General features: G+C 67.1%; 51 protein-coding genes (1 of these 51 running past the window's edge). 30 read left to right on the top strand and 21 right to left on the bottom strand.

Annotated features, from left to right (window positions below):
• Positions 1–114, bottom strand: partial view of a F0F1 ATP synthase subunit alpha gene (atpA, locus tag VD997_14715; GenBank protein HYE63245.1) — the start only. It extends 1467 nt beyond the left edge of the window; the window shows 114 of its 1581 coding nt (coding positions 1–114); it begins with the start codon at positions 112–114; its stop codon lies beyond the left edge, outside the window.
• 362 nt (positions 115–476) lie between these two features.
• Between atpA and VD997_14710 the strand changes: the two genes are divergently transcribed.
• The 13 genes from VD997_14710 (at position 477) to VD997_14650 (ending at position 13126) form a co-directional block, all read left to right on the top strand.
• Complete coding sequence (locus tag VD997_14710) at positions 477–1055, top strand: hypothetical protein (protein ID HYE63244.1); 579 nt, start codon at positions 477–479, stop codon at positions 1053–1055.
• Between the two features lie 164 nt (positions 1056–1219).
• The gene (locus VD997_14705) at positions 1220–2104 is read left to right on the top strand and encodes a hypothetical protein (protein ID HYE63243.1); all 885 of its coding nucleotides are present in this window, start codon (positions 1220–1222) and stop codon (positions 2102–2104) included.
• Positions 2105–2222: 118 nt separating this feature from the next.
• Positions 2223–2999, top strand: a complete 777-nt coding sequence (locus tag VD997_14700) for a hypothetical protein (protein ID HYE63242.1) — start codon at positions 2223–2225, stop codon at positions 2997–2999.
• Positions 3000–3121: 122 nt separating this feature from the next.
• The gene (locus VD997_14695) at positions 3122–5716 is read left to right on the top strand and encodes a YncE family protein (GenBank protein ID HYE63241.1); all 2595 of its coding nucleotides are present in this window, start codon (positions 3122–3124) and stop codon (positions 5714–5716) included.
• Between the two features lie 334 nt (positions 5717–6050).
• A complete protein-coding gene (locus tag VD997_14690; protein HYE63240.1) occupies positions 6051–6731 on the top strand; it encodes an MYXO-CTERM sorting domain-containing protein in 681 nt (226 codons plus the stop codon).
• A 71-nt stretch (positions 6732–6802) separates the two neighbouring features.
• Positions 6803–7981, top strand: coding sequence for an alpha/beta hydrolase-fold protein (locus tag VD997_14685; GenBank protein HYE63239.1), 1179 nt, complete (start codon positions 6803–6805; stop codon positions 7979–7981).
• Between the two features lie 155 nt (positions 7982–8136).
• The gene (locus VD997_14680; protein ID HYE63238.1) at positions 8137–9297 is read left to right on the top strand and encodes a glycosyltransferase family 4 protein; all 1161 of its coding nucleotides are present in this window, start codon (positions 8137–8139) and stop codon (positions 9295–9297) included.
• 350 nt (positions 9298–9647) lie between these two features.
• On the top strand, positions 9648–10901 hold the full coding sequence (locus VD997_14675; protein ID HYE63237.1) for an IscS subfamily cysteine desulfurase: 1254 nt from the start codon (positions 9648–9650) through the stop codon (positions 10899–10901).
• A 1-nt stretch (position 10902) separates the two neighbouring features.
• On the top strand, positions 10903–11322 hold the full coding sequence (locus VD997_14670) for a hypothetical protein (protein ID HYE63236.1): 420 nt from the start codon (positions 10903–10905) through the stop codon (positions 11320–11322).
• Complete coding sequence (locus tag VD997_14665) at positions 11319–11585, top strand: hypothetical protein (GenBank protein ID HYE63235.1); 267 nt, start codon at positions 11319–11321, stop codon at positions 11583–11585. The genes VD997_14670 and VD997_14665 overlap by 4 nt, the downstream gene beginning before the upstream one ends.
• Positions 11586–11596: 11 nt before the next feature.
• Positions 11597–12025: a Fe-S cluster assembly scaffold IscU gene (gene iscU, locus VD997_14660; GenBank protein HYE63234.1), complete on the top strand. Its 429-nt coding sequence runs from the start codon at positions 11597–11599 to the stop codon at positions 12023–12025.
• An 87-nt stretch (positions 12026–12112) separates the two neighbouring features.
• On the top strand, positions 12113–12487 hold the full coding sequence (locus VD997_14655; GenBank protein HYE63233.1) for an iron-sulfur cluster assembly accessory protein: 375 nt from the start codon (positions 12113–12115) through the stop codon (positions 12485–12487).
• Positions 12488–12649: 162 nt separating this feature from the next.
• A complete protein-coding gene (locus VD997_14650; protein ID HYE63232.1) occupies positions 12650–13126 on the top strand; it encodes a hypothetical protein in 477 nt (158 codons plus the stop codon).
• 9 nt (positions 13127–13135) lie between these two features.
• Here the strand turns inward: VD997_14650 and VD997_14645 are convergent, their stop codons facing one another.
• The 5 genes from VD997_14645 to VD997_14625 form a co-directional block, all read right to left on the bottom strand.
• Positions 13136–14455, bottom strand: a complete 1320-nt coding sequence (locus VD997_14645; protein HYE63231.1) for a S8 family serine peptidase — start codon at positions 14453–14455, stop codon at positions 13136–13138.
• A gap of 356 nt (positions 14456–14811) precedes the next feature.
• The gene (locus VD997_14640) at positions 14812–15429 is read right to left on the bottom strand and encodes a hypothetical protein (protein ID HYE63230.1); all 618 of its coding nucleotides are present in this window, start codon (positions 15427–15429) and stop codon (positions 14812–14814) included.
• Between the two features lie 101 nt (positions 15430–15530).
• Entirely contained in the window at positions 15531–16262 is a 732-nt protein-coding gene (locus VD997_14635) for a PEP-CTERM sorting domain-containing protein (protein ID HYE63229.1), read from the bottom strand.
• A gap of 375 nt (positions 16263–16637) precedes the next feature.
• Complete coding sequence (locus tag VD997_14630; GenBank protein ID HYE63228.1) at positions 16638–17795, bottom strand: PQQ-dependent sugar dehydrogenase; 1158 nt, start codon at positions 17793–17795, stop codon at positions 16638–16640.
• A 141-nt stretch (positions 17796–17936) separates the two neighbouring features.
• Positions 17937–18920: a hypothetical protein gene (locus tag VD997_14625; protein ID HYE63227.1), complete on the bottom strand. Its 984-nt coding sequence runs from the start codon at positions 18918–18920 to the stop codon at positions 17937–17939.
• Positions 18921–19106: 186 nt separating this feature from the next.
• Here VD997_14625 and VD997_14620 point away from each other — a divergent pair, with 186 nt between their 5' ends.
• Entirely contained in the window at positions 19107–20717 is a 1611-nt protein-coding gene (locus VD997_14620; GenBank protein HYE63226.1) for a CHRD domain-containing protein, read from the top strand.
• 138 nt (positions 20718–20855) lie between these two features.
• Here VD997_14620 and VD997_14615 read toward each other — a convergent pair whose 3' ends face one another.
• The 5 genes from VD997_14615 to sthA form a co-directional block, all read right to left on the bottom strand.
• Positions 20856–21425, bottom strand: a complete 570-nt coding sequence (locus VD997_14615; GenBank protein HYE63225.1) for a PEP-CTERM sorting domain-containing protein — start codon at positions 21423–21425, stop codon at positions 20856–20858.
• A 122-nt stretch (positions 21426–21547) separates the two neighbouring features.
• The gene (trxB, locus tag VD997_14610; GenBank protein HYE63224.1) at positions 21548–22525 is read right to left on the bottom strand and encodes a thioredoxin-disulfide reductase; all 978 of its coding nucleotides are present in this window, start codon (positions 22523–22525) and stop codon (positions 21548–21550) included.
• 93 nt (positions 22526–22618) lie between these two features.
• Entirely contained in the window at positions 22619–24223 is a 1605-nt protein-coding gene (locus VD997_14605; protein HYE63223.1) for a hypothetical protein, read from the bottom strand.
• 63 nt (positions 24224–24286) lie between these two features.
• Entirely contained in the window at positions 24287–24508 is a 222-nt protein-coding gene (locus VD997_14600; protein HYE63222.1) for a hypothetical protein, read from the bottom strand.
• Between the two features lie 170 nt (positions 24509–24678).
• Positions 24679–26112, bottom strand: a complete 1434-nt coding sequence (sthA, locus tag VD997_14595; protein HYE63221.1) for a Si-specific NAD(P)(+) transhydrogenase — start codon at positions 26110–26112, stop codon at positions 24679–24681.
• Between the two features lie 115 nt (positions 26113–26227).
• On the opposite strand from sthA, the gene VD997_14590 reads away from it, so the two are divergent.
• Genes VD997_14590 through VD997_14580 form a run of 3 tightly spaced genes read left to right on the top strand, consistent with a single transcriptional unit; the run spans position 26228 to position 28458 of the window.
• Positions 26228–27112, top strand: a complete 885-nt coding sequence (locus VD997_14590; GenBank protein HYE63220.1) for a type III pantothenate kinase — start codon at positions 26228–26230, stop codon at positions 27110–27112.
• A gap of 27 nt (positions 27113–27139) precedes the next feature.
• The gene (locus tag VD997_14585) at positions 27140–27508 is read left to right on the top strand and encodes a hypothetical protein (GenBank protein ID HYE63219.1); all 369 of its coding nucleotides are present in this window, start codon (positions 27140–27142) and stop codon (positions 27506–27508) included.
• Positions 27505–28458 (top strand): GTPase, encoded by a 954-nt coding sequence (locus tag VD997_14580; GenBank protein HYE63218.1) that lies wholly within the window; start codon positions 27505–27507, stop codon positions 28456–28458. Before VD997_14585 ends, VD997_14580 begins: the two co-directional genes overlap by 4 nt.
• A 126-nt stretch (positions 28459–28584) precedes the next feature.
• Here the strand turns inward: VD997_14580 and VD997_14575 are convergent, their stop codons facing one another.
• Complete coding sequence (locus VD997_14575) at positions 28585–29313, bottom strand: YbhB/YbcL family Raf kinase inhibitor-like protein (GenBank protein HYE63217.1); 729 nt, start codon at positions 29311–29313, stop codon at positions 28585–28587.
• 168 nt (positions 29314–29481) lie between these two features.
• Here VD997_14575 and VD997_14570 point away from each other — a divergent pair, with 168 nt between their 5' ends.
• From VD997_14570 to der, 5 genes are read left to right on the top strand one after another with little or no spacing between them, the layout of a single operon-like run.
• A complete protein-coding gene (locus VD997_14570; protein ID HYE63216.1) occupies positions 29482–30567 on the top strand; it encodes a hypothetical protein in 1086 nt (361 codons plus the stop codon).
• Positions 30568–30574: 7 nt separating this feature from the next.
• The gene (locus VD997_14565) at positions 30575–31240 is read left to right on the top strand and encodes a sigma-70 family RNA polymerase sigma factor (GenBank protein HYE63215.1); all 666 of its coding nucleotides are present in this window, start codon (positions 30575–30577) and stop codon (positions 31238–31240) included.
• Positions 31237–31773 (top strand): hypothetical protein, encoded by a 537-nt coding sequence (locus tag VD997_14560; GenBank protein HYE63214.1) that lies wholly within the window; start codon positions 31237–31239, stop codon positions 31771–31773. The genes VD997_14565 and VD997_14560 overlap by 4 nt, the downstream gene beginning before the upstream one ends.
• A 34-nt stretch (positions 31774–31807) precedes the next feature.
• Positions 31808–32827, top strand: a complete 1020-nt coding sequence (locus tag VD997_14555) for a N(4)-(beta-N-acetylglucosaminyl)-L-asparaginase (protein HYE63213.1) — start codon at positions 31808–31810, stop codon at positions 32825–32827.
• A 56-nt stretch (positions 32828–32883) separates the two neighbouring features.
• Positions 32884–34593, top strand: coding sequence for a ribosome biogenesis GTPase Der (gene der, locus VD997_14550; GenBank protein ID HYE63212.1), 1710 nt, complete (start codon positions 32884–32886; stop codon positions 34591–34593).
• A gap of 104 nt (positions 34594–34697) precedes the next feature.
• On the opposite strand, the gene mutY is transcribed toward der, so the two are convergent.
• Positions 34698–35762, bottom strand: a complete 1065-nt coding sequence (gene mutY / locus VD997_14545; GenBank protein ID HYE63211.1) for an A/G-specific adenine glycosylase — start codon at positions 35760–35762, stop codon at positions 34698–34700.
• A gap of 34 nt (positions 35763–35796) precedes the next feature.
• Complete coding sequence (locus VD997_14540; GenBank protein ID HYE63210.1) at positions 35797–36072, bottom strand: NifU N-terminal domain-containing protein; 276 nt, start codon at positions 36070–36072, stop codon at positions 35797–35799.
• A gap of 147 nt (positions 36073–36219) precedes the next feature.
• Here VD997_14540 and cdaA point away from each other — a divergent pair, with 147 nt between their 5' ends.
• Together cdaA and VD997_14530 are read left to right on the top strand one after the other, a co-directional pair.
• Complete coding sequence (cdaA, locus tag VD997_14535) at positions 36220–37098, top strand: diadenylate cyclase CdaA (protein ID HYE63209.1); 879 nt, start codon at positions 36220–36222, stop codon at positions 37096–37098.
• 3 nt (positions 37099–37101) lie between these two features.
• Positions 37102–38145, top strand: a complete 1044-nt coding sequence (locus VD997_14530; GenBank protein ID HYE63208.1) for a hypothetical protein — start codon at positions 37102–37104, stop codon at positions 38143–38145.
• A gap of 20 nt (positions 38146–38165) precedes the next feature.
• Here the strand turns inward: VD997_14530 and VD997_14525 are convergent, their stop codons facing one another.
• On the bottom strand, positions 38166–39683 hold the full coding sequence (locus tag VD997_14525; protein HYE63207.1) for a YihY/virulence factor BrkB family protein: 1518 nt from the start codon (positions 39681–39683) through the stop codon (positions 38166–38168).
• On the bottom strand, positions 39683–40786 hold the full coding sequence (locus VD997_14520) for a pseudouridine synthase (protein ID HYE63206.1): 1104 nt from the start codon (positions 40784–40786) through the stop codon (positions 39683–39685). Before VD997_14520 ends, VD997_14525 begins: the two co-directional genes overlap by 1 nt.
• Before the next feature lie 55 nt (positions 40787–40841).
• Between VD997_14520 and VD997_14515 the strand changes: the two genes are divergently transcribed.
• Entirely contained in the window at positions 40842–41903 is a 1062-nt protein-coding gene (locus VD997_14515) for a hypothetical protein (protein ID HYE63205.1), read from the top strand.
• A gap of 161 nt (positions 41904–42064) precedes the next feature.
• Here the strand turns inward: VD997_14515 and VD997_14510 are convergent, their stop codons facing one another.
• The 4 genes from VD997_14510 to VD997_14495 form a co-directional block, all read right to left on the bottom strand.
• Entirely contained in the window at positions 42065–43846 is a 1782-nt protein-coding gene (locus tag VD997_14510) for a hypothetical protein (protein HYE63204.1), read from the bottom strand.
• A gap of 266 nt (positions 43847–44112) precedes the next feature.
• Positions 44113–44376: a hypothetical protein gene (locus tag VD997_14505; protein HYE63203.1), complete on the bottom strand. Its 264-nt coding sequence runs from the start codon at positions 44374–44376 to the stop codon at positions 44113–44115.
• A 273-nt stretch (positions 44377–44649) separates the two neighbouring features.
• A complete protein-coding gene (locus tag VD997_14500) occupies positions 44650–47718 on the bottom strand; it encodes a DNA translocase FtsK (protein HYE63202.1) in 3069 nt (1022 codons plus the stop codon).
• Between the two features lie 471 nt (positions 47719–48189).
• Positions 48190–49707, bottom strand: a complete 1518-nt coding sequence (locus tag VD997_14495; GenBank protein HYE63201.1) for an aldehyde dehydrogenase family protein — start codon at positions 49705–49707, stop codon at positions 48190–48192.
• 16 nt (positions 49708–49723) lie between these two features.
• Here VD997_14495 and VD997_14490 point away from each other — a divergent pair, with 16 nt between their 5' ends.
• Complete coding sequence (locus tag VD997_14490; GenBank protein HYE63200.1) at positions 49724–50233, top strand: GNAT family N-acetyltransferase; 510 nt, start codon at positions 49724–49726, stop codon at positions 50231–50233.
• A 29-nt stretch (positions 50234–50262) separates the two neighbouring features.
• On the opposite strand, the gene VD997_14485 is transcribed toward VD997_14490, so the two are convergent.
• Positions 50263–50922, bottom strand: a complete 660-nt coding sequence (locus tag VD997_14485) for a hypothetical protein (GenBank protein ID HYE63199.1) — start codon at positions 50920–50922, stop codon at positions 50263–50265.
• Between the two features lie 91 nt (positions 50923–51013).
• On the opposite strand from VD997_14485, the gene VD997_14480 reads away from it, so the two are divergent.
• From VD997_14480 to VD997_14465, 4 genes are all read left to right on the top strand, one after another.
• On the top strand, positions 51014–51871 hold the full coding sequence (locus tag VD997_14480; GenBank protein ID HYE63198.1) for a magnesium chelatase domain-containing protein: 858 nt from the start codon (positions 51014–51016) through the stop codon (positions 51869–51871).
• A 41-nt stretch (positions 51872–51912) separates the two neighbouring features.
• Positions 51913–52692 (top strand): hypothetical protein, encoded by a 780-nt coding sequence (locus VD997_14475; protein ID HYE63197.1) that lies wholly within the window; start codon positions 51913–51915, stop codon positions 52690–52692.
• Between the two features lie 370 nt (positions 52693–53062).
• On the top strand, positions 53063–55762 hold the full coding sequence (locus VD997_14470; GenBank protein HYE63196.1) for a CHAT domain-containing protein: 2700 nt from the start codon (positions 53063–53065) through the stop codon (positions 55760–55762).
• Positions 55763–56819: 1057 nt separating this feature from the next.
• Positions 56820–57671, top strand: an 852-nt coding sequence (locus VD997_14465; GenBank protein ID HYE63195.1) for a ParB N-terminal domain-containing protein, incomplete at its 3' end; no start/stop codon positions are given.

Here is a 57671-nt window from a genome sequence, read left to right as displayed (position 1 = left end):
AATGCCGTCACCGACCTCGACCACGCGCCCGACCTCGGAGACCTCCAGGGCGGCGCCGAACTGCTCGATTTCCTGCTTGATGACGGATGCGATTTCGTCGGTGCGGATCTTCACGCGTGTTCCCTTAAGTAAGCCTCGGAGCGGGGGGGCGGGCCTTCAGCCCGACCTGCAGCCTTCTGGACGTTCTGCCCAAACCGCCACCGACCCCGGCAGGGGACGACAGGGGAGGAAGGTTAGGTCGACCACTCGGAGACGTCGACCCGCGGGCCGCCCCGCAACCGCCTCCGGCACCCCACTCCTCCGCCCCCCACTGGCGGGTCCCGCACCCTTCCCGTAGATTGGGGCCCCACACCTCCACGGGGGACCCTCGATGTCCAGCTACCCAGGCGATCCGTACGCGTACCAGAAGCCCGAAACCAACGGCCTCGGCATCGCCGGGTTTGTTGTCTCGCTCGTGGGATTCCTGGGCGGGTGCTTTGGCGTGCTCATCCTCTGCCCGCTGGGGGCTGATCCTCTCCGCAGCGGCCCTCCGCAAGGAACCCCGCGGCCTCGCCATCGCCGGCCTGGTCCTGGGCCTGATCGGCACCGCCATCCTGCTCGCCGTGATGATCTTCTTCGGCGGCATCGGTGTTGGGATCTTCACGCTGGTCAAGGAGTACCGTGGCGCCATCGAGGTGCACACGAACGTGCAGCAGTTCTACCAGGCCAATGGCCGCCTCCCTGCCGACCTGAACGAGCTCACCACTAAGTACCCGGGCACCACCATCACCGACCGGCGCGGCAACACCCTGGGCTACCGCGTCAACTCCCCCACCACCTTCGTCGTCATCCTCCCCGGGAAGGACGGCGTGGTGGGCACCCAGGACGACACCGACCTCGACGGCGAGGTTGGCGGGCCTGGCCCTGGAGGCGGCACAGGTACGGGCAGCGGCAGCGGTTCTGGCGCGGGGACCGGCCGAACCGGGACCACCGGCGATACTGGAGCACCCTCCCCGCCACCGCCCACGACCGATGGTGCAACAGGCGCTGAAACGCCCGCCCCGAAGGGGCCATGATCTCAGGCCGCTTGAGCGTGGCTCGCCCGGACCTTTCGTCGCGTGTGACATCCTGAAATGCCCCGCGATGCCTCCGCTTTCGATTCCGCGAGTTGGGGCTGGATGTGCTTGCACGAGCACACCACACCAGTATTCTGGAGCCTCAGCCAACCTGGAGTGCCACCATGCGGAACCGGATGTGCGTCGGCGTGCTGTCGTCCCTGACCCTCGCGGCCGCGGCTTCGGCCCAGACCGTCTCGATGCCCGCGGGCATCGAAGCGAGCGGAACCTCGGGGGGGTTCAGCACGGTGTTCCACCGTGACGCCCGCAGCTATCAGATTCTGATGAACGAGGCGGCGCTGCAGGCCGCGGGCATGCCCACCAACGTCAATATCACGGCGCTCGCCTTCCGTCGCCCGCCGGCGACGCTCCCGAGTTTCCCGTTCCCGAGCTGGCCCACCACTCAGCTGACCTTCGCGAACTGGGATATGACCCTCAGCCCCAGCGATGCAATCGCCGGTCAGATGAGCAGCACGTACACGAACAACATCGGAGCCGGCGCGGTCATGGTCCGCTCGGGCTCACTGACCCTCGCGCCCGGCGCGTTCCCCGGTGGCTCGCCCGCGCCAACCCCGAACCCCTGGGGCACCGACATCACCTTCACCACCCCCTACTTCTACACCGGCGGTAGCCTGTTGATCACGATCCGCCACACCGGCAACGGTGTCTCCACCACCGGCCATGTTGAATCGGCCAGTGCCGCGGGCACGCAGGCCATTGGCGTCTCGAGCTATACGCAGACTGATTCCTGGTACGCGCAGGGCATGCTCGCCCTGCGTCTCACCGTTACTCCCGCGGGCGGCTGCCCGGATGGCTGCGGGCCGCAGGACTACAACGGCGATGGCGACAGCGGCACCGACCAGGACATCGAGGCGTTCTTCGCGTGCCTCGGCGGGACCTGCTGCGACACCTGCTTCTGCGGCGGGGCCGACTTCAACGGCGACGGTGACACCGGCACCGATCAGGACATCGAGGCCTTCTTCCGCGTGCTGGGCGGCAACGCCTGCTGAGCACTGATCCGCCACAGGCTTTCTGCCAAGTGACCCTTGGCGCGGCCTTCGCATCCGGTAATCTCGGCTCGTTGTAGCGGGGGGTGGGGATGTCAGTTCGAGTCACCAGGAGACCCTCATGCAGTCCAAGCTCATTCCGTTCCTCGTTCTCGCCGGCGTCACCTTCCCAGCGCTCGCGCAGGACCTCTCGCCCGTCTCCATCGGCAGCGGGCGCGACAGCCCGCTGGGCGGGTCGCCCGAGCTCCTGACCACCACCGGCGGGTTCAACACCCTCATCCGGCGCACCGGCTCAGCCGAGGACCGCGCCATGCTCGAGTTCGACACCACCGCCCTCGCGGGCCAGACCCTTGCCAGCGCCAACATCCTGTTCCGCATCGTGGTAAACAATGCGCAGGACAACGGGCCGCGCAACTTCAACGTCGAGGTCTACGGCGCTGACGGCACCGTCACCCTCAGCGACTTCAATATTCCCGCGACGGTCGTCGGCACGGCCACGTACCACCCGCCGACCCAGACCTTCGTCGACGTCAACATCGACGCCACGCCAGCCGTCCAGGCGCTGATCAGCGGCGGGGCCACGCACGTCGGCGTGCGCGTGGTGCCCACCAGCAACCCCAACTTCCCGAACGTCATCAACCTGACCGCCCCGAACACGCCCATTCTGCGGGTCGTGGTCGGTGGGGGCGGCTGTCCGCCGGAGTGCGGCTCCCAGGACTTCAACGGCGACGGCGACTCGGGCACCGACCAGGACATCGAGGCCTTCTTCGCCTGCCTGGGCGGGACCTGCTGCGACACCTGCTTCTGCGGCGGGGCCGACTTCAACGGCGACGGCGACATCGGCACCGACCAGGACATCGAGGCCTTCTTCCGCGTGCTGGGCGGCAGCCCCTGCTGAGACCGCTCGAGAAGTGGTTGGCCGCCGCGGCTGGCCGTAGCGGGCCGGGGCCGTGCGTCGGAACGGTTCGAAGACTCTGGATCAGCGGCGGCGGTGCGCCCCGCTCGAACGAAAGGACGATCATGCTGGCACGATCTGTTGCTGCGGTGCTTGTGATGAGCGCGGGGATGGCCTTCGCGCAGCCCGTTGAAACCGTGAACACCGAGGGCGCGCCCGCGCACTGCACCGAGATCTGGGACGCCCCGCGCCCGCTGCCGCTGCCCGCGCCCTACGCGTCTCGCTTGCTCGCCGAGTTCGTCGACGTCAATGGCGTGCCCGACGGCGACATCCCCCGTGACGTCGCCTTCACGCCCGACGGCACCACCGCCGTGATCGTCAACCAGGGCACGGGGGTCGCCAACGGCCTCATGACGTTCTTAAACGTCAACACCCGCACGGTGACGCACTCGGTCGAGGTGGAGTTCTTCCCCAACCACGTCGCGGTCTCGCCCAACGGCCAGTACGCCGTGTGCAGCAACGTCTTCAGCAACTCCGTGTCCGTGGTGCACATCCCCACGCACACGCTGCTGGGCAACGTGCCCATCACCGGCACGCAGCCCTTCCGCGTCGCCATCACACCCGACAGCCAGTTCGCCGTGGTGTCGGTCACCAACGACGCCGTGAACGCGACGTTCTCGGTGGTCAGCCTGAGCACGCTCAGCGAAGTTCGCTCCTTCCCCGGCACGTCGATGGGCGCGATCGGCGCCTTCGCCACGCCCGAGGTGGGCATCAGTTCGGGCCTGTGGAGCAAGTGGGCCCTCACGCCCGACGGCACCCGCATCGTGGTCCCCGACAACATCGCCCCCGGTCGCGTGGTGGCCTTCAACGTCAGCGACGGCGCGATGGTGATGAACATTCCCACGGCCCCCGGCGGCCGCTCCATCGACATTCACCCGGACGGCACGACCGCCGTGATCGGGCACGAGGGCAACGAGCGGAAGATCACCAAGGTTGACCTCGTGAACGGCACCGCCACCGTGCTGTCGGGTCTCACCGACAGCCTCGAGGGCCAGGTCATCAAGATCACGCCCGACAAGCAGTACGCGGTGGCCGCGATCTCGAATAACACTGTCTTCCACCGCCTCAGCGACGGCGTGCGCACCGCCACCGTCTCCACCGGCATCGTGGGCGACCTGGAGCTGTCCTTCGACAACCAGTACATCTTCGTGTCCAACTTCACCTCGCGTGTGATCAGCATCGCCAGCCAGTCGGCGGTCGCGAACCTCACCTTCGCCGCGTGCGCCGACGCCGCCATCAGCCCCACGCAGCTGCGGGCCGTGGCCCTCAACAACCGCTTCCGCGAGGACATCCACGTCTACAACATCAACGGCGCGGCCAGCTCGTTCGAGGGCTTCGCCCTCAGCGGCCCCCCGCCGGAGGGTGACAGCACCCGCGTCGTCGCCACCTCCGCCGACGGCAGCGTCGTGGTCGCGGGCAACCTCTCCAGCCGCAACGTCACCATCATCGACGGCCACACCAACGCCACGCTGGGCTACGTCAACACGGGCGACCGCGTGCTCGACCTCGCCGTTACGCCCAACGGCCAGTACGCCGTGGTGTGCAACACCGACGACGGCTCGGGCACCGTTTCCATCGTTGACATCGCCAGCCGCACTCGGGTGGCCCATCTCTCGACGCCCACCCGCCCCGGCAAGGTGAAGATCTCCCCAGACGGCAGCAAGGCCTACGTGCTCTCCCTCGCGGGGACCGACACCATCTACGTCATCAACATCGCCGGCGCCGCCAGCAGCATCGCCGGCACCGTGCTCGCGGGCCAAACCGGCAACGCCCAGTACGCCGCGTACAGCGACATCAGCGGCATCGAGCTTTCCCCCGACGGCTCCATCCTCGCGGTGTGCGTGAGCTTCGAGGACAAGATCCGCCTCATCAACACCGCCACGCGCACCATCATCACCGACGTCGAGGTCGGCACCATCCCCGGCTTCGCCACGCCCGAGTTCCCCATGCGGGCCGTGTTCAGCCCCGACGGCACGAAGCTCTACACCGTGCTAGCGGGCATGAACTTCAGCCCCACGGCCTCCAAGATCGCCGTGGTCAACATCAACGGCGCCGCCAGCGCGCAGGTCACGGCCGTGCCCTGCAACCCCTACCCGCTCACCATGAACATCGACCCCGCCGGGCAGTTCGTCTACATCGGCACCAACATCACCAACCCCGGCGTGCAGGTGTTCGACACCAGCAGCAACAGCATCGTCGCCACCATCCCCACGGGCGGCTCGGTGCGGGCCGCGGCCCTGCACGACGGCATGCTCTATGCCGCGGGCCTCAACAACAACACCGGCGGCAAGCTCTGGCGCGTGAGCGCCGCGGGCGCGGCCAGCTCGTTCATCGACGAGACGCCGCTCTCGGGCAGCCCCTGCGAGATGGCGTTCAACGCCGCCACGCAGACGCTGTGGATCGCCCAGCCCATCCCCGACGCCCTGGACAAGGTCTCCGTCGGCCCCGAGTGCCCGGGCAACCAGTGCGGCCCGCAGGACTACAACGGCGACGGCGACAGCGGCACCGACCAGGACATCGAGGCATTCTTCGCGTGCCTGGGCGGAACCTGCTGCGACACCTGCTACTGCCAGGGCAGCGACTTCAACGGCGACGGCGACTTCGGCACGGATCAGGACATCGAGGCGTTCTTCCGCGTGCTGGGCGGCAATCCCTGCTGAGCAACAGCGCGTGCTCTCGTGAATAGATAGGGCCCGGAGGTACAAACCTCCGGGCCCTTGTCGTTGGCCGGCGGCTCGGTAAACCAGCGAAGATCGGGAGGAGTTGAAGACCCGCCCGCACCGTCACAGCCGTCGGGAGCCACGCTGACCCCGGAATCGGGGATCGCGTGCATTATCGGCCACCACTCCAGGCCTCCGTCCGGCTCATTTTGCCGACGCCCCTGTTGCTGAATCCGGCCGTGCTGGTACCCTGTGCGGCATCAGGAGATACCGCCTGCGCGTGACCGCGCTGGCGTCAGAGACCGATTTGGGCGAAAGCCCAGGGAGAGACAAGATGAAGCTGGCAGGCATCACTGTTGCCGTCGCGCTCGCGGCGGCTGGTATGGCGCAGGGCGCCATCTACACCGACACTCAGAACGAGATCTTCGACAACAACCACGCGCACCTGGACATCGCCAGCGTGCTCGTGACCCACGACGCGAGCACTATCACCTTCGAGATCACCACCCGCGGCGATGTGTCCAACCCCACCTGGGGCAAGTACATGATCGCCATCAACGGCGCGGGCGGCGCCAACGACGCGGGCAACGGCTGGGGTCGCCCCATCAGCTGGAACGGCCAGGGCATCGACTTCTGGGTTGGCACCTGGGCCGATGACGGCGGCAGCAACTTTGGCGGCGAGCTCCGGCAAATGGACGGCTTCGGCGGCAACACGCTGCTGGCGGCGACATACGCCGGCCCCGGCATCAGCGGCTCCAGCCTCACCACGCAGGTCGTCACCCTGTCCCGCTCGCTGCTGGGCCTTACCAGCGACGGCACCTTCTACTTCGACGTGATGAGCAGCGGCGGCGGCAACGACCCCGGCGTTGATCACCTCAGCCGCAGCGACATGGCCACCAACGACTGGGGCGTTCCCTCCAGTTCCGGCCAGTTCCTCGCCTACACCATCCCCAGCCCCGGCTCGATCGCGCTGCTGGGCCTGGGCGGCCTGGCGCTGGCCCGCCGCCGTCGCTGAGTGACTCTTCTGCACGTCCTTCGAGAAGCCCGCCGCAAGGCGGGCTTTTTCGTGCGCGGTACGATCTGGCCATGACGACCACTCTCTCGCGCACACTGGCCGCGCTGGCTGCCCTGATGTCCGCCACCCTTGCCCACGCGATCACGGTGCAGGTAGTGCTCAAGGTACCGGCGGACACGCCGCCGTCGGATTCGGTGTACCTCGCGGGCTCGCTGCCCACCGTCGGCGGATGGAAGGCCGATGGCCTCCGCCTCTTCCGCGACCCCGCCAACCCCACCACCACCTTCACCGGAGAGTTCGAGGCCGACCCCGGCCAGACTCTCGACTTCAAGTTCACCCGCGGCAGCTGGGCCACGGTCGAGAAGAACGCCGACGGCTCCGACCGCCCCAACCGCTCCTTCGCGATCAAGAACGACACCAAGGTCCTCGAGGCCACCGTTGTGCGGTGGGGCGAGGGCAGCGCCAGCCCCAGCAGCATCGTCGGCCGCCTCAGCATGGACCTGCTGCTCTCCGAGCACCTCAAGGGCTCGCGGATGCTCCGCGTGTGGCTGCCGCCCAGCTACTACAAGGACCCGCAGGCGACCTTCGACGTGCTGTACATGCACGACGGCCAGAACTGCTTCGACGCGGCGACCAGCACGATCGGCAAGGAGTGGCGCATCGACGAGACGCTCACGCAGCTGATCACCGCCGGCAAGGTGCGCCCGATGGTGGTGGTCGCGATCGATCACGGCGGGAAGGCCCGCACCGACGAGTACAGCTTCGCCCCCGACACCCAGCGCAACGCTGGTGGCAAGGGCGACGTGTACGGGAAGTTCCTGCTCGAGGAGGTCATGCCCTTCATCGCCTCCAACTACCGCGTGAAGGGCGGCCCCGAGCACACCTTCATCGGCGGCTCCTCCCTGGGCGCGCTCGTCTCCCTCGAGCTGGCCCGCCGTCACCCCGGCGTCTTCGGCGGCGTCATCGCGATGTCACCCGCGCTCCAGTGGGACAACGAATCGCTGACCGCGGCGCTGGAGAAGTCCCAGTCCCCCTTCAAGGGCCCGCGCGTGTGGCTGGACATGGGCACCAGAGAGGCCATGGCGGGCGGCACGTCCGAGAAGTTCGTGGCCATGGCGCAGCGCCTGAGCGCCGTCCTCAAGGGCGCAGGCATCGAGCACAAGCTCACCATCGCCGACGGCGCGGAGCACAACGAGGGCGCCTGGGCCGAGCGGTTCGATGACGCCATCCTCTACCTCGCGCCTCCCTGAGACTTTCACAAACTCCGAAGGATCGTGCCGCCACCTCCATCCGTATGGGGCAGGTCGTCCCACCTGACCCCTGTCGTCCCATCTGTTTCGCCAGTTGATAACCTCCGCTTCTCTACTGTTCGCCCACTTCACCGCCGCAACGAGGACACCGGCGTTTGCCGATACCCAGCCCGATCCATGTCGTCATCCAGCAGCCAAGCCTGGCGCGCTACCGCGTCCCGGTCTACCGCGAGCTTGCGCACCGCCCGGGCATCGACCTGCACCTCCTCTACGGCCACGACCCGCTGATCCCAAACGTTGAGCCCGAGGGGTTCAAAGGCACGCTGGTCCCTTTCACGCCGATTGGCCTGCCGGGCTCTGTAGCTTTGTGGCACAAGGCGCAGTACTCGCACGCCACCCTCAAGCGGGCTGACGTCGTCATCCTCTCGTGGAGCTCGCGTTTCCTCAGCCTCGTGCCCGCCCTGATCCGCGCCCGCCGCAACGGGGTCGGCACCATCCTCTGGGGGCACGGCTACTCCAAGACCGAGACGGGCTGGCGCGCCGACACCCGCCGCCGCATCGCCGACATGGGCACGGCCCTCCTCTTCTACAACCGCACGGCCGCGAGCGCCTACATCGCCGGGGGCGCCTCCAGCCCCGAGCGCGTCTTCGTCGCACTCAACAGTCTCGACCAGACGCCCATCCGAGCCGCCCGCGACGCCTGGCTGAACAACCCGCAGCGCCTCGCCGCATTCCAGGCGACCAACGACCTCGTGGGCACTCAGACCATCCTCTACGTCTCGCGCTTCGACCCCGCGAACCGCCTCGACCTGCTCCTCCGCGCCGCCGCGAAGCTCGCGCCGGACCTCCCGCGCCTGCGCGTCGCCCTCATCGGCAAAGGCCAGGGTCAGGACGAGGTTCGCGCCCTCGCGGACACCCTGGGCATCGCCGACCGTGTCCGCTTCCTCGGGGCCATCTACGAGGAGGACTCCCTCGCCCCCTGGTTCCTCTCCAGCCAGGTCTTCTGCTACCCCGCCAACATCGGCCTGAGCATCCTGCACGCCTTCGGTTACTCGCTGCCGGTCATCACCAGCGACAAGCGGGAGCAGCAGAACCCCGAGATCGAGTCCCTCCGGCATGGCCACAACGGCCTGGTCTACCCGGACGGCGACGCTGAAGCCCTCACCCAGGCCCTCCGCCAGCTCCTGACCGACGACGCCCTCCGCGCCCGCCTCAGTTCGGGGGCACTGGCGACTGTCGAGACCGAGTTCTGCCTCCCCAGGATGGTGGATGGGATGGAGGCGGCAATCCGCTACGCCGCGGCCAAGGCCCGGTAACACGCAAAAATCTCCCGCGCTTTATTGGCCGCGGGCCGATCCCTGTGGCAGCTTTCATGCGGCGTCTTTGCGCCCGTGGAGGTTCCCCCGATGACGACCATCAAGCTTCTCGTCCTCTCTTGGATCGACGCGTTCAAGGCGACCGAGCCCAAGGATTCCTACCTGCTGCAGTAGCATTCACCTGCCTCAACTGGTGACCCTGACGCCGCCCGAGAGCGGCGTTTTTCATGCGCATGCGGACTGACCAAGGAAACAGCGGGCTGGCGTCAAAAGCACGCGAAATCGCAATAGGCGTGAACAGCGTTCTAGAACGATTCTAAAACTCAGCCCGCGCCTAGAATCCTCCCGCTATGGCAAACCCCGCCCCCGCTCAGGCTCCCATCTATCTTGACCACGCCGCCACCACCCCCACCGACCCTCGGGTGGTGGAGGCGATGCTCCCCTACTTCACCCAGGTGTTCGGGAACCCCGGCAGCCGCAACCATCGGTTCGGCTGGGAGGCCGAGGCCGCGGTGGACAAGGCGCGTGAGCAGGTCGCAAAGCTCATCGGCGCCGACGAAAAGGAGGTCGTGTTCACCTCCGGCTCCACCGAGGCCAACAACATCGCCATCAAGGGCGCGGCCTACATGTACGAGAAGGCCCCGGCCGGCTCCGGCCAGCCGCGCGGGCACATCATCTCCTGCATCATCGAGCACAAGGCGGTGCTGGACCCGTGCAAGCGGCTGCAGAAGGAGGGGTTCGACGTCACCTTCCTGGAGCCGGGCAAAGACGGCATCGTCACGGCGGAGATGGTGAAGAGCGCGATGCGCGAGGACACCATCCTCGTGACCATCATGTGGGCCAACAACGAGATCGGGACGATCAACGAGGTGCCGGCCATCGGCGCCCTGTGCCACGAGAAGGGCGTGATCTTCCACACCGACGCCACCCAGTGGGTCGGCAAGATGCCGGTGGACGTGAACAGGGACAACGTCGACCTGCTCAGCATGAGCGCCCACAAGATGTACGGGCCCAAGGGCGTGGGGGCGCTGTACGTGCGGCGGCGCAAACCGCGGGTGCGGCTGACGGCGCTGGTGGACGGTGGCGGGCAGGAGCGCGGCTTCCGCTCGGGCACGCTCAACGTGCCGGGGATCGTCGGCTTCGGCAAGGCCGCGGAGATCGCGCTGGCGGAGATGGACAAGGACGCGACCCGCCTGCTCGCCCTGCGGCAGCGGCTGGAGCAGAAGGTGACGAGCGCGCTGGACACCTGCGCCGTCAACGGCCACCGCGAGAAGCGGCTCCCGCACATCACGAACATCTCCTTCGGCTTCGTCGAGGGCGAGAGCCTGATGATGGCGGTCAAGGAGATCGCGTGCTCCAGCGGCTCCGCGTGCACCAGCGCCAGCCTCGAGCCCAGCTACGTGCTCAAGGGCTTGGGCGTGGGCGACGACCTCGCCCACTCCTCGCTGCGGCTGAGCATGGGCAAGTGGACCACGCAGGAGCAGGTGGACCACGCCGCGGAGCGAATCATCGAGTCGGTCAAGAAGCTCCGCGAGCTGAGCCCGCTGTACGACATGCACAAGGAAGGGATCGACCTCTCCAAGGTTGTGTGGGGGGTGCACTGAGTTGGGGACCCAGCACCCCAGGGCGAAGGACTGGCTCCGGCTTGCGCAGATGACGCGCGAGGACGCGGAGCTCCTGCGCCGTGACGGGCGCGCGCGATCGTCAGCGAGCCGGTTCTACTACGCGTGCTACCAGGCGGCGCACGCCATCATGCTGTGCACGCCGGCTCAGGCGGACCTTCCCGCTCAGGGCAACTGGGATCACCGTGCGACTATCAACGGTGTCGTGGCCGTGCTGAGGCGTTACGCCTCGGTGAGCCAGACCTCGGCACAGACCCTCCGCGTACGATTGCGCGAGGTGTACATGGCGCGGGTGCAGTCGGACTATGGGCCTGAGGGAACGGTTTCGGTGGAGCAGATTGAAGATTGCAAGGCCACAGCGGTTGCGTTGGTGCATTACGCAGGCAGGATGGTGGCGTCATGACCCCGAGCTTCGTGCCCGACAAGACGAAGGTGGCTGAGGCCGTGGACGCGGTCCGGAAGTCCCGCCGCGATGTGCTGGACCGTTTTCACCTGCAGCTGTTCGAAGACCGGCTGGAGCTGTCGTTCGGGATCTGGATCCTTCCCGCCATTCATCATGCCAATGGGCCGTTCGACGGCTATGACATGGCCCGGGCAGTGACAGATATCCAGCGTGACATCGAGGAACGATCCGGGCAAGAAGTAACAGTGTTCCTGGAACACTGAGGAAGGCAGAAATGGCATACTCCCAGAAGATCATCGAGCACTACGAGAAGCCCCGCAACGTGGGCAACTTCGGAACCCAGGCCGAGATGAAGGCCCGCAAGGACGTGGGCGTCGGCCTCGTCGGCGCGCCCGAGTGCGGCGACGTCATGCAGCTCCAGATCAAGGTCAACGAGCAGACCGGCAGGATCGAGGATGCCAAGTTCAAGTGCTTCGGCTGCGGCTCGGCCATCGCCAGCTCCTCCGTCGCCACCGAGTGGCTCAAGGGCAAGAGCCTGGACGAGGGCCTCGCGATCCGCAACACCCAGATCGTCGAGGAGCTCAGCCTGCCCCCGGTCAAGATCCACTGCTCCGTGCTGGCCGAGGACGCCATCCGGGCCGCGATCAATGACTACAAGGCCAAGAACAACCTGCCCATTGAGCAGCCCGAGCACGCCCACTGAGACCGTAGCTGACTCCAAACAGGGGCGGTATCCCGGGAATCCAGACCCGGACAGACCGCGTACTGTTGGATAGAAGGAGCCCGAGATATGTCCACAACCACCACCCTGCCCCAGCAGTCCGATGCCGTGACCGGTGTCATCCTGAGCGAGACCGCGGCCAAGGAGATCCACCACATCATCAAGGACCAGGAACTGGACGCCGAGAAGGTGTGCCTCCGGGTCGGTGTGAAGGGCGGGGGCTGCTCCGGGTTCAGCTACCTGCTGGACCTCACCGAGAGCCGCAAGGACACCGACGAGGTGTTCACCCAGCACGGTATCCGGGTGATCGTGGACCCCAAGAGCCTGCTGTACCTGAACGGCGTCACGGTCGACTTCAAGGACGAGGTGATGGGCCGGGGCTTCGTGTTCAACAACCCCAACGCGACCAGCTCCTGCGGGTGCGGGTCCAGCTTCAGCGTCTAAGAGCCCTAAAGTGCTGATGAAAGAGGGCCGGTTCAGCCGGCCCCCTTGCAATTGTGGCCTTGTGGACCCTTGCCGCCCCCGCTACGCTCGTTTGGCGCTTGGGCGCGCCGTGCCGCTCGCCCGGAGCCGCCAGGCTGGAACTTGGAACCCGGAATCAGGACGATGAGCCAGTCCGCCACACCGCTGGAGACCGCCCACGGGTACTCGCCGCCCACGGTGACCCAGTTCAGTGTCTTCCTCACGAACAAGGTCGGCAAGCTGCACGACCTGGTCAAGGCCTTCGAGGGCTCGGGCACGCAGATCTGCGCGATCTCGGTGCACGAGGCCAGCGATCATGCCGTTGTCCGCATCATCACCAACAACGAGGACCTCGCCAAGGAGGTGCTGCACAACGAGCACCTGCCCTACAGCCAGCGCGATGTGCTCGTGGTTGAGATCGGCACGCGCCAGAGCCTCTCGAGCATGTGCCTGTGCCTGCTCGCGGCCGAGCTGAGCATCCACTTCGCCTACCCGCTGATGCTGCGCTCCAGCACCGCCCCCACCATCGCCCTCGCCGTGGACGACCTCACGCTCGCGGGGCAGATCCTGCGGCGGAAGGAGTACCGGCTGCTGGGCGAGGCGGACCTGCAGGGTCGCTGAGCGTCCGACCTAGGGCCGGTCGGCGACGAGGTCCTTGAACTCGTTGCGACGCATGAAGCCCTGCACGGCTTGTGGGTCCTTCTCGTCAATCAGCGCGTCCCCCGTCACGTCCATCGGGCGCAGGAGGAACTCGTAGACCTCGTCCATGCTGAAGGCCTGCGGGTTGAAGTCCCCCAGCTGCATCGAACTGGCGTGCTGACGGATGATGGCGTTCCACATGGCGCGCCGAACGTTCAGGCGCCCGCGCCCGGAGAACGAGTCCTCGCCGGGCGGGCCGACGTCGTCCGCCGCCGCGAGGAGCACCTGCTCGACCTCGCCCGCGAGGAGCGAGGGAGCGACGCTGCGGATGAGGCCCATGGCCGCGGCGACCTGCGGCGCGGCGAAGCTCACGCCCTCGTTGACGCCGTACTCGCCGCCGATCGTGGTCATGCGGATGCCGTGGGCCGGCGCGGCGATGTCGACGCCGCCCCCGATGCTCGAGCAGAGAGTGGGGTTCACGACCGAGCACCAGCGTTCGTCGTTGACGCCCGTGCCGCTGACCACGGTGATGTTGGGGTGGTCGAAGGTGGCGGCGGTGTCGACGCCGCGGTTGTCCATGGACCACACGAGCACCACGTTGCGGGAGCGCATGGTGGCGCCGAGGGTGTCCACCAGCGGCTCCTCCACCCCAGAGAAACTGACGGAGATGACCTTCGCGCCGTTGGCGGACGCCCACATGGCGCCGTTCTGGATGCTGCCGAAGGAGCCGCCCGTGCCCGAGGTGTTGGTGGCGCGGATGGGCATGAGCCGCAGGTTCCACGCGACCCCCGAGATGCCGAGGTTATTGTTGCCCACCGCGCCGAGCACGCCGGCGACGCCGGTGCCGTGCCCGTTCGCATCGAGCGTGATCGTGTTCCAGGGCGGATTGATGGTCTGCGGGCGGGGCGGTGCACAGTACGAGCAGTACCCCAGGACCATGTTGCTGGCGAGGTCGGGGTGGGTGAAGTCCACGCCGGTGTCGATGACGGCGACGATGACCTCGGGCGAGCCGGCAGAGATGTCCCACGCCGCGGGCGCGGAGATGCGCCCCAGATGCCACTGCGACTCGAACCACGGATCGTCGGGGATGACCTGGTGCGCCTGAACGGGATACAGAATCCAGTCGGGCCGGACCCACTCGTACAGGCCGGACTCGAGCAGCATCGCGCCCAGGGAGTCCTCCGTGTAGCCGGGCGGGATGGTGATGAAGTACTCGTCAACGTGCGCGACGTACTCGTGCGTGAAGGTGCGGGCGAGGGTGCGGGCCTGGCTGTCACGGGAGCGCGCTTCGTGCGGGGGCAACTCGCTCATGCTGTCGAGAGGCCAGGGGCGCACGATGAGTCGGCCGGAGAAGTCCTTGACCCCGGGCTGCGCGCGGAATGGCGGGCCCCAGGGGCCGAGGTTGGCAGGAGCGTCGGTGTTCGGCTGCGCTGGCGCGTGCGGCGACATAGCGCCCATCGCGAGGAGCAGTGAACAGATGCTCGGTGTGCCCAGCCTCACTCTCTCTACCCCAGCTCCCCCGAACCAGCGCGAATTGCAGCAGAAAACCGGTGTTCTGTCAATGAAGTTCTGGCCAGTCTGACACAATGTTGAGTGATCAGAGCAGAAAAAAACTCCGGCCCGCTGAGGGGCCGGAGTTCGATTGGAAACATGCGGTGATGTGCGATTCAGCGCCGACGACGGCGGGCGGAGGCGATGAGGCCGGCCCCGGCGAGCAGCGTCGCTGCGGCGGGCGTGGGGACGATCTCGATCTCGATGCGGGTCTTCTCGTTCCAGCGGCCGCTGAGGGCGGCGCTCATGTTGTTCACGAGCGTGAGCTGGAGGCTGTTCATTGAGATGCCGTTGCGGACAGCGATCGCGGACCACGGAATGGGCGAGCCCGTGCCGTTCGTGACGACGAGCGGGTCTTGGAACTGCGGGAAGTCCGGGACGTTGAGGTCGCGGACGAAGAGGCTGCCGCTGATCACGTTGCCGCTCGTGTGGGAGCGGTTGCCGAACTCGCGGATGATCACGCCGGTGATCGGGCCGTTGATGGCGGCGATGGTGACCTGGAGGGTGTCGGTCTTCGGGCTGTTGAAGGTGGCGCCAAAGTTGGAGGGCGTGAAGATGAATGTATTGCCGGCGATGACCGGGTTGCCGAAGTAGCCGCTGTTGGTGTAACCGTTGGACCAGGTGAAGTCGAGCGCGGTGCCCGACGGGTTGGTCCATTGGACGATGGCGTGGGCCGCGGGGGCGATGGTGAAGGCCACCACCGCGACGCCGGCCAGCCTGACGATTGCGTTCATCTCTCTTCTCTCCATCCGTCTACAGGTGTTCCGAGAACAAACGGGTTTGAGCAAGAGCGAACCCCGCCGTCAGCAAGCGGGTTTCGCCAAGGGCGACAGGATCAGCGGCGGCGGCGGCTGGCCAGGCCGAGACCGGCGAGGCCGAGGAGCGCTGCGGCCGAGGGGGCCGGGACGATGCTCAGAGAGAAGGAGCCCTGCGTGTTCGGCAGGGTGATGATGGAGGCCGTCTCGCCCGGGGCGGAGATGGCGATGATGGTGTTGGTGAAGATGAGGTCGAGGCTGGTCACCGGCGGGAAGCCGAAGAGCGAGAAGTCGACCGTGGAGCCGCCGTACCAGGTGCCGTACTGGTCAGCGTCCATGCCCACGACGGGCATGGTGGTAGCGTTGCCGGCCGAGCCCGCGTCGGGGGCGACGACCGTCGAGAACGCGTCGCTGACGGTGCGGGGGGAGTTGCGGTCGTTGATCGTGAGGTTGCCCTGCACGTCGACCGACGAGTTGGAGCCGTAGACGTAGTAGTTGCCCTGCGAGGCGAAGATCACCTCGGTGAAGAACCGGCCGGGCTGAGCGTGCACGGTCACGCGGAGCGTGTCGCTCTTGGTGATCTGGCCGCCGTTGGACGCGGCGGCGTCGAAGTTCTCGTTGGTGACGAAGAAGAACGTGTCACCGATGACGGTCACGTTGCTTCCGAACAGGCCGTTATCGCTGCGCCCGTTCTGCCAGGAGAGCACGGTGTTGCTGCCGTTGGGGACGTTCCAGGGAACATCGGCCCGAGCAGTCGTCACCCCCGACGCGACCACCAGACCAGCAACCAGCATCAACCCATTGAGCTTCATGTGTCTCTCTCTTTCTGCCCTTGCGGGCAGCACCTCTTGAATCGCGGCTTGCCGTCTCACCCGTGGCCGGCGGTTTGGAAACAGGCCATGAGCGAACCTTGGACCGCGAAAGTCGTCTCTCAGGGGAGGTTTTTACCAGACAGGGGGGCGGAAGGGAAGTGGTGTTTTGAGAAATGCCACCAAGTTTCTGGATTTTGTCGGCGAGGATCCTGTAAGGGTGCGGAGCGGCGAAACTTGCGCATTCCGGTTCTTTCGAGGTTTTTTTCTGAACGGAGGCTGGGTGCCGCGCCAGTTCGCGCTGGCTTGCGGCGACCGGAATGAAAACACCCCCTCCAAAGGAGGGGGTGTTGCCGGGGAAGCAAACCGTAAGCTGTTTCAGGATAAAGGCTTAAGCCGCACGATGCGATCGTCGGTCTCGCCGGCGCGCCCGCGCCCGTCGCGGTTGCTGGTGGAGAAGTAGATGAACCCATCCGGACCCACGGTGATCGCCCGCACCCGCCCGTAGCCGGTCAGCAGGGTGTCATCGGAGGTCACCTTGCTGCCGTCGAGGGTGATGCAGCGGATCTGCTGCCCCAACAGGCACGCGGCGAGGTACTTGCCCTTGAGCTCGGGGAACTTTTCCCCGTCGTAGAAGCAGCCGCCGCCGGGGGCCATGGTGGGCCGACGCCACAGGACCAGGGGCGACTCCATCCCCTCCTTCTTCTGGTCATAGAAGATCTCGGGCCAGCCGTAGTTCTTGCCCTTCTGGATGTGGTTGAACTCGTCGCCACCGCCAGCGGGGCGGGAGCCATCGCGTACCTCGCCGGAGGGGCCGTGCTCGGTGGAGAAGAGCTCCTTGGTGTCGGGGTGCCAGTCGAAGCCCTGCGGGTTGCGGTTGCCGAGGGTCCATATCTCGGGGCGGGCGCCCTCGGTCTTCACGAAGGGGTTGTCATCGGGAGCGGTGCCGTCGTCATTGACGCGGAGGAATTTGCCGCCAAGGTCCTTGAGGTCCTGGGCGCGGTCCTGCTCGAACATTTCGCCGGTGGAGATGTAGAGCTTGCCGTCGGGGCCGAAGGCGATCTGGCAGCCGGAGTGATTGCCCTTCACGCCGATGCCCGACACGATGACCTTGTCCTGCTGGAGCGTCGAGCCGGTGTCTACGTAGCGGACCACGCGCACGTCCCTCCCCTCCCCCTTGTAACCGAAGGCGAGGTAGACGTACTTGTTGGTCTTGTAGTCCGGGTGCAGGCACATGCCCATGAGGCCGGTCTCGCTGGCGACCAGCACGTCCGGGACGGTGAAGTAGGGTTCTTCCCGCAGCTTGCCGTTCTCGTACACGCGGACGCGCCCCGCGCGCTCGGTGAAGAACATGCGGCCGGCAGGGTCGAACACGATGGCCCACGGCACCTTGACCCCGGTCACTACGTCCTCGGCCTGATGGCGGAAGTCGATGCCGGTCTTGGAAAGCGTCTGGGGCTTGGCGGCGGGCGCGTTGGTCTGGCCGCACGCGGCGGTGGTTCCGGCGAGAAGCAGGAGGAGGCAGAGGGTCTTCATCGATGGGCTCCGCGGGGTTCAGTGAGAAGTGAGGGGAAATGGTAAGCAGGCGGGGAGCGGTGTACCGCCGCGCAAGGGTGACGTCGTATGCAGGGACGCGCTGAGGGCGCGAGCGTTCGATCGCTTGCGCGATCGGCTCTTTCAGGCTGCGCGGAGCAGCCAGACGTTGATGCCCGCGTACGCCAGCGTGAAGACAAAGAAGGAGAGGCGGTCGAGGCGGGCGCACGCTGCTTCCTTGCCGGCCTGGAACAGCCGCAGCGAGATGATCGACTGGATGATGCTGGTCACGATGAAGCCGATCGCGATCATGACGACCTTGTCGGCGAGGGTGACCTGGTTGCCGTCTGGCAGGCTGGAGCTGATGACGTAGGCGGAGGCCATGGCCGCGAAGACGGCGCCGACGCCCAGGCCGAAACGGGGGTCAAGGTCGATCGGCTTGATGTTGAAGGCGAGGATGGCGACGAAGACGCTGAGGTAGAGGCTCCAGAACATCTTGATGGGGTAGCCGATGCCGGGGCGGTCGACCGGGACCTGGAGCGTGAAGCGGGCGTAGCTGCTCTTGCCGTCCTCGGGCTGCGCGGGGTCCCCGAAGGTACTGGCGTAGTTGTGGGTGGCGACGACCGCGGCAGTGGTGCCGATGCGCCAGCCCGCGAGAGCGATGGACTCCTGGAGCTTGCTGTTGCGGGCGTCGGGCACGTATCGGATGACCTCGATGCCGTCGCTGGTCTCCTCGACGGAGATCTCGAGGGTGTGGTCATCGATGGGGAAGCGGGTGACGTCGAACTCCTGGGTGATGCGGGCGCGGACCTTAGCGCACTGGTAGTGCACGCCGCCCTCACCCCCCACCACCGTCTCCTCATTCTCGAGCCCCTCGACCTGCCCGCCGACGACCTCGAACTTCTTCAGGGGGTTGAGGTCCTTGTCGCCCTTCCAGCGGAACCACAGCCAGAACACGGCCGTGAACTGGCGGTCTTTGAGGGAAGGATCGTCGAGCTGCACGACGTACATGCCGACGGTGACGTCGGTGTGGGGCGACGGGGGTGTTGTCTGGGCGAGGGCGCTCGGGTGAGCGAGCAGGATTGAGAGCAGCAGGATGAGGGCGCCAAGGGCGCGGGTCAGGGGCATGGGGGCCCATGGTACCGGAGAGCGGGAATCCGGACCAACAGGGGTGGCGTCCGATGTGTCGCACCAGGGCGGTTCCTTGCACGATCTTCGCGGAAAACAGCGCGGGAGTCGCAATGGCGGGGCGTGCAGATCACATGGGAATCCGCAGACCTTGCGGTACCATGCCGCCTTACAGGAGGACCACTCATGGGGATCAGGACCATTGCACTTCGTACGTTCGCGCCGGCCGCTCTGGCGCTGGCTGCCCTTGCACCGATGGCTGACGCGGAGATATACACCCGCGTGGCGGTGTTGAGCGCGATGCAGGAGGTGCCCACCAACGCGTCCACCGCGCAGGGCTACGGGCGCTTCGTGATCGACACCGTCGCGAACACGATGAGCTACCGGATCGTGTACGCGGGCCTCACCAGCGCAGAGACGGCCGCCCACATCCACGGCATGAGCGACCCCGGGGTGAACTCGGGCGTGGTGCATGCCCTCCCCTCGGGCCCGGTGAAGGTGGGCGTGTGGAACTACGCCGAGGCCCAGGAGAACGACATCCTCAACGGGCGCACCTACGTCAACGTGCACACGACGAACTTCGGCGGCGGCGAGATCCGCGGCCAGATTGTGTCGGGGCATGCGGAGCTCGATACCGGCCAGGAGGTGCCCCCGTTGGCGCTGCCTGGGCGCGGGTTCGCGCTGTTCAACATCGATGCCACGGCGAACACGCTGCGGTACTACATCTCTTACGGCGGCCTCGCGTCTGCGGAGACAGCCGCGCACATCCACGGGTTCAGCATGCCGGGGACCAGTTCGGGCGTGCTGCACGGGCTCCCCGCAGCCAACCCCAAGGTGGGCGTGTGGAACTACACGGAGGCGCAGGAGCAGCGGATCATCGACGGGATGACATACGTCAACATCCACACCGTCAACAATGGCGGGGGCGAGCTGCGTGGACAAATCGTGTTCAGCGTGAACCCGATCGACGGGCAGCAGGAGGTCGGGCCGGTGACGACGCCCGCCACGGGCGGGGCCCTGATCTCGCTGGACCGGGCGAACAACATTCTCGGGTACGACATCCGGCGCCTGAGCCTCTCGAGCAACGAGACGGCGGCGCACATCCATGGCTACGCCCCGGTGGGCGCGAACGCCGGCGTGGTGCACACGCTGCCGGCGGGCAGCCCCAAGCGCGGGACGTGGACCTTCGGCGCGGCCAATGCCGCGGCGGTGCTCGATGCCAGCACGTACGTGAACATTCACACGGTGAACTTCGGCGGCGGCGAGGTGCGCGGGCAGATCTTCTGGCCCTCGCTCTTCCCCTGCTCGCCACTGGTGACCACCAACCCCACGGACGTCACAGTTACCAGCGGCGGCTCGGCCCAGTTCACGGTGGCGGCCAACCCCCGCGGCGGCGGCGGGCCCAACTACCAGTGGCGGCGCAACGGCTCGCCCCTGAGCAACGCGGCCTCCTTCTCTGGCGTGAACTCCGCGACACTCACCATCAACCCTGCGACCGCGGCCGAGCAGGGCAGCTATGACTGCGTGGTGAGCAACTCCTGCGGCGGCATGGCTAGCACCGCGGCGAAGCTGACCGTTACCGGCGGCTGCCCCGGCAACGAGTGCGGGCCGCAGGACTTCAACGGCGACGGCGACTCGGGCACAGACCAGGACATCGAGGCGTTCTTCGCCTGCCTGGGCGGGAACTGCTGCGACACCTGCTTCTGCCAGGGCAGCGACTTCAACGGTGACGGGGACATCGGCACCGATCAGGACATCGAGGCGTTCTTCCGCGTGCTGGGCGGGACGCCCTGCTGAGGCTGATTGGATCTGAAAACGAGAAGGCCCGGCGCGATGCGCCGGGCCTCTTTTGTTTCCTGAGTTGAGAAGAGAAGAGGTCGGCCCGCGCCGGGCCGAGCGCTCCCCTACGGTCGCGGTTCCTATCGGTAGTGGTTCTTAGCGGCGGCGGCGGGTGGCGAGGCCTGCGAGGCCGGCCGTGAGCATTAGGGCGGCGCTGGGGGCTGGGACGGCGGTGAGGCTGATGGTGAAGGGGGCGCTGTCGGCGAGGAAGCCGGAGGCGTCGCGGAACCGCCACGTCATTGTCTTGATCTCGCCCGGCGTGGTGCTGGTGATGTTCCAGACCGGCATGTGGTGGATGACCGGGGAGCCGAGGACAATCTCGCCGCCCACGGGCAGCGGACCACCGGCGCCGAAGACGTGGATGCCGGGGCTGCTGGAGACGAGGATGGCGCGGATATCAACGCTCGGGGGGAAGACGTCGGTGCCCAGGTGCGGGTGGGCGGTCTCGGCGGAGGTGAAGCCGATATCGGCCGCGGCCCAGCCGTTGACGCCGGCGAACACTGACGGCGGCACGTGCCAGGGCATGGGCTCGCCGTGGGCGTGAACGTGGATGCGGTTGCTGGCGAGGTGCCAGTCGAGCATCATTTCGTTCATGTGGTGGGGTTGGGCGAGGGCGGGAGCCGCGAGGGCTGCGGCGATAGCCGTGGTGAGGGCTGCGGTCTTCATGTGTGCTCTCTCTCGAAGGACGGATGGGGCGCGGCGGAAGGCGCCCCCGGGGCGCATGTCGCGGGTGACACGCGGCTTGCAGGATATCGGCAAGTTGCTGGGACGCAAGGGGTTGCGGCGGGCTAGTCAACGCCCTGCGCGGCGAGCCAGCGCTCGGCGTCGAGGGCGGCCTGGCAGCCCATGCCCGCGGCGGTGATCGCCTGACGGTACTCGGCGTCGGCGACGTCGCCGGCGGCGAAGACGCCGGGGATGTTGGTGTGGCTACCGCGATGCTTGAGGTCGATGTAGCCCTTGTCGGTGAACTCGAGCCCGGTGTCCTTGAGGAACCTGGTCGCGGGCGTGTGGCCGATCGCGATGAAGAGACCCTTCACCGTGAGCTGCGTCTTCTCGCCGGTGACGGTGTCCTGGAGGAGCACACCCTCGATCTTTTCGCCGCCCAGGACGTCGGCCACCTGCTTGTTCCAGTGGACCTTGACGTTGGGGCGGCTGAGCAGCCGCTGCTGCATGATCTTGCTGGCGCGGAAGCTGTCGCGCCGGTGGATGATGTGCACGGTGCTGGCGAACTTGGTGAGATAGGTTGCCTCTTCCATGGCGGTGTCGCCGCCCCCCACCACCGCGAGCTCCTGGTTGCGGAAGATGGGGAGCGCGCCGTCGCAGACAGCGCACGCGGACACGCCGCCGCCGCTGAGGGCCAGCCGCATCTCGTTCTCCAGGCCCAGCCAGTTGGCCTGGGCGCCGGTCGCGATGATCACGGACATGGCCTTCACCGGCGGGCCGCTCTCGGGGTAGAGCGTGAATGGGCGTGTGGAGAAGTCGCAGCGCTTGATGTCGTCTTCGATGATGGTCGTCTTGAGCCGCTCGGCCTGGGCGCGGAAGAGGTCCATCAGCTGCGGGCCCATCACGCCGTGGGGGAAACCGGGGTAGTTCTCAACCTCGGTGGTCAGCATGAGCTGGCCGCCGGGGAGGACGGGGCCGGGGTCCTGGCGGGGGGTGCCGATGTAGACGACGGGGTTGAGCGCGGCTCGGGCGGCGTAGATGGCGGCGGTCCAGCCGGCGGGGCCGGAGCCGATGATGACGACCTTGTGGATGGGATCGGGCATGGGGGAAAGCGAAAAGTAAAAAGCGAAAAGTGAAAATGAGGAGGGCTGTCGCTGTCGGCAGATTGGCCCTTTGAACCTTTGCCCTTTGCCCTTTTACTCGGTCACCTTCAGGTCGCCCCGATCGATCAGGTGCTGGCGGTAGAGGCTGAGGACCGGGGGCCACATGAGGTAGTCAGCGCCCTGCACGACGTCGGTGGTGTTCTGGATGCGGCGGGCGCCGTTGCTGCGCTGATCGGTGCCGATGGAGAAGAGCACCCACACGTCGTTCTGGAGGTTGACCTTGAAGTTGGTTTCGCCGCGGGAGGTGTAGACCTGCATCTCGTGGGGCTTGGCGACATCGCGGGGGTCCTTGGGCTTGGGCATGGGGATGAAGTAGCTGAAGAAGGGCGTGCCGCCGCGTCCGACGGCGGCGTCGTAGTAGTCGATCTCGAGGCGGTCGATCCAGCGGGGGCGGACCGATGCGAGCGTGGGCGGGAGGTTCTTGTTGTGCTCGGCGAAGGCCACGAGGGCGAGGGACATGCGGGTGCCGGCGGCCTCGACCTTTGCCTTCTGACGCATCTCGATCAGCTGTGCCATGTTGGGCGTGGTGGTCTCGACCACTGCGACGCGGGCCCGGTCGAGCTTCTCGTAATCACTCTTGATGTCCCGGAGACGGTCGAAGTAGTGCGTGGTCCAGCGGCGCTGGAAGTCGTTGTGCACAGAGCGCACGCTATCGGCGGCGTCAAAGCCGTTGAGCTGGGCCTTGGCGGCGGACTGGTACTGGGCTGCGACTGAGAACAGCCGCAGGGGGAAGTCGCTCGCACCCAGGCGCGACATCGTGGCGGCGAAGACGTTCTCGTTGATGGCGCCGCGCTCGCCATACAGACGAGCATTGAGCTGCTCGGCGGCGACACGGTTGGCGACCGGGTACTTGATCCGCTCGAGGTTCATGTAGCCCTGCTCGGACTCGGTGAGGCGCTTGATCTGGTCGGGAACCTGGGTGACCTCGTACTTCTGCTGGCCGCGCAGGTCGGTGTAGGCGATGTCGCGGGCCCGCTCCATGGCGTGCGCGATGAGCCCCAAGCCCCAGGCGACCTCCGCGAAGAACTGGCGGTCGGCCATCTGCCGCCCGAAGTACGCGAGGTCGATCATCAGGGTCACCGCGTCGGCGGCTTTTCCCTCTGCGGTGAGGCGGGTCGCCTCGACGTTGGCCAGGGCAGCCATTGCGTCCAGGGCGGGCAGGTACATGTGCTTGGCCGCGGCCAGCAGGGGCGGGTCGCCCAGCTCTGTGTACAGGCCGGTGCGGATGATCTCGGGGCTGACGCCGTCAGCTCCGTAGGGCTGTCCGAAGGCGTACGCCTGCTTCCAGTCGGCCTCGCTGGCCACCTTGTGCAGGGCCTCAAGCACGGCCTTCTGGGCGGGGGCCTGGGCCCACTCGGCGGCCGCCGCGAACTCGGGGCTGTTGGCGGGCATCAGCGCCGCCTTGTCGGGCGTGTTCACGCCCGCGGGGGCCTTGTCCATCTTGGCCAGCAGCGGCAGCAGGATGGTGTCGCTGCGCCTGGTGGCGGAGATGGGGCGGTACTCGTTGTTGACGCGGGAGACGAAGTCCTCCTGAGCCTCTGCGCGTTGCGCGAAGGAGACACCGGGCGCGAGGTCAAGGACTCCCATGGGCAGGAGCGCGGCGGCAGCAAGGACGAACGCACGCATCGGGGTGGTCATGGCCCGATGGTAGCAGTTTTGGGTGGCCGTGGCCCGAAACAGGGCCGGGCGAGACCCCGGGTTTCAGCGCTTCTCGTCGTACCGCACCTCGTCGTACTTTGTGGCAGTGCTGGGCTTGCGGCCGAGCATGCCGTCGACGGCGCGGTCGGCGGCGGTGTTGCTGCGGTACTCGGTCTGGGTGCGGGTGCCGACGCCGCCCAGGCCCTTCGTGGCGACGGTGCGGCGGTAGCAGCCGGGGAGGACAAGGAGAGAAAGGGCGAGTATGGCGAGGAGGAGCCGGGGCATAGGGGGATGTTACCGCGAGTGACGTTCGGAACGAGCCCGGAACCTTGGTGACGGGTCATCGGTGGCAGGGGCGATGTGAGCAGCACCCGCTCGCTTACGCTCGGGGCTCGTTGCGAACGGCAGCACCCGGTCACTTCGTTGGGGGCTCGTTACGATCGGTACTTAAAGTTCTACACGTGCCGCAGTTTGTTGAGGCCGTTAAGGGCCGCGACCTTGTAGCACTCGGCGAGGGTGGGGTAGTTGAAGACGGTGTTGACGAAGTACTCGACGGTGGCCTTGAAGGCCATGGCGCACTGGCCGATGTGGATGAGCTCGGTGGCGTTGGTGCCGATGATGTGGACGCCGAGGATTGCGTGGGACTCCTGGTGGATGAGGAGTTTCAGCATGCCGAGGTCGTCGCCCAGGAGCTGGCCGCGGGCGATCTCCTTGTACTGCGCGATGCCGGCCTCGTAGGGGATGCCGTCCTGCGTGAGCTTCTCCTCAGTCCAGCCCACCATCGAGATCTCGGGGATGGAGTAGATGCCGTAGGGCAGCAGCTCGGCGGTAGTCTCGAAGCGGGCGCCGAACATGTGGCAGGCGGAGAGGCGGCCCTGCTCCATGCTGGTGGAGGCGAGGGCGGGGAAGCCGACGACGTCGCCCACGGCGTAGATGTGGGGCACCGCGGTCTGGAAGCACTCGTTGACCTTGATGCGGCCGCGGTTGTCGGCGGTGAGGCCCGCGGCCGCGAGGTTGAGCCTGTCGGTGGCGCCCTGGCGGCCGATGGCGTACATGAGGCAGTCGGCGCGGAGGGTCTTGCCGGACTCGAGCACGGCCTCGGCCATGATGTTGTTGTCGGCGCGGGCGCCGGCGGGGGCGTCCACCTTGCGGATGGAGACGACCTTCTCCCCCATCCGCAGCGTGACGCCCGCCTGCCGCAGGTGGTACTGCAGGGCCTCGATGATCTCGGCGTCGACGAAGTCGAGCAGACGGGGGCGGCCCTCGATGAGCGTGACCTTGACGCCCAGCATGGCGAGCATGCTGGCGTACTCGGTGCCGATGACGCCCCCGCCCACGATGATCATGGAGTGCGGGAGCTTCTTGAGGGTCAGCAGCTCGTCGGAGGTGATGACGTCCTCGTGGTCGAAGGGGATGGTGGGCGAGCGGGCGGGGGTGGTGCCGGTGGCGATGACCACGTTCTCGGCGCGGATGAGCTCGGTCTGGTGCTCCCCCACTACTTTGATGGTGTGCGGGTCCTCGAAGGAGGCCCAGCCGTTGATGAGGGCGATGCCGTTGCTGGCGAAGTGGCCGCGGACCAGGTCGACCTCGGCGCGGATGATGGGGCGGCAGGCCTCCCACAGGTTGGCGAGGGTGGAGTCCTTGGAGTGGGCGGCGGCCTCGGAGGTGCCGGCGCGCCGGCCGATGCCCGTGCCGACGCGGCAGTGGCCGAGGTTGAGGATGGCCTCGCGCAGGGCCTTGCTGGGGATGGTGCCGGTGTTGACGGCGACGCCGCCGATGCTGCCGTAGCCCTCGACCACGCACACGGACTTGCCGAGCTTGGCCGCCTGGATGGCGGACTTCTGGCCCGCGGGGCCGCTGCCAATCACGAGGAGGTCGAAGGCACGCATGGGGGCGAGTGTACGTGAACGGGGGCTTAGACGTTTCGGGTTCGCGGAGCACCGGGAGGGCAAGACATAGTGACGAAGACGTCGCCATGGCACGCAGAGGCACTACCCTCGCGGCATGGCAGAAACCTCTCAAGGGCACCTGTTGGCGGTGGCGGTGGGCAACACTCGGACGCGCTTCGGCGTCTTCCACGGGGATGAGCTCTCCGACCAGCAGTCGTTGCCCAACGCGGATGTGGCGGCCCTGGTCCAGGCGGTGCTGAAGGCGGCCGAGGGCGAGCACGGGGTGTCGATCGTGATCGCCGACGTGAACCCCAAGGTCGCCGACCAGCTGCAGAAGGCTCTCGAAGACGCGGGCGAGGAGAACGTCTTCCGCATCGGGCGGGATATCGAGATCCCCATGACCCACTCGCTGGAGGACGGCAGCACCCTGGGGCAGGACCGCCTGCTGTGCGCCTTCGGGGCCTTTGCCCGGGCCAAGCAGGCGTGCGTGGTGGTGGACGCGGGCACGGCGGTGACGGTGGACTTTGTCGACGGCGAGGGCGTCTTCCACGGCGGGGTGATCGCCCCGGGGCTAAACATGATGCTCCAGGCGATGCACGAGAAGACGGCCAAGCTGCCCGCCCTCGCCTACCAGACGCCCGAGCGCGGCGGGGCGCTGCAGATCGGGGACGCCAAGCGCCCGCAGGGTGAGGTGGTTGACGAGGGGCCTGCGCAGCCCAGCGTTCCCAATCCGTTCGGCAAGGACACGAAGAACGCGATGCTGCTGGGCGTCACCAACAGCGTGATTGGTCTGGTGCGGTACACGGCGGAGCAGTACGCTGAGTTCTTCGGGGCCTACCCGCAGGTGGTGGCGACCGGCGGGGATGCGCCGGCGCTCTTCGGGCAGGAGGCCACCGAGGGCGGGGGGGTGGTGGAGTCGATCGTGCCGGACCTGCAGCTGATCGGGATCCTGGAGGTCTGCCGCGCGGTGGAGGAGATGCGGGCGAGCGGGATGGAGTGACGGCAGGGGTGCTTTGGGGGCGCGGGAATGTACAGGGTGCTATGGGAGCTGCCCGAGCCATCGTCGACGCGCGTGGGCGCGGAGATGCGGGTGCTGCGCGGGCGCAGCCAGACGCTGTCGATTGAGTACCCCTACGCGGTGGTGGAGATCGCGTTCGAAGGTGTGGAGCAGTCGGTGTGCACGCACGTGACGAGCTTGCGGAGGCGGGCCCTGGACGCGCAGGACAGGTTAGTGGAACTGCTGTACTCGCGGTGGCGGGCGAGCGCCCAGAAGCACTTCAACGGCAAGGACCCAACCAAGCTGCGGCACCTGCGGGTGTGCCTGCACGGCGGGCCGTGCTATGACCTCGTGTGCACCGGGTACACGCACCGGGTGCGGTGCGAAGGGCTGCGGTGACGCCCGGGCGTGTCGATGCGGTGTGGTCGTTGCTCACGCCGCCAGGCACCGGGGCAGTCGCCATCGTGCAGTTGCACGGCGATATTGACGGAGCCCTACAGGCGTGCGGGCTTGCGCGCGTGCGCGTCGGCCAGATCGCGCTGCGGGACTTGATGGGCGTGGATCGGGGGCTGGTGGCGCGGGTTCGTGCGGATGTGTGCCAGCTGATGCCGCACGGCGGCGTGGCCGTGGTGCGGGAGTTGTGCCGTCTGCTGGTCGATCGCGGGGTTCGGGAGGAGGCATCACCGGATCCGCGGGTGCTGTACCCCGAAGCGCGGTCGGAGGTAGAGGCGCGGGCGCTGGCGGTGCTCGCGAGGGCGGCGAGCCCGTGGGCGGTGGACCTGCTGTTGGCCCAGCACGCGTTGTGGGCGGAGGCGGGGACGGCGAGCGACCCCGAGCGCGACCGCGTGCTGCGGCGGCTCATCGACCCGCCGCTGGTGGTGGCGTTCGGGGCGAGCAACATCGGGAAGTCAACGCTGGTGAATGCGCTGGCTGGAAGGGGCGTGTCGATCGTTGCTGATGAGCCTGGGACGACGCGCGATCACGTAGGCGTGATGCTCGACCTCGGGGGCGTGGTGGTGCGGTACGTGGACACGCCCGGCGTGCGGGCGGGGGCGGGGGCGGTCGAGCGCGAGGCGCTGGCGAACGCAGTGGAGCTGGCGGTGGGCGCGGACTTGCTGCTGTGGTGCGGCGATGCGGGGTCGGGGCTGGTGGAGCTGCCCCTGCCGCTGGCAGGATTGCCGCGGGTGACGGTGGCGCTGCGCGAGGACATGGGGCGGGCGGGGTTCGAGGCCGAGGCGCGGGTGAGCGCTGCGCGGGGAGAGGGGCTGCCCGAGCTCGCGGGGGTGGTGCGCGAGCGGCTGGTTCCGCGGGAACTGGTGGAGCGGCGTCAGGCGTGGCAGTTCTGGTGACCCCAGTGAAAAAAAGCACCGAGATGAAGGCATCTCGGTGCACACGGTGCAATGAGCTGACTGCTGAGACGAGGTTGGCCGCCAATCCGGGACTTCGCCCAGGGCGGCTCAGTCCCGGCGTCGTGTTTACCGCTCGTTGGTGCCGATCAGCACGGCCTCGGCGATGACGTGGCCCTTCATGGCTTCCTCCAGCTCCTTGCGGGTGGCGCCGGGCTTGAGGTCGAGAGTCTTGTCGAGGGCGTAGAGCTTGAAGTTGTAATGGTGAACGCCGGCACCCTTGCGGGCCGCGGGACCGAGGTAGCCGATCTGGCGGAAGCTGCTCGTGCCCTGAGTGATCTTGACGGGGGTGGTGAGCTCGGCGTTGTCCTTGCCGTTGGGCAGGCCCTCGGGCAGTTCCTTCACGTCCGCCGGGATCTTGTACACCACCCAGTGCACGAAGTTGCCGGCGTCGGGGTCGAACATCACCAGCGCGAACTCCTTGGTCTCGGCCGGGGCGCCCTCCCACTTGAGGGCGGGGGAGATGTGCTTCTTCGTGGGGTCCGCGGGGTCGCCGTCGACCGTGTGCTTCTTGGGCATCTGCTTGTCGTGCTCGATGCTCGGGCTGGTGAGCTTCAGGCCCGACTTCTTGGTGTCGGGCTTTTTGTCGTCGGTCTTGGGGTTCGGCGTGGGCTTGTCGGTCGGCTGGCTGCTGGGGGTGTCTTTGGGCGCGTCCTTCTGAGCGGGCGCCTTCGCGGGATCGTTCTGCTTGGGCTGGGGCTCGGACTTCTTCTCAGGCTGCTTGGGGGCGGGTTGAGCGAGGGCCAGGGAACCCGCGGCCAGTGCGGCGAGGAGGACGGCGACGGTGGTGTGCTTCATGGGCGAGAGCGTACTCGGACGCAGAGCACCATGCCAAGGGCCACGATGAGGGGGCGTGCGTTCGGCGGGCGTGGGGTAAACGTGGGGTAACATGGGCGGCCCGCGGGCGTATCTATGGATACCGCCGCGGGCGGTGCTGGAGGTTGGCTGATGCGGGTACACGGGAAGTTGAGGCGCTGGGCACTTGTGGGCGCGGCTGGCTGCGCAGGGCTCCTGTGCACCGCGCTGCCGGTGCTGGCCGGGCCGCTGAATCGCGCTCTTGTGGACCGCGACGCGAGCTGGCTGGTGCACGTTGACGCCGAGGCGGCGCAGCGGTCGTCACTGCACGCGTTCATGCTCAGGCGTCTGGACGAATCCGACAAGGCGAAGCTGGAGGAGTGCCGCAAGCGCTTCGGCATCACGCCCGCGGATATCAAGGGGCTGACGGTCTACGGCTTCAGCGTGGCCGAGGACGGGGTCGCGGTGATCACGACCACGGGAAAGGCCGACGAGCTGGCGGTGAAGCTGCCGACGGCCGGGCTGGAGGACTTCAAGACGCGTGTCGAGGGTGCGGTGCACTACTTCTCCTTCAAGCACGAGGGGCAGACCTTCCACGCGGCGGTGCGGCCGTCGGGCGCGCCCGATGAACGGCTGGTCCTCATCGCCGGCACCGCCGGAGCGCTGGAGAAGGGGCTGAAGGTTGCGGCTGGCCTGGCGCCCAGCCTCTCCGGGGAGGTGCAGGCCAACAACCTGCTGGCGACCGCGGAGCCGGATAGGGCCTCGATCGTGTTTGTTGTGGCGCGCGATATGGCCAACGACCCCCAGGCCAAGGCGAACTTCCTGCGGAACGCAAAGGGCGTGGTGGTGGACATCGGAGAGACCGGCGAGGGGGCGCGCGAGGTGTACGCGAACCTGACCCTGACCGCGACCAACGCGAAGGTGGCGGAGGAGCTCCGGCAGACCTGCCAGGGCATGATCGCGCTGGGCACCATGCTCGCCCGCGAGAACAAGGCGGATGGGATTGTCGAGTCGCTCCAGGGTGTGAAGGTGGTGCTGGACGGCGATAAGCTCTCGGTGACCGGACGCGAAAAGTCGGACGCGGTGCTCACCAAGCTCGAGCGGTTCATCGTGGAGATGGAGAAGTCGGAGAAGGGCGCGTCGATCGGCATCAAGCGAGAAACCAGGGACGCAGAAGAGAAGGACGCGCCGGAAGCCGCGAACACCGCCAAGGGCGCCACGAAGGAGCCGGTCGGCAGCCCTGCGCCCAAGCCCTAACCCGCCTGTGACGCTCGACTCTTCCAGCCCCAGCATGGAGGCCAAGCCCGCGTCGATGAAGACGCCGGAGCAGCTGGCGGCGCGCGCGGCGGAGGGCTCGCTCGAAGCCTTCGGCGAGCTGGTCAAGCGGTTCGAGGTGCGGCTGTTCAACTTCCTGCTGCGGCGCACCGGCAGCCGCGCCGATGCGGAGGACCTGACGCAGGAGGCGTTCATCAGGGCGTGGGAGCGGATCCAGCGGTACGAGCCGCGCTGGCGGTTCTCGACGTGGCTGTTCACGATCGCGGCGCGTCTGGCGGTGAGCCACCACCGCAAACGGCGGCCGACGCTGCGGTGGATCGAGGAAGAGGACAGCGACGCGCCAACGCCGTTTGACCGCGATGACGACATCAATAGCGGGGCCAAGCTGTGGCGGCTGGCGGGCAAGGTGCTGACGCCCGAGCAGCACACGGCCCTGTGGCTCCGCTATGCCGAGGACATGGGGATCGACGAGATCGCCGCGGTGCTGAAGAAGAGCCAGGTCGGTGTGCGGGTGATGCTGTTCCGCGCGAGGCAGCTGCTGGCGGAGCAGTCGCAGCGGGAGCAGGAGGCATCGCGCGTCTACGACGCCAAGGCCGGGATGAGGGCCCCCGTGCTGCGCCGCGGCGACGAGGGTCTGGCAGGGAGCTTGTCATGAACGAAGTGCAGAGTGCCAACGTTGTGTCCGCCGTGCTGGATGAGGGCTACCCCGGCCCCGTTCCGCCCGAGTTCGCGGAGCAGGAGCGTGTGCACGCGGCCCTCTCGAACAAGCGGCAGTTGACGTGGGCCAAGCCGAGCCCCGAGCTGGGGGCGCGGATCATGCTGCGGGCGAGCCTGGTTCGCCCGGCCGCGAAGCCGCGCCGGTGGCCGCTGGCGATGGCGGCGGGCGTGGCACTGGCGGGTGGGCTGTCGTGGCTGGTGGTGCTGCAGGCGTCCAGGCCGGCGATTACGCCGCAGCCGGAGCAGCCGCAGCAGCGGTACGCGGACGCGACACCCGTTCGCCCCGTGCAGTCGGCCCCCATCGACCTGTCGCTGCTGACCAGGCTGCCGGCACGCTCCGAGCCCACGATCGTCGCGTCCTTCGAGCAGCCGCTGATGCGCGAGGTCCAGGCGCTGAGCGAGGACACGCAGCGCGGGATCGACGTTGTGATGTCGAGGCTGCCGGTGGGGATGTCGTTCGCGTCCAAGTAGGCCGGCATGCGGGCGGCGCTGGTATCGTGCCGGCATGAGCACGCCTGTCCTGGTCGGTTCGTGGAATGCGGGGCCCGCGGCGGCGCGGGCGTTGGAGTTGGCCCGCGCGGGCGAGCCGCTCTTGAAAGCGATCGTCGCGGGCATCCAGATCGTGGAGGACGACCCCGAGGAGATGTCCGTCGGCTACGGCGGGCTGCCGAACGAAGACGGCGAGGTCGAGCTGGACGCGGCGGTGATGGACGGGCCGCGCCACAAGGCTGGCGCTGTCGCGGGGCTGCGCCGCATCCGGCACGCGGCCGGGGTCGCGTACGAGGTGCTCCAGCGTACGGACCACGCGCTGCTCGTGGGCGAGGGCGCGTTCAGGTTCGCACGCCAGCTGGGTTTCCCCGAGGGAGACCTGAGCACGCCCATGAGCCGCGAGGCATGGCTGCTCTGGAAGGCGGGGCTCTCGCACAAGGACGCGTGGCTGAGCGCGGATGAGTCGCGGAGTGAGTTCGGTCGCGCCCGCTGGGCGGGGCACGTCGACAACCCCGAGCCGGGCCGGCCACCGCACAACCCACCCCCCGGCGCAAGCGGCGGCTCCCCCACCGCTCCCTTCACGTTCGGCACCATCCATGTATCAGGCCTGGACGCGGCGGGCGACCTCTGGGCGTGCACGAGCACCAGCGGGCTGTCGTACAAGATCCCCGGGCGCGTGGGCGACTCGCCCATCGTGGGAGCGGGGCTGTTCGTCGACAACGCGGTGGGCTCCGCGGGCGCGACCGGACGCGGCGAGTCCACCCTGCACACCTGCGGGGCGTACGAGGTCGTCCGTGGCATGGAGGCGGGGCTCGCGCCGGTGGAGGCGTGCCTGGCAGCGCTGCGGCGGATCGCACGCTTCACCCGCGAGCCGCGCCTGCTCAACGACAAGGGCCAGCCCGGGTTCAACGTAACCCTGTACGCCCTGCGCAAGGACGGCGTCGTAGGGGCCGCGGCCATGCACGCGGGGTACCAGTATGTGGTGCAGCGGGGCGGCGAGGCCCGAGTTGAAAACGCACCACCGCTGTTCGGGTAATCAGGGCCTGAAGGCACGATCATGAGAACATGATCGTGGCACGCGTACGATGGGACATGCCCATCCCCCGTGTCGCCATTGTCGGTCGCCCCAACGTGGGCAAGAGCTCGCTGATGAACATGATCGCGGGGGCGAAGGTCTCGATCGTGGACCCTACCCCCGGCGTGACCCGCGACCGCGTGACCGCACTGGTGGACCTGCAGCCGCCGTACCGGGGCGGCGTCGTCAAGCCGGTCGAGTTCGTGGACACCGGTGGGTTCGGCGTGTATGTGGCGGAGGGGCAGCGGTTTGACGAGGTAGGCGAGGACCTTGCGAAGCTGACGCCGGGGATCGAGAGCCAGATCGAGGCGGCCATCGGCGACGCGGACCTCGTGCTGTTCGCGATCGACGCCCAGGCCGGCATCACACCCCAGGACGCGGAGATCGCCAAGCTGCTCCGCGAGGGGCGGCTGGGCGGGAGCAAGACCAGGAAGGGCGGCAAGGGGGAGAAGACGGCCAAGGCCGCGCCCAAGAAGCGGCCGCCCATCCGCATCGTGGCGACCAAGGTTGACGGCCCCAAGTGGGAATCGCACGCGGCCGAGCTCGCGGGGCTGGGGTTCGGCGAAGCGCTGCCGGTCTCGAGCAAGAACAACTACTTCCGGCGGGACTTCCTCGACGCGGTCTACGAGATGCTACCGGAGCCCGCGAAGGACGACGAGAAGCGGGCAGCGGCGGACCTGCAGATCGCCATCATCGGCAAGCGCAACGCTGGGAAGAGCACGCTGGTGAACACGCTGGCTGGCGAGCCGCGCATGATCGTGTCGGAGATCGCCGGGACGACGCGCGACGCCGTGGACGTGCGTTTTGAAATGGACGGCAAGTCGATCATCGCGATCGACACCGCGGGGCTGCGGCGGAAGCGCTCCTTTCAGAACATGATCGAACACTTCGCGTTCGACCGCGTGCAGCGGGCGGTGGACCGAGCGGACGTGATCCTGCTGCTGATCGACGGGACGGAGAAGATCAGCCAGGTCGACGAGCAGCTGGCCATGATGGCGCAGAAGGCGTTCAAGCCGGTGATCATGGTGGTCAACAAGTGGGACCAGGTCGAAGGCAAGCCCGACCGCAAGGGCAAGCCGATCACCACCGAGACGTTCCAGACGTACGTGCGCAACGAGCTCAAGGGGCTGTGGTTCGCGCCGATCGCGTTCGTCAGCGGCCAGAGCGGGCGGAACGTGCGGAACACCATCGAGCTCGCCTTCGAGCTGCGGCAGCAAGCCAGTGAGCGCGTCACGACTGGCAAGCTCAACCGGCTGGTGCGCTCGATCATCGAGAAGCGCGGCCCCACCGACATCAAGGGCACGTTCGCCAAGGTCTACTACGTCGCTCAGACCGGCATCGAGCCGCCGACGATCACGCTCGTGGTCAACAAGCCCGACCTCTTCACGCCCAACTACCTGCGCTTCCTGATGAACCGCTTCCGTGAGGAGCTGCCCTTCAGCGAGGTGCCGATCCGTATCGTCATCCGCGAGCGCCGCCAGCGCGAGGGCGACCTTGCGGATGCGGGCGAAGAGGGCGAGGCACGGGTCAGCCGCGGCCGCAAGGGCGTGCACGAACGCATGGGCGCCCGCAAGAGCGTGCCGGTGGGTGAGGAGTCGCTTGATGAAGAGGGCGGCGAAGAGCTGCTCAGCGATGAGTTCTCCGAGGTCGTCAACGTCGAAGGTGAGGAGTTGGAAGAGCTCGGCGATGACGCGGCGGAGTACTTCGACGACGAGGATGACAAGTAGCGCTGACGAAACCGGGGCTGAGCCTCTCTGGGTGAATTCGCGGATTGGCAGACCGCTCACCGCGCGACCATTCGCCGCCGATCCGGGTCTCCGGCGAGGCCGCCTCAGTCTCGGCTTCGTCGCGTGATTATCCGACGCTGGGGGTTGCCCATGGCGAGCTTGGCCGCGTCTACGGGCGTGAACCATCGGCGTGCGGCGGCAGGGACACTCGCGGCCTCGTAGACCGTGAATTGCACGTCGCGATGCGTGGTCGTGTGCACGAAGGACTCGATGCGCGTCAGCCCTTCCGCACCGAGCGCCGCCGCCACGGCCTTGCGGGTCGGCAGCTTGCCGGGTGACTCGAGCGTCGGCGGCTGCCACATGCCCGCCCACAGGCCGGTGTCGGGCCGCTTCTCCAGCAGCACGCGGCCGCGATGGTCACGCACGACGACGCAGGCCATGTGCAGGGCCGAACGCTGAGCAAGCACCTTGGGCGCGGGGATCTGGCCCTGGAGCCCACGCGCCCGGGCAGCACACTGCGATGCCACCGGGCACTGGTCACATCGGGGGTTCGCGGGGGTGCAGACCGTCGCGCCCAGCTCCATGAGCCCCTCGTTGAACGACGCGATATCGCGCGACTGAGGGGCAAGCCGCTCCGTCTCTTTCCACGTCCAGGCCATCCCTGACTTCTGGTCCATCTGCTGGCCGCGGATGCGCAGGAGCACGCGGGCCACATTGCCGTCCACGATGGGCTCGGGCCGATGGTACACCATCGAGGCGATCGCACCAGCCGTGTAACGGCCGATTCCGGGCAGCTTGAGCAATGCTGGAACATCGGCCGGGATCACGCCCGCATGCCGCTCCACCACGCCCTGCGCACACGCGTGCAGGTGCCGGGCCCGCCGGTAGTACCCCAGCCCCGACCACTCGGCCAGCACCGCGTCCAGCGGCGCCGCCGCGAGGGCCTGCACGGTGGGGAATCGCCGCATGAACGCGTCGAACTTCTCGATCACCCGCGCCACCTGCGTCTGCTGGAGCATGACCTCGCTGACGAGCGAGCGGTACGCGTCACGCCGCCCCGTCGCAGGGTCGACCGCCCGCCAGGGCAGCTCGCGTGCGTTGGCACGGAACCACGCCACGAGCGCCCGGTCGAGCGCAGAGTCGTCGGCTCCAGCGGCCGGGATCGCCAAGGCGCGCCGCTTCCGATCCGGCTTCGTGGCGACACTACTCCGCCCCACTCATCACCTTCTTTACACCGGCCTTGATCGCCTTCCACTCCGCCGCGGGCGCCTTGCTCACCGTCACCCAGCCTGCCCCGATCAGCACCCCCACCACGCCCGGCACCCCCATCATGGCGGCGCCGAGCGGGTCACCGGCCGCGGCCTCCGCGGTCTGGTACGAGCGGATGCCGCTCCCACCCGCGGGCGGCGGGCGGTCGAGCACGCACTTGAGGGCGTTGGGGTTGGGGGTGTCCTGAAACTCGACGACGTCGTAGCCCAATGGGGTCGCTCCGGGGGCATCGATGGTAGTAGAAGTCTTGCCACCCCTGATCGCCCGATGGATAGTGCCGACTAAAGTTGGCCGAACACCCGCGCCTGACCGATCAAGCGGGACGAAAGCGTCCGTAGAGCCACTGGGGACCGACCGTTGCAACTGCCGCAGCGCATCCAGAGCCTGATCGAGCGACTCCAGACGTACAACGTCTTCGAGGTCGGCCTGGAAATGCTGATCATCGGGGTGTTCGTGTACGCCGTGTTCCGCTTCGTGCGGGGGACCCGCGCGGCCGGCGCCCTCAAGGGTCTGCTGGTGCTGCTGGTGCTGGTCACCGTGGTCTCGCGCGTCATCGGCGGCGGAGCGAGCTTCCAACGGCTGGGGCTGCTCTATGACCGCTTCGTGGCACTGGTAGCCGTGGCCCTGATCGTGATCTTCCAGCCAGAACTGCGGCGTGCGCTGGTGCGGCTTGGCGAGACGCCCTTCTTCCGCTCGACGCCCAAGGACATCGCATATGTAGCCGGCGAGATCGTCGCGGCCGTGAGCTACCTGTCCAAGTCCAAGTTCGGCGCGATCATTGCGATTGAGCGAACCATCGGCCTGGCGGGCCTGGTGGAAGGCGGGACAACCCTCAACGCCGAACTCACGGCCCGGCTGCTTCAGACCATCTTCTTCCCCGGGTCGGCCCTGCACGATCTGGCGGTGATCGTGAAGGGCCGGACGGTTGCGGGCGCGGGTGTGCAGCTGCCACTCGCCGAGCCGGCGGAGATGCCCGACCCCACGCTCGGATCGCGCCACCGCGCGGCCGTGGGGTTGAGCAAGGAGTGCGACGCGGTGGTGATCGTGGTGAGCGAGGAAACCGGGCTGATCCGCCTGGCGGAACGCGGGCGGCTGTCGGAGCCGCTGACGGTTGACGAGCTGCGGCGGCAGATCGAGGTGCGGCTGACCCGCTCGCTGCGGGCGCGGAAGTCCGAGCCGGTGCACCATGACGAGCATGCTCATCAGAGCGCGACCGGCGCGCAGGGGGAGCACTGAGGCATGTGGAGTGCGATCCGCAACGGCGCACTTGTGTTCCTCGTGACGGCCATCATCTGGTTCTTCGCGGAGGCAGAGAGCCTGCGCTCGGCGGTGGTGCGGAGCGTGGAGGTGTCCTTCGAGCCCGAGGCCGGGTCGAAGTACGTCGTCGGGTTGAGCCAGGACACTCCGGGCGTGCGCGGGACGAGCGTGCGTGCGGACATGATCATCGAGGGGCCGGCGGCGGCGCTGGAACCGATGGAGCGGACGCTGCGGCAGCCGATCGTGGTCTCACCGGGGATGGACGGGCTGTCAGTCGATCCGGGGCGGCACACGGTGGACCTCGGGGCAGTCCTCGCGAACCACCCCAAGCTGCGGGGGCGCGGCGTGACCTTCCGGAGCCTCTCGCCCGAGACGGTCGAGGCGACCGTCGATGAGCTGGTCACCCGCACGGTAAAGGTCACCGTGGAAGTGCCGGGGGCGGAGCTCGAGTCTTCGCCGGAGTTCAAGGTGACCAGCGCGCAGGTGACGCTGCCGAGTGCTCATGCCGGCAAGATCAACGAGAGCACCGCGGTGATTGCACGGGTCGAACCCGCGGCCCTGACGCGCCTGACGCCCGGGCGCAAGGAGGCCGTCACCGGCGTGCGGCTGCTGGCGCCGCCCGAGCTCGCGGGGGTGCCGCGCCTGAAGATCGATCCGGCCACCATCGACGTGACGCTGACCCTGCGGAGCAAGACGTCGACCATCCGCGTTGCGAGCGTGCCGGTGCACGTGCGGATTGCGCCCGGCGAGCTCAACAAGTGGGAGATCGAAATTCCCGAGCAGGACCGGTTCCTGACTGACGTGACGGTCACCGGCCCCGGCGACCTGATCAAGCAGATCCAGGACAAGGCTCTGCCGGTGGTGGCGACCGTGCACCTGAGCTTCGAGGAGCTCGAGCGCGGCATTCCCAGCAAAGAGGCCGTGTTCTCGGAGTATCAGACGGGGCTGCGGTTCGATGTCGCGGACCGGACGGTGCGCTTGAAGATCAAGCGGCGTGAGGCGCCCGCCCCGACCACGCCGCGGTGAGGGGGCCCCGGTTCAGCGTCTCACACTCCGATGGCCTTGGTGATCGGCGTCATCTGGTCGGGCGTGGGCTTCTGCATGAGGTCCGCCACGGACTTGCCCTGCATGGCGGAGATGCGGCATTCCTCGAGCGTGTCGAGCAGCGGCGTGTGGCTCGTGCGCACGGAGACGAGCTCGCGGGCGACCGCGAGCACGGTTGCCGCCGGAAGGGCCTCTGGCGGGCGAGCGAGCGTGTAGCTGCCCTCGCGCTCCGTGTCTGCCACGCGGACCAGCAGCCCGGCGCCGGCGAGGCGGTCGAGCATCTCGGCCACGGCCTGCTCGTCGATGCCGGTCTTCTCAGCGATGGCGGCGTGGTCGCTGGTCTTGCCCGTGGCGAAGCGCTCGGCGACGGCAGTGACGACGACCAGCACCGCCGCGGGGTCGACGATCTTCACGCGGTGCGCGACGGCATCCTCATCCACCAGGCCGAAGGTGGCCAGCAGCGAGAACTTAAACCCCTCGGCGTTGGTCAGCCGCTGGGTCTGGAGTGCTGAGGCGAGCTGCAACCCCAGCAGCACGATGAGCCATGTGATGTAGATCCACAGGAAGAACAGCGGCAGGATGGCGATGACGCCGTAAATCTTGGCGTAGCCCGTGGAGAAGCTGAGGTAGGCGGTGAAGGCCCACTTGCCGCTCTCCCACAGCACCGCGGCGGTGGCCGCGCCCACGAAAGCGGGCAGCGGGTGCACGCGGGTGTTGGGCACGATCATGTAGATGATGAAGAGCGCGGTCGTGCTGATCAGCACCGTGAGCACAAAGCCCACGGCGCGCTTGATGTCGTCGGCGGTCAGGCCGGGCACACCGGAGTCGATTGCCGCCAGTGCCAGCAGCTTCTGCTGGACGACGAACGACAGCGCGAGCAGGCCCATGCCGAGGGTGAGTAGCGTCCAGTACTGGGTGACGCGTCGAATCCACGATCGGCCCTCGGGGGCGTTGTAGATCTGGTTGAACGCCTTCTCAATCTCGATGAGCATCGAGATGGCCGCGTACAGCAGCGTGACGAAGCCGATGATCCCGATCGCGCCCGAGGGCAGCGAGCGGATGCTCTCGTAGCGATCCGCGATCCAGGTGTCGAGCCGCAGCTCGGCCGCGGCACGCTGGGCCTCGGTGGGTGAGGGGCCGACCATGTCGGGGTCGGGCGGTGGGCCGGGCTCAGGAGCTGTCACAACGACCCGGTCAAAGCCGGTGAAGTGCAGCAGGTTGGTCATGGTGTCCTTCAGCTGATCGCGGCTGGCGAAGATGGCCAGCAGCAGCAGCCCCACCACCAGCACCGGGATAAGCCCGAAGATGGTGCGGTACGACAACGCCGCGGCCATGCGCGTCAGCTGCGTGCGGCGGATGTTGACCACCAGCAGGTGGCCCATGTGAAAGAGACGGCGGGCCCGCTCGCCGCGCTCGGTGAGGCGCTGGGCCAGCCGGTCAAGGAAGCCCAGGCCCTTGGAGAAGGCCGAGGGCTCAGGTGGCGGGCGGCGGCCGCCGGGCTTTGGGCCGATGCTGGGCATCAGCGGCGGCCTCCGCGGGGCGGACCGGGGCGGCGGCCGCCGGGCTTGCGGGGGCCGCCCTGGGGCGGGCCGCTGCGGCCGCGGGGGTTCCCGCTGCTACGGGTGTTGCGAGTGTCGCGGGAGTCGCGGGACGGACGCGAGCCGCGGGTTGCGTTCCCGCCGCGAGTCTCGCGGGCATCCTGCGGCTTGCGAGTTCCGCGCACACGGGGCATCTGCTCCCGATCCATGTTGCCACCTGCGTCCCGCGGCTTGCGCTCCCCGCCGGGTGCATTCGTAGGCCGCGGCCTGCGATTGCGCCGCGGCAGCGTCCCCACCGGCTGATCGGTGTGCCCACGGCGCGCGGAACCGGGCCCCGCCTTGCGCAGGCGTGAAATCTCCTCGCGCGTCAGCTCCCGCCAGCGGCCCACCGCCAGCCCCTTGAGCTGCAACCCCCCCACCGCCGTGCGGGTGAGCTTCTTGATCGGCATGCCCAGGAACTCGAAGGCGTCGCGGAGGTGGCGGGTCGGCCCCTCCTCCATCGTCAGCTCCAGCAGCGTGCGCCCCTCATCCCGCGAGATGATGTCGATCTGCGGGGCCTGCATCTTGACCCCCAGCTCCCGCTCGGCCACCGCGCGGATCTTGGTCTGGATCGCGCCCTTGGTCTCCTCGTCCACGGTCCCCCGCACCAAGGCCTGGTAGGTCTTGGGCACGCGGTACCGCGGGTGGGTCAGGCGGTTGGCGAGGTCGCCGTCGTTGGTGAGGATCAGCAGCCCCGTCGTGTCGTACTCCAGCCGCCCCACCGGGAACAGGCGCGGTGCCGAGGGGTGGTCGATGAGGTCCATGACCGTCGCCCGTCCCATCTCCGGCTCGTCGGCGCTGGACACGATCGTGCCCGCGGGCTTGTTGAGCATCAGGTAGAGCCGGCGCTGGGCCTTGGGCAGGCGCCGCCCCTCCACCATGATCTCGTCCTGCTCGGGGTCTACGAACACCGGCAGCTTGCGCACCACCTGCCCGTTGACGGTCACGTGCCCCTGCTCGATGAGCTCCTCGCACACCCGACGCGCGGCCACCCCCGCGTCCGCCATCACCCGCTGCAACCGTACTTTTCGGCCGTCCTCTGCCATGGACAACGGTATGCGGCGAACGGTGTTATCCTGCGGCACCAGCCGGAGGCTGAAAATGGGCGACGCGAACAGGGATGTTCAGACAACGGACCAGTGGCTCGATTCCACCCTCGACCAGGTTTTCCTCAGCCCCCGGGTGATCGACGAGCGGGCGTACGAGGAGCTCTCGGGCTCGCTGCGCACGCTGATGAAGGACGCCGCGGGGCAGAGCCGGGCGCTGATCGCCACCACGGGCGAGGTCAAGCTGCTGGGGGACCAGCTGCGCGAGGCGACGCAGCAGTTGCAGGCGAAGGTCGAGACGGCGGTGCGGGTGATCCCCACGCTGGACCAGCGGATGAAGCAGGCCGAGGCGCTGCTGGAGGTCACGGGCAAGGACCTGGCGTCGAAGGTGACGGCCATCCAGGAGGCGGCCACGCGGGCCGTGCCGCTGGAGCGCGAGCGGATCACGGCACAGCTACGGGCCGAGGCCGCGGCGGCGGTGGACGAGATCGTCCGCGAGCACCTGCCTCAGCTGCGGCGACTGATTGATACCGAGGTCGCGGCCGTGGAGCGGGAGGTTGAGGCGCGGGTGCAGCGGCTGCTGGAGCCGGTGCAGCGGGCCAGCGACTCGCTCGCGGCGGCGGTGCAAGGCTTCGAGGAGCGATCGGCCCGCATTCATACCCAGCTCGCGGCGGACGAGGCCCGCATCGCGGAGCTGTCGGGTGCGCTGGAGGGGGTGATCGCGCGAGCGAACGGGCAGTCGGGGTCGCTCGCGGGGCTGGAGACACGCCTCGCCGAGGCGTGCACGCGGGCTGAGGCGGTGCAGTCCTCGATCGAGAGCACTGTGACCGAGGCGGGCGTACGGCTGGGCGCGGGGCTCTCGCAGGCGGAGCGGAAGGCGGGCGAGCTCTCCGAGCGGCTCGCGGGGGAACTGGATTCGGTGAACGCCGCGCTGGGGGCGCTCCACGTGGAGGTCGAAGCAGCGCGGGGCCTGAGGCCTGCTGCGGGGCCCGCTCTCTCGCCTGCGACCGATGCGAGGGAACTGGAGGAGCTCGGGCAGTGGCTCCAGCAGCTCATCACGCAGGGAGACCGGATCGGACGCGGGCTGGCGGCGCTGATCCAACGCGCGCAGCCGTAGGGAACGATCGCAGAAAGAGCCGATCGCGCAAGCGATCGAGTCTTAGCTTTTCCGCACGGAAAGACCAATCAACCGTTCGATCGCTCGCGCGATCGGCTCTTTCCAAAAAAGAAGCCGATCGCTTGCGCGATCGGCTCTTTGATTGAACTCAGATTCTCCGATCAGAACCGCGGGGCCTTGCCCGGCTCCTCGCCCGCCGGCTCCTCTTCCATGTCCTCGCCCTCGGCCTCCTGGGCCTCCTTCACGGCCGCGGCGATGGTGTCGATCACGTCGGTCGGCACGAAGACCCGCAGGTCCACGCCGCCGCCCTCAACGCCCGCCGCGATCCCCACCGGGGAGACCTGTGCCGGCACCTTCAGCTGCACGCCGCCGCCGAACATGCCCATCACGCCGTTTACCGCCTCCATGATGGACTTGGTGCCCAGGTACATCTCGAACATGCGCCCATTGGGCAGGTGCTGCTGCACGGCCTTGATCTGGGGGTCGTTGGAGAGGCCCTGGCCGCCCTTGCTGACGGCGATGGCGTCGGTCATGAGGGGCGTGTTCTTGCTCATCGTCATCACCACGCCGCCCTCGACCGGGGCGAGCATGCCCGCCGGGCCGTCGGGCCCGAACGCCATCTGCTGCATCATGGGCAGCATCGCGGCCTCGGGGTTGTCGTCACCGGCCTCTATCGACATCGTCCACGAGTCCACCTTCACGCCCGAGACCTCGGCCTCGCCGGCGGTGTAGGAGCTCGTGAACTTGATGCCCTCGACCTCCTTGCCGTTGATTTCCTTCATCGCGTCGCTCATCGACTTGACGTAGCCGGCGGGGTCGGTGGTGGAGACGTAGGTGACCGTGTTTGCGAACAGGCCGCCGTTGATGCCGCCTTTGCTCGCGCCCATCACCATCGCCATGCCGTTGGTGGTGTCGATGTTCTTGATGTCGCCGATCCCCATGCTCATGGGGTTGTTCTGGTTGATCTTCTGCATGTCCTTCATGAAGCCCTTGATCATCGGGTTCGTGAGGTCCATCGCGAAGGCCATGAGGAAGGGCTTGTTGGGGACGCGGGCCAGGAACGTGCCAGCGTTGCCGGGGGTGGCCATCTGCTTCGCCGTCGCGGAGCCTTCCTTGAACTGGGCGCCAAAGTCCAGCGACACGCCGGCCTCGCCCAGGCCAAGGCCCACGATGCCGACCTGGCCGTCACGTGCGAACGCCTCCATCACGCCCTGGGCCATCCCCATGAACGCCTGGAGCTGCTCGCCCTGCGGGCCCGCCATCTCGGCCATGTCCTTGGCCTCTTCCTTCATGGAGACCACGGCCTCGTCGATCTTGTCCTTGAGAGCGGCGACGCTGATCACGAAGATGATGTCCGACTTGTCGGCGATCTGGGCGCCGGTGCGTCCCAAGGCCTTGTTGTGGGACGTGGCGTTGCCGCCCTTGCCCTCGAAGCCCTGCACGCGCTCCTTGTTCTTGCCCAGCACGGCGTAGCCGCCGCCGATGTCCTTGAGGAACGCCGGCTCCTCCTCGACGGTGATCGATGCGACGCCGGCGGGGTCGGAGGCGCCCATGCCCTTGGCGAAGGCGGAGTAGTCGCTGACAGGGACGATGATCACCAGGGCCTCGTCCTTGTTCTCGCCCTCGAAGTCGAGCTTGCCGGCCTCGTCGGGCATCATGGCGATCGCCATGGAGCCGGTCTTGTTGAGGCCCGCGGTGCCCAGCAGCTTCTTGGCCATGTGCAACGGGTTGTCGTCGCCGACCTCATCCACCGGGGCGTTCATGCGCTTGCCGAGGGCTTCGAAGCGGGTGCGGGTCTGCTCCATGTTCTTGACTGCGATGACCATCCCGGCATTGACGGGGACGCGGTCCATGGCCGCGGGCACGTCCGCCCGGGCCAGCCCGGCGAGCGCGAAGAGGAGCCCGGCGGAGAGCATGGCGGTACGACCTTTGAGGCTGATCATTCGGAACGGTCCTTTCGATGGTGGGGCGCGGTCAGTCGCGCCCGCGTGTGTGAGCCAATCACCTGTTGGGGAAAGCCGGCGAGCGCCTTTCAGCGCGCGGCAACTGTAGGTTCCTCGGCACGAAATCCCACCTCTTCCGGCGGGTGTTGCGTGCTGCGCTGCGCCGTTTTCAGTGCGCGCGGTTTTTACGCGGGTGGGCGTGCCGCGTTACACCGCTGGAGCGGCAAGACTTGCGCTCATCCGGTTCTCACCGTGGGGCTCCCGGACTATGAACCGCTGGAAGGGTCGGGCAACGCCACCAGGGTTTCTTCCCGCCACTCCTTGCTCGGGCCGAACCACGCGCGGCCACACTCCGGGCAGCGCTCGGCGCCCTCGAACATGAGGTAGCCGCACCTCGGGCAGACCAGGCCGCGGAGTGCGTGCACGATGTTGCTCAGGCGGGTCTTGGACAGGAGGGCACAGATCACCGCGATGGTGCCCATGGAGAAAGCGCCAAGTGCAATCAGCCCCACCGCCGCGAGGACCTTCATACCAGTTCTGGCCCCGCCGCTTGTCTCCCCGAGGCCTATGAGCAGAAAGTAGAAAATGGGCACCGTGAAAATCACCACGAAAACGGATGCACCGGCGATCGACCGCCACACCGCGAGCCGTCTTCGCAAGTGAGGCACCAGCCTGGCGCGTTCTTCGTTCACGGGCGGCATCTTAACCGCTCACCGCCATGGCCAAAGAAAACGGCCGTCTCAGGACGGCCGTTGTCGAGTGACATGATTCCAAGACCCGCTCGCGGACTGTCGGGGCTCGCCTCAGGCGCTGCGCCGGCGCGGCTGAGCGTCCTCGTCCTCTTCAGCGTCCCAGCTGGTCTCGCCGAGGTCCTCGTCGTCCTCGACGGCGGCGTTGGTGGGCTCGAAGGGTGGGGCCTGGTTGGCGTTGTGATCGACGGCCAGGCTCTTGGCGGCGCGGTCCTTCACAGGGCCGGGCGCGGCGGGCTTGAGGGGTGCAGGGCTCGCCGGTGTCGCGGGCGCACCCGCCGCGGGTGCCGCTTCTCCCTCGCCGAACAGCGCCTGCTGCTCGCCGCCCGGCGTATCGCCCGTCGGATAGGCAATGCCCTGGGCCTTGGCCTGCTCGGCCGCAAGGCGCTTCATCTCGTTCCACTCCTCCAGCGTGATCTGCACGTCGCGGGCGACCGAGCCCTTGTGGTCGGAGATGATGCCGGCGATGCCCATGAGGTCGATGAGGCGGGAGGCGCGGGTGTAGCCGATCGCGAGGCGGCGCTGGAGCAGCGAGACGCTGCCGCGCTTGGTCTCGAGGACGATCTCCACCGCGCGGTTGAACATCGGATCTTCCTGCGCGGCCTTGAGGCTGGCGCTGGAGTTGTTCTGGCTCTGGAGCACGCGCTCCTCGTCGCTGGCCTCGGCGGCGGAGCCGGGAGCGCGGAGCTGGAGCAGCTGCCGCTCGAAGCTGGGCGTCGCGATCTCCTTCATGAACTTGACGACGCGCCGGATCTCGCGGTCGTCCACCAGTGTGCCCTGCGAACGCATGAGCTTGTGGGTGCTGGGTGAGAGGAAGAGCATGTCGCCCATGCCAAGCAGCAGCTCGCCGCCCTTCTGATCGAGCACGATGCGCGAGTCCATGCCGGAGGCGACCTTGAAGGCGACGCGGGCGGGCATGTTGGACTTGATGAGGCCGGTGACCACGTTGGCCTGCGGGCGCTGCGTGGCGAGGATGAGGTGGATGCCGACGGCGCGGGCCTTCTGGGCGATGCGGATGATGGAGCCCTCGACCTCCTTGTTGGTCATCATGAGGTCGGCCAGCTCGTCGATCACGAACACCATGTAGGGCAGCTTGCGGGGGACGCGGGCCTGCTCCTCAGGGGTCTTGGCGTTGAGGCGCTCGCACAGCTCCTCGAAGGGCAGCTCGTTGTACGCCGCGATGTCGCGGCAGCCCGCGTCCGCGAGCAGTTCGTACCGCTCGTCCATCTTCGTGGTGGCCCACTCGAGGATGGCCGCGGCCTTGCCCATCTCGGTGACGACGGGGCACATGAGGTGCGGGATGTCCTTGAACTGGGACATCTCCACCATCTTGGGGTCGACAAGGACGAGCTTGAGCTCGCTGGGCTTCTTGGTGTAGAGAAAGCCCATGATGATCGTGTTCATGCACACCGACTTGCCCGAGCCGGTGGTGCCGGCAATGAGCATGTGGGGCATCTTGGCGAGGTCCTCGATGAGCGGCTCGCCGCTGGCGTCCTTGCCCAGGAACATGGGCAGCTTCATCTTGCTGAAGCGGTCGCTCTTGCTCATGAGCTCCTTGAGCCGCACCTTCTCCTTGACCTCGTTGGGCACCTCGACGCCGACGGTGTCGCGCCCAGCCATGTTGCTGACGATGCGGATGTTGACCGACTTGAGGGCGCGGGCGATGTCGCTGGACACGGCGTTGACGGCCGCGACCTTCGTCCCCGGCGCCAGCCGCACCTCGTACATGGTGATCACGGGGCCGGACTCGATGCCCACGACCTCACCGTCGATCTTGTACTGCTTGAGCGCGGCCTCCAGGGCCTCGGCCTGCGAGCGGACGTACTCCTCGAGCTTGAGGCTGAAGTTCTCCTCGGGCTCTTCCAGAAGGTCCAGCCCCGGGAAGCGGTAGTTCTCGCCCTCTTCCACAACCTGCAGGTCGCGCAGGTTCTCCTCGGTGGCCACGGCCTTGTTCTGCTGGCCGAAGACGATGGGGAGCTTGGCGATCTTCTCCTTCAGGGCCTCTTGGTCGAAGACCTGCGGTGCACCGGGCACGTCGCTGTCGTCTTCTTCCTCGTCGGAGGCTTCGACCTCGGCATCTTCGTCGATCTCGTCGGTGTCCTCGTCCTCGTCGATGACTTCGACGGCTTCTTGGTCCTCTTGGTCTTCTACGTCATCTGTGTTCTGCTTCTTGCCCTTCTTCCCCTTGGCGGGCTTGGCCTCGATCTCAGCCTCGGGCGGTGGGCCGACCTGCTCCTGGTCGGGGTCTGCAACACCGACCGCCTCGGCGGTGACCTCGGTCTCCTCGCCGTCAACCTCCGCCTTGGCGCGCCCGACCTTCAGTTTCTTCTTGCCCTCCGCGAGGGCCGCGGTGTTGGGCTGGTCGTCATCCACGTCGTTGGCGCGGACCTTCTTCCGCTTCTTCTTGCCGGTGAGGCGAGCCATGATGGACGCGTACAGGCTCTCGCCCGCGTTCTTGGCGACGTTGGCGGTGGCCTTCACGGCGACCGTGCCGGCTGCCAAAGCGACCTCACCGGTGGCGGCGCCCACGGACTGGGCCGCGGGCACGCCGTGCTCGCGGGTCTTCTCCCACATCCAGCCGAACGCGGCCAGCAGCCACTCGTCGCACGCGACGACGCCGCCGATCAGCGTCGAGCAGATCAGGATGATCCCCGCCCCGAAGCCACCGAACCTAAGGCTCAGCTCCCCCACTGTCACGGTGCCCACGAGCCCGCCCGCGAGGTCGGGCATCGACCCGCTGCCGGGGAACACCAGGTGCTGCAGGCTGGCGATGGACGCCGTGACCATGACCACGCCGATGAACCGCACCAGCGCGTGCCGCAGGGACCCCGCGGCCGAGGACAGCAGCCCGATCCCGAGCATGACCACCAGCACCCACGCCCCGAACCCCACCATCTTGAAGAGCGTGTACGCCACCGTCGCCCCGAACGTGCCGCACCAGTTCACCACCGGCGAGTTGGGCGGGTAGCTCATGTGGCTGGGCGGGTCGCCGGGGTGGAACCCGATCAGGCTCGCGAACACGAACGCCCACACCGCCAGCAGCAGGAGCAGGACCGACCGGCGGGCCAGGTTCCCCGTGAGACCACCCGCGGAGCGCGCAGAACGACTATTGGAAGATGCCATACGGGGCCTGTTATCGACCGGCGACGGGAAGACCGGTCAGAAGTTGCGCGTCGGAGGATGGGGGCGGGGGCCGGCGTTCGGAGGGCGTGCGGGACCACGGTGTTCGTCTCCTGCGAATGCGTCAGCAACCGCGTTTGCAGCGCTGGAACGCGGATCACCGGCAGTTCGTGCGCTCCGCAAGGTCCAATATGGGCCTGCGCGCTCGTCGCGCAGGCCTGCGCGCTCGTCCGTATGGCCTGCGCGCTCGTCGCGCAGGCCTGACAACGAATCGCGCAGGCCAGACAAGGAAGCGCGCGGGCCTGCGCGGTCGCCGCGCAGGCCTGTTAGAGGATTGCGCAGGCCAGACAAGGACTCGCGCAGGCCTGCGCGATCGCCTCGCAGGCCTGTCAGAGGACTGCGCAGGCCTGTTGGACAGCGCTCCTGGACGGTGGGCGGGCTCGTCGGCACCGCCTGCGAAGGGGTCCGTTCGGGTTAGCTGCCGGCCGCAGCCGTCGAGCGGCCTCCCACCCAAACCCCATCCTCGAACCGCCCGATGCCCAGCGGGTTGCTGTCCTTGAGCTCGTCCGGCAGGAACTCCGCCGGCGCGTTCTGGTAGCACACCCGCCGGCACCACCGCTCGATCGCGAGGGGCCCGACGGCCGTGTGCGGCCGGTTGGTCGCGGGGAAGGGCCCGGCGTGCACCATGGCGGTGCACACGCGCACCCCGGTGGGCGGGCCGTTGAAGATGAGGCGGCCGACGCAGCCGGTGAGTTGACTCACCAACTCGCCGAGTTCCGGGAACTCCTGGTCGCTGGGACCGCAATAAATGGTCGCCGTCAGCTGGCCGCGGAGGTGCTCGACAATTTCCATTGGGGTGGCGCTCAGGACATGGGCGGTGGTCAGAACCCCCGCGGGGCCGAAGAGCTCGGGGATGAGCGTGTCGTTGCTCCGCAGCGCGGCCGCGTCAGCGATGAAGACGGTCGGCCGCTGGGTGTCGGCCGCGCCGCCCTGAGCGGCGGCCAGCACCGATACGCCCGGCACGGCGCTCACCTCACGCACCCGACGCTCGAACTCCTCCCGCACTCGCCCGGTGAGCATCGTGCGCGGCGCCGCGGCCCGCACGAGGGCGCCCAGTTCGCGCTTGAACGCCTTGCCTGCGGGACCGTCGTCGTCGACCAGGTAGACGCCGGGGCAGGTGCACTGCTGCCCGTAGCGTGCGAGCATCGAGGCGGCGAGCTCGCGGGCGATCTCCGGCCCGCGCTGCTCGAGCGCGGCCCGCGTGATGATGACCGGGTTGACGCTGCTCATCTCTGCGTAAACAGGAATGGGCGTTTCGCGCCCGCTGGCCAGCTTCTCGATCGCGAGCCCGCCGGGGATGGACCCCGTGAACCCCACCGCGCACACGAGCGGGTGCGTTACGAGAGCCTCCGCGACCGCGTGGCCCGCGCCCCCGTCGTCCTCCAGATAGCAGAGGACGTCGAGGTTCACCTTGGCGCTCCACACCGCTTCCCGCGCCAGCTTCGCGAGCAGACGCCCCGTCCTGGGATGACCGGGGTGCTCCTTCACCACCACCGAGCAGCCCGCGGCCCAGGCGCTAGCCGTGTCGCCCCCGCACACGCCATAGGCGAGCGGGAAGTTGCTCGCCCCGAAAACCGCGACCACGGGGCCCAGCGGCATGAGCATGGAGCGCAGGTCGTGGTTGGGCCCGATCGGGGTGCGCGGCGGCGCGACCGGGCGGTCCACCGCGGCCCGCACCCATGAGCCCTCCTCGACCAGATCCGCGAACATCGAGATGGTGCGGACCATGCGCTCGAACTCGGCGCGCAGCTCCTCGCCGGTGAGGCCGGTCTCCCCGGATGCGACCGACAGGACGTCCGCACGCGATGATTCCAACGCTGCTGCGACGGCACGCATGGCCCGCGCCCGCGTCCCCCGCTGCTGCCAGTAGAGCCTCGCCACCGCGGCGGCGTGGATGGTTCTGCCGATGTCGCGCGGGGCCTGGTCGGACATGCAAGTACGATAGTCCATGCCTCCAACCGCTCCCGCCGGTGTCCTCGTCCGCCCCTTCACCGAGCACGACGTCGCCCCCGCCAACGCCCTCACCAACCACTACATCCAGCACACCGCCATCCACTTCGCCACTCAGCCCGCCACCGACGCCGAGTTCCGCGATGGGTGGCTCTCGACGCGCGAGAAGTTCCCCTGGTTCGCCGCCGAGGTCGCGGGCAAGTTCGCCGGCTACGCCAAGGCGTACACCTGGCGCACCCGCGCGGCCTACGACCGCACGGCCGAGGTCGGCCTGTACGTCCACCCCGACTTCCACAGGAGGGGCGTCGGGCGCGCCCTCTACGCCGCCCTCATCAACGACTGCAAAGCCCGCCGCCTGCACACCCTTGTCGCCGGCATCGCCCTGCCCAACGAGGGCTCGGTCAAGCTCCACGAGGCCTGCGGCTTCACCCACACGGGGACCTTCCGCGAGGTCGGCCGCAAGTTCGACCAGTGGCACGACGTGGGCTTCTGGCAGCTGATGCTCTAAAGGGCGGCCCGCCCGCGCGAGCCGCGTTCTCACTGCTTGATCGCCGCCCCCCGCCCGAAGATGTCGGTCTCCCGCACCGGGATGCCCGTGGTCCGCAGCACCTCCGCCCCATCGGTGAAGATCGTGCCGTCGGTGTACACGTGGTTGATCACCGGGGTCACGCCGGGCCAGTGGCTGTCCATGCGGTTGTAGGCCTTGGGCAGCCACCGCGTCCTGAGCCGCAGACCCCTCGACGTCTCGAACACGTAGGACATGATCACGTCGTCGCGTGCTCCGGGGTTCAGGTCGCACAGCCCCACCCACCGGCGCATGAACTCCACCGCCGCCCTCGAGTGCCCGATCTTGAACACCCCGCTGGCCGCCCCCAGCCTGGTCGGGTCCAGGAAGCGCACGCCGGGGTTGGGCTCGGCGTACCAGTTGTAGATCATGAGGTCGTAGCGGTCGTCCTCCAAAAGCGTGGGCTTCTGCATGATCTCGCAGTCGGCGTCCATCCACACCACCGGCCCGCTCGTCTGCTGCAGCTTCTCCAGCGTGAAGCGGGGTTTGAGGCCAATGTTGCGCACCCATTCGCCGCGGCTGGGCAGTTCCTCGATCATGTGGCGAATCCCGAAGCGGTCGCAGCTGGCCCGCAGCTTGTCCGCGTAGGCCCTGTAGTTGCCGTCGGGCGTGTAGTAACTGATCACCAGCATCGTGGCCCCCCTCATCGCGCGGGGCGGGCTCGCCCCCCCGGCCACCCGTCTACCGCTTCCCCCCCTCCCCGGGTTGCGGTACGCTGGCGTGATGCTCTCCAGAATCCAGTCCTACCTGCTGCAAGGCATCGACGCCCTCCCCTGCGAGGTCGAGGTCAACTGCGATCAGGAGGCCAGCAACGAGAACGGCGACTCGGTCTTCGTCACCGTCGGCCTGCCCGACGCGGGCGTGAAGGAGTCGCACGAGCGGGTCCGCGCCGCCCTCAAGAACGCGGGCTACCGCTACCCCAGCGGCAAGACGCTCATCAACCTCGCCCCCGCCGACGTCCGCAAGGAGGGGCCCGTCTACGACCTGCCCATCGCCGTGGGCATGATGGTCGCCATGGGCATCGTGCGCCCGCGCGGCGTCGCCCCCATCCCCCCCCGCCAGGGTCTGAAGGGCCCCGCCGCCACCACCACGCTGGAGCCCGAGGGGCTGGACTACCGCAAGCTGCTGTTCGCGGGCGAGCTCGCCCTCGACGGCCGCCTGCGGCCGGTCAAAGGCGCGATCGCGCTCGCGGCCCTGGCCAAGAGCAAGGGCGCCACCGGCGTGATCATCCCCGCCCACAACGCCGCCGAGGCCGCGGTCGTCCCGGGCATCGAGGTCTACGGCGTGCACACGCTCACCGAGGTCGTGGGCCTGCTCAACGGCGACCTCGAGCCTTCGCCCGTGCCCACGCCCGACATCGTGTCGCTGCTCACGAACGCCGCGGCCCCGATCGACTTCGCGGAGGTCCGCGGGCAGGAGGCGGTGAAGCGGGCCATCGTGATCGCCGCCGCGGGCGGGCACAACCTGCTGGGATTGTGGGCAAGTGACCGTCACCGTAACGCCTTAGTAGTAGGAAACGGCGATCGCCCCAGTCTCAAGGGCAGGGCATATGCTGTTCACGACTTTCCCAAGGTTCTCTAGACGGATGCAGGCCGTCTCGGGCTCACTATGAGGATGATGGGATGAGTGCGCACGACGCCTATGCACGCGAGTTACATGACGCCTTCGGCTACTTCGCTACCTGGTTGCCCACTGCACCTGTTGCCCTAGGCGAGGTGGGCCGGCTTCGCGGAAAACAGTTCGAACGACTGGGCAAGCTCGATGACTATGGGGTGAAGTTCGCGGTCGCCAAGGCCAACGTTCACGCCGAACTTCAACACGCTTCTGAGGGAAAGGTTGAACTAAAGTTGGAATCAGGTGCAGCTGCGCCGGTCGGCCCAGGCACCGATGGCATTCTCACGGTCGGGTTCAAAGCCAAGCATGCGGTTTTTTTTCGAGCCGAGCAATGTGTCGGGACATCGATCGATGATCTCTCGCAGGTTGGCAACTCGATTGTCCAGTTGGCTGAAGCTGGGAAATGGGACCGGGAGTATCTGGTTGTCACAGAAATCCTGTCCGCAGAGCGAGCTATCATTCTGATGGCTAGCGAGAGTGGCGCGTCTTTTGCGGCGAGCGTTAAGGGGAGCATGCCTATAGACGCGGTGGACCTCGTGAACGCAGCCGTCGGGGCGCACATTCAGCGCTCATCGGGACTATCGCTCAGGATTCAAGCGAATGGGCAACTGACCCCGCTATTCAAGATTGGCCGCCTGCGTCGGCGCTTCTTGGGGTCCGAGTTCCGTATGCGCGGTGAAAACCGAGAGGAGAGGCAACCCAGTGGCCCCGAACTCTTTGCGGAAGTGGGCTTCTCGGATCTTGGGGCGCTTACGTTCTCACCCGGTGACGCTGAACCTACCTCCTGACATTCCCGCCGAACGACTCTTGGATGAGTTATCACGCCTGCTACATGAGTCTGATGCACATCTAGAGAGTGATCCGTTAAGCTCAATCAAATCGCTGAACGCAGCCGCCCTGCTCCTGTCACGTCTCACCGGGCCCGTTGCAGCCCAAACAGGTCGCGTGATCAAGGGACGACTAGTAACGGCCCATGCCTTGTCCGGCAACTCCGCTCTTGCGCAAGCGAGCTGTTTTGAACTTATAAACGAATGCTCAAACGCCGGCGACAAGGCCGGGGTAGCCGCCTACACAGCCTCGTATTTTGCGCTCCTTGGAACTTCCGCCGCCCCCCCGGCTCATTTAAGCCATGTAGTCGCTGTGTGGAGCGCGTCAGGGATGCCGGCCCCGGAGGACGCGCCTCGATCACACTGGACAGCCAGTTTGAACAATGCAGCCATGACCCTGCGTAAGCTCAAGCACTATCGAGAGGCCGAAACCCTACTACTAGAGACGCTTCGCCTAGAGCGACCCGCCGGTGATTCGAGGGAGCTGGCACTCTTCCAGTGCAACTTGGGATTCCTGTACATCGAACGGGGCGATCCACACTTGGCGGTTCCCCCGCTCGAAGAGAGCATCGCGGTCTCAATACGAGTACAGGGTCCGCACAGTCCCATCGCGGCAATGGGTCTTCACAATCTCGCTGCCGCGTATCAAACCATGAACCAGCCTGACAAGGCTCGAGTTCTCTACGAGCAGTCGCTAGCCATCAAGTCAATTCTCGGCAATGCAGGAGACACTGCTCCTACGACATCATTGGTTAACCTCGCTACGCTCGAAAGGGACGCTGGAAATGACGCGAAGGCCAAACTGGCCTTGCAGGGTGCCCTTCGACACTCCGACGAGGCTCAAAGTCGGGACATCCGAACAACGCTCTCGACTCTGCATGAACGGCTTGGCAACCACGAGATGGCCCGACGCCTCGCGTTCGAATCGTTGCAGCACTCCCAGGAGTGTCATCCAGCTGATTCTGTCGAGGTAGCGGCCGCGGAGCTTGGGCTGGCGAACGCGCTGAGTGATTCGGAAAATCAGGGGGAAGCAGAGAGGTTGTTCAGAAAGGCCCTGGCCACCTTTCGCCGCCTTGATGAAAGACTCGGCATCGCCAAATGCCTGAACAATCTGGGACTGCTGCTCAGTTCCTCGGGGCGGATAGAGGAAGCAAGGACGCTTTTGAAAGAGGCCTTGACCTATCACGAGCAGGCTGACGACGGGAGGCATGAAGGCGTCGCTGACGTTCTCAATAACATCGCTCTCTTGGACGTGCAGTGCGGTGATCATCAAGCTGCTGAGGCCGCATTCAGACAAGCCCTCGATTTGCGAGAACGTACTTGGCCCCAAGGCCACCCCCGCGTCGCGCAGTCCCGTTACAACGTGGGTATGTGTTTGCTCGACCGAGGTGCCGTGAAAGATGCAGTTCCGCTACTGGAGAGCGCTTTCCGCATGGAGGACAAGTATGTTGGAGACATGTTTTCGAGTAGTTCCGAAGAGGAGCAGTTCACTTATGGTGAGCAGCTGGTCGAAGACAAGCTGGACGTTCTGATGATGTACACCTCTACAGGAACCCCGAACGCTCCTGAATTACCGAGGGACGCTGAGTTGCGGCGGCTTGCGTTCGAGGTTGTCATTCGCCGCAAAGCCCTGGCCAGCGAAACAGCACTTGCAGCACGCAAGATTATTCTGGAGATGGGCAAGCCGGATCTGGTGAAAAAGCTTCGAGAGTTAGACGAAGCTCGTCACGAAGAGCAAGCGTCTCCCATCGTGTCTGCAGCCGAGCGTCGGGCCTTACTTGAAGCCGAGTTGATCGCCGCCATACCGGAGCTGCGACTCGAAGAGCGTCTCAGAAGGGCAGATACACTCGCGATGGCCGCTTCACTTCCAGCAGGATCGGCCCTGGTTGAGTTCGTGCGTTTCAATCTGAAGGGCGGGGGCCAGAAGTTGCCCGTTTATGTTGCCTTTGTTCTTCCCGCAGCCGCTCCCGATCGGCTAGGTCTCATCCTGCTCGGCCTTGCGGATGAGTTGGATTCCGCCATTCAGAACTGGAGATTGTCGCTACTGGATGGGAGCACAACGCGATCTGCTGCCGTCGAAAGGGCCGTGAGCACCGCTTTGGGGGCCATGTTCGACAGGATTCACTCTGTGACCAATGGCTGCAGTCACCTATTTATAGCTCCCGAGGGAGCCTTTGTGGGTCTCCCCTTTGAGGCCTTGACATTGACATTGGGCAATGGAGTTTTTGCGGTAGAGCAGTATTGCATCTCGTATCTGACCACCGGTCGCGATCTGTTGCGGCTCACCGAGGCTAGAGGTAGACCATCGAGCGCGCTGGTGTTTGGCGCTCCAGATTTTGACCTCGGTGTAAGGGCCACCGACTCTTCAGGAGTGTCTTGCCGTTTCGGCCATCTACCCAGCACGCTAAGAGAAGTGCGGTGGATCGCGGAGAGGCTTGGGGTTCAGGCTGTCGTTGGAGCTGATGCCACGTTCGAACGTCTTCGGTCTGCCCAATCTCCCGGTGTGCTTCACATCGCTTCCCATGCTTTCTTCGATCGACAAGACATCATCAGTGATGAAAGAAACAGCAATGACAGAGGGCAATCGACCCGCTCAGGAGTCGCTCTCGCCGGAGCCAATGCCGCATTCAGTCCGGACGGTAGAATTGTGCCGCACTCCGGCGTAATGACTGCAGCAGAAATGCGGAGCCTTGACCTAAGAGCGACCGAGCTTGTCGTTTTGTCGGCCTGCGAAACCGGCTTGGGGGCGATTCTGCGGGCCGAAGGTGTCGTCGGGTTGCGACGTGCCATCACAATCGCGGGCGCACGGGCATTGCTGATGAGCCTTTGGTCTGTTCCGGACGAGCCGACGTTGTTGCTGATGCAAGAACTTTACCGGCGGTTGCTGAGAGGGACCCCCTTGGCCGAGGCTCTGCGGGGTGCGAAGCTTGCTCTCCGCAGGCAGTATCCCGAGACCGTCGCATGGGCCGGTTTCGTCTGTTTGGGAGATCCTGGACCGGTCCAATGTCTTATGGGGACGAATCGAAACTGACTTAGGGTGGTACTACTTACTCAGTAGCATCACGGCAGTAACGGTAACGAGCACGACTACAGCCAACGCGATGAATGCCCAGGTCCAACGGCGTCGGGTCCTTTCCCCCCTTGCGGTCGCTAGCCATTGACGAGCCTCCAACGGTGGGAATTCGGTCTTGCAGCGCGCGCACCGGAAGAGGGCCTTGCCCTCTGCCATCGTTTGAACCCCTGTAGGTTCCATCACGTCCGCGCAGACTTCACAGACGGGCCTGCCGCCGCGCATCTCGACCGTTCCAGCCCATGCGACTTTTTTTGCCATAAGACCTCTCTAGTCCAGGACAGCTCCACCTAGTCGTCGGTGTTGAGATTACTGCGCCGTCGAGTTCGGTGCACCCTATCGCGAGCTCAATCCATGCATCGCCGCACCAAATGTGTCGTAATCCAAGAGCAGTCGCGAGTTTACGTGCCGAACAGGGCTCGTCTCAGCTATGCTCGACCGCGATCTGTGGCGTCAAGGGTCACGCTCGCAGTTCGGTGGACCAGTTCATGATGCTGGACGCTACAGGCATCCACGCTCGCGCACATCGGACACCCCCGGAGCATCTCGCCGTTCCGATTGGGATGCCACCCTCGGCCTCCAAGGCCAGAAAGCACACGGCAACCTCGACGCCATCGCAGGCTTGCTCAAGCTGGGGCCAGCGTTTGGGTGATCATCGCTTCAAGCAGGGTCTGGTGGTGCCAGCCGATAACGGCAGCGCAATCGGGGCTCGTCAGATGGGTTGGACGCACATCGCGGCCACTCGAGCGCGATCATGCGGAGAATCACTGATGACCTTTATCGCCGCGAAGGCCCACAAACACAAGCTGGATCGACCGAGCCGCAGCGCAAAACAGTGACAGATGCTGTGGGACCCAGTTTCGCATACGCACCGCCAAAATCTACCTTTTCTGGATTGCAAGTGTCTGCATCGAGTTGCATGGTCTCGCACAATGTTGCGGTAAGCCTTGAGCCCTTTGCCGACCTGGTTGTTCTTGGAAACATGTGTGCGTATTGATTACACACATGGAGTACGCACATGGTGCAGGACGCACGCGCATACCTCACGTACATCGCCGAGCCCCTGAGGCATCTCGCTGTACCTCTCACTGAGCTCACCCTCGACCCCTCCAACGCCCGCAAGCACAACGAGCGGAACCTCGCCGCCATCGCAGGCTCGCTGAAGCGCTTCGGCCAGCGGCTCCCGATCGTGGTGCAGCGCCAGGGCATGGTGGTCCGCGCGGGCAACGGCCGCTTGATGGCCGCGAAGCAGCTCGGCTGGTCGCACCTCGCCTGCGTGGTCGTGGACGAGAGCGAGGTTGAGGCAACCGCCTTCGCCATTTCAGACAACCGCACGAGCGAGCTCGCTGAGTGGGATGACGAGACGCTGACGCGGCTCCTCGAAGCGCTGCCCTCCGACATACTGGAGGTGACCGGCTTCTCTCAGGCAGAGCTCGACGACCTCATCGATGAGCTACGGCCTGCCGAGGTCGAGGACGACGAGACGCCCGAGCCCCCCACCACCGCCACCTCCCGCGCCGGTGACGTTTGGATCATGGGCGAGCACCGCCTGCTCTGCGCCGACAGCACCAAGGAGGCCGACGTTGCCCGCGTGCTCGCCGGCTCCCGCGCCGACCTCATCCTCACGGACCCGCCCTACGGCGTGGCCTACGTCGGCAAGACCGAGGAGGCCCTGGAGATCGCCAACGACGGCGTGGAGGGCCTAGCGGGGCTCCTACGGCCCGCCCTGGGCCTTGCGGCGGCAAACTCCCGACCCGGGGCGGTCTGGTACGTGGCCGCGCCTGCGGGGCCGCAGTTCGCCGTGTTCGCCAGCGTGCTCGAAGAGCTCAAGGTCTGGCGGCAGACCCTCGCGTGGGTGAAGGACTCCATG

This window comes from Phycisphaerales bacterium (assembly GCA_035627955.1).
Lineage (GTDB): Bacteria > Planctomycetota > Phycisphaerae > Phycisphaerales > UBA1924 > JAEYTB01.
This window is presented reverse-complemented; position numbering and strand designations above follow the sequence as displayed.

Bases quoted from the DNA above. Each gene is read 5' to 3' on its own strand.
- VD997_14705 (HYE63243.1), top strand. From the start codon at position 1,220: ATGCGGAACCGGATGTGCGTCGGCGTGCTGTCGTCCCTGACCCTCGCG.
- VD997_14700 (HYE63242.1), top strand. From the start codon at position 2,223: ATGCAGTCCAAGCTCATTCCGTTCCTCGTTCTCGCCGGCGTCACCTTC.
- VD997_14695 (HYE63241.1), top strand. From the start codon at position 3,122: ATGCTGGCACGATCTGTTGCTGCGGTGCTTGTGATGAGCGCGGGGATG.
- VD997_14690 (HYE63240.1), top strand. From the start codon at position 6,051: ATGAAGCTGGCAGGCATCACTGTTGCCGTCGCGCTCGCGGCGGCTGGT.
- VD997_14685 (HYE63239.1), top strand. From the start codon at position 6,803: ATGACGACCACTCTCTCGCGCACACTGGCCGCGCTGGCTGCCCTGATG.
- VD997_14675 (HYE63237.1), top strand. From the start codon at position 9,648: ATGGCAAACCCCGCCCCCGCTCAGGCTCCCATCTATCTTGACCACGCC.
- VD997_14665 (HYE63235.1), top strand. From the start codon at position 11,319: ATGACCCCGAGCTTCGTGCCCGACAAGACGAAGGTGGCTGAGGCCGTG.
- iscU (HYE63234.1), top strand. From the start codon at position 11,597: ATGGCATACTCCCAGAAGATCATCGAGCACTACGAGAAGCCCCGCAAC.
- VD997_14655 (HYE63233.1), top strand. From the start codon at position 12,113: ATGTCCACAACCACCACCCTGCCCCAGCAGTCCGATGCCGTGACCGGT.
- VD997_14650 (HYE63232.1), top strand. From the start codon at position 12,650: ATGAGCCAGTCCGCCACACCGCTGGAGACCGCCCACGGGTACTCGCCG.
- VD997_14645 (HYE63231.1), bottom strand. From the start codon at position 14,455: ATGAGCGAGTTGCCCCCGCACGAAGCGCGCTCCCGTGACAGCCAGGCC.
- VD997_14640 (HYE63230.1), bottom strand. From the start codon at position 15,429: ATGAACGCAATCGTCAGGCTGGCCGGCGTCGCGGTGGTGGCCTTCACC.
- VD997_14635 (HYE63229.1), bottom strand. From the start codon at position 16,262: ATGAAGCTCAATGGGTTGATGCTGGTTGCTGGTCTGGTGGTCGCGTCG.
- VD997_14630 (HYE63228.1), bottom strand. From the start codon at position 17,795: ATGAAGACCCTCTGCCTCCTCCTGCTTCTCGCCGGAACCACCGCCGCG.
- VD997_14625 (HYE63227.1), bottom strand. From the start codon at position 18,920: ATGCCCCTGACCCGCGCCCTTGGCGCCCTCATCCTGCTGCTCTCAATC.
- VD997_14620 (HYE63226.1), top strand. From the start codon at position 19,107: ATGGGGATCAGGACCATTGCACTTCGTACGTTCGCGCCGGCCGCTCTG.
- VD997_14615 (HYE63225.1), bottom strand. From the start codon at position 21,425: ATGAAGACCGCAGCCCTCACCACGGCTATCGCCGCAGCCCTCGCGGCT.
- trxB (HYE63224.1), bottom strand. From the start codon at position 22,525: ATGCCCGATCCCATCCACAAGGTCGTCATCATCGGCTCCGGCCCCGCC.
- VD997_14605 (HYE63223.1), bottom strand. From the start codon at position 24,223: ATGACCACCCCGATGCGTGCGTTCGTCCTTGCTGCCGCCGCGCTCCTG.
- VD997_14600 (HYE63222.1), bottom strand. From the start codon at position 24,508: ATGCCCCGGCTCCTCCTCGCCATACTCGCCCTTTCTCTCCTTGTCCTC.
- sthA (HYE63221.1), bottom strand. From the start codon at position 26,112: ATGCGTGCCTTCGACCTCCTCGTGATTGGCAGCGGCCCCGCGGGCCAG.
- VD997_14590 (HYE63220.1), top strand. From the start codon at position 26,228: ATGGCAGAAACCTCTCAAGGGCACCTGTTGGCGGTGGCGGTGGGCAAC.
- VD997_14585 (HYE63219.1), top strand. From the start codon at position 27,140: ATGTACAGGGTGCTATGGGAGCTGCCCGAGCCATCGTCGACGCGCGTG.
- VD997_14575 (HYE63217.1), bottom strand. From the start codon at position 29,313: ATGAAGCACACCACCGTCGCCGTCCTCCTCGCCGCACTGGCCGCGGGT.
- VD997_14560 (HYE63214.1), top strand. From the start codon at position 31,237: ATGAACGAAGTGCAGAGTGCCAACGTTGTGTCCGCCGTGCTGGATGAG.
- VD997_14555 (HYE63213.1), top strand. From the start codon at position 31,808: ATGAGCACGCCTGTCCTGGTCGGTTCGTGGAATGCGGGGCCCGCGGCG.
- der (HYE63212.1), top strand. From the start codon at position 32,884: ATGCCCATCCCCCGTGTCGCCATTGTCGGTCGCCCCAACGTGGGCAAG.
- VD997_14530 (HYE63208.1), top strand. From the start codon at position 37,102: ATGTGGAGTGCGATCCGCAACGGCGCACTTGTGTTCCTCGTGACGGCC.
- VD997_14525 (HYE63207.1), bottom strand. From the start codon at position 39,683: ATGCCCAGCATCGGCCCAAAGCCCGGCGGCCGCCGCCCGCCACCTGAG.
- VD997_14520 (HYE63206.1), bottom strand. From the start codon at position 40,786: ATGGCAGAGGACGGCCGAAAAGTACGGTTGCAGCGGGTGATGGCGGAC.
- VD997_14515 (HYE63205.1), top strand. From the start codon at position 40,842: ATGGGCGACGCGAACAGGGATGTTCAGACAACGGACCAGTGGCTCGAT.
- VD997_14510 (HYE63204.1), bottom strand. From the start codon at position 43,846: ATGATCAGCCTCAAAGGTCGTACCGCCATGCTCTCCGCCGGGCTCCTC.
- VD997_14505 (HYE63203.1), bottom strand. From the start codon at position 44,376: ATGAAGGTCCTCGCGGCGGTGGGGCTGATTGCACTTGGCGCTTTCTCC.
- VD997_14500 (HYE63202.1), bottom strand. From the start codon at position 47,718: ATGGCATCTTCCAATAGTCGTTCTGCGCGCTCCGCGGGTGGTCTCACG.
- VD997_14495 (HYE63201.1), bottom strand. From the start codon at position 49,707: ATGTCCGACCAGGCCCCGCGCGACATCGGCAGAACCATCCACGCCGCC.
- VD997_14490 (HYE63200.1), top strand. From the start codon at position 49,724: ATGCCTCCAACCGCTCCCGCCGGTGTCCTCGTCCGCCCCTTCACCGAG.
- VD997_14485 (HYE63199.1), bottom strand. From the start codon at position 50,922: ATGCTGGTGATCAGTTACTACACGCCCGACGGCAACTACAGGGCCTAC.
- VD997_14480 (HYE63198.1), top strand. From the start codon at position 51,014: ATGCTCTCCAGAATCCAGTCCTACCTGCTGCAAGGCATCGACGCCCTC.
- VD997_14475 (HYE63197.1), top strand. From the start codon at position 51,913: ATGAGTGCGCACGACGCCTATGCACGCGAGTTACATGACGCCTTCGGC.
- VD997_14470 (HYE63196.1), top strand. From the start codon at position 53,063: ATGCCGGCCCCGGAGGACGCGCCTCGATCACACTGGACAGCCAGTTTG.